This window comes from Bacteroides sp. FSHCM14E1, assembly GCF_019633785.1.
Taxonomy (GTDB): domain Bacteria; phylum Bacteroidota; class Bacteroidia; order Bacteroidales; family Bacteroidaceae; genus Bacteroides; species Bacteroides hominis.
This window is the reverse complement of sequence record NZ_JADKYL010000002.1, coordinates 57672-115342: the sequence shown is the minus strand read 5'-3', so window position 1 is coordinate 115342 and position 57671 is coordinate 57672. Positions and strand designations below refer to the sequence as shown.

Sequence of the window (57671 nt, the reverse complement as noted above, 5' to 3'; positions counted from 1 at the left end):
CTTCTCTTTTTCGATGTATTGTGCTATTCTATGTTGTATCATATTGCAAAGATAATAGTTTTGTCAATATGGATAAGAATTCTTCCTTATTTAAAAACAATCTAAATAATTTGCATGCCACAAAGTTATGAATTATCTTTGCGCCAAAATTAGAGGTACACACACTATGCGATTGTCCGAATTAAAAACAGGTGAGAAGGGAGTCATAGTCAAAGTGCTGGGACACGGCGGCTTCCGTAAACGGATTGTGGAGATGGGTTTTATCAAGGGAAAAACCGTAGAAGTATTGCTTAATGCTCCACTGAAAGACCCGATCAAATACAAAATAATGGGTTATGAAATCTCTCTGCGGCGACAGGAGGCTGATATGATCGAGATCATCAGCGAGCAGGAGGCTAAGTTACAAACACAGGAATCTGCTTATCATCAGGGATTGACTGAAGATATTGACGTAAAAGAGGAAGATTTGAAACGGGTTGCCCTTGGAAAACGGCGTACGATAAATGTGGCGCTGGTCGGTAATCCGAACTGTGGTAAGACTTCTCTTTTCAATCTGGCTTCAGGAGCCCACGAACATGTAGGCAATTATAGCGGTGTGACCGTAGATGCCAAAGAAGGATATTTTGATTTCCAGGGTTATCACTTCAAGATAGTCGACTTGCCCGGTACTTACTCTCTGTCAGCTTATACTCCCGAAGAAATTTATGTCCGCCGCCACATCATTGATGAAACGCCGGATGTGATCATTAATGTGGTCGATTCTTCCAACCTGGAGCGTAATCTCTATCTTACTACCCAGCTTATCGATATGAATGTACGCATGGTGGTAGCCCTCAATATGTATGATGAACTGGAAGCCAGCGGTAATACCCTTGATCACCGCCTGTTAGGCAATTTGTTCGGTGTTCCGATGGTACCTACTGTTTGCAAGAAAAATATCGGAGTAGACCGTCTTTTCCATGTAGTTATCAATCTCTACGAAGGTGCCGACTTTATTGATAAAAAAGGGCATATCCATCCGGAAGTGGCTAAGGAAATCATGGATTGGCATCAGACCCTGCCTAACTTTAAGGATCACGGCGAACATCCTGCCGACTATACCCATGGTAAAGAACCGGTGGGCAAAGTATTCCGCCATATTCATATCAATCATGGCCCCGATTTGGAGAAGGCTATCGATGCGGTGAAAGAAGAAATCTCAAAGAACGAATTTATCCGCCATAAATATTCTACCCGTTATCTGGCTATCAAATTGCTGGAGAATGATCCTGAAATAGAACGCTTCATTCATACTCTGCCCAATGCCGCAGAGGTGGAAAAGAAACGGGATAAAGCGGCCCGGCGTATACAGGAGACAATGAACGAAGATAGCGAATCTGCTTTGACAGATGCTAAATATGGTTTTATCAGTGGAGCGTTGAAAGAAACTTTCACCGACAATCATCTGGAGCAGGAACAGACAACGAAGGTGCTCGACTCCATTGTGACCCATCGCATTTGGGGATATCCCATTTTCTTCCTTTTTATGTATCTGATGTTCGAGGGTACGTTTGTAATTGGGGAGTACCCGATGATGGGTATCGAGTGGCTTGTCGAGGTGATGGGTAACCTGATTCGGGATAACATGTCCGAGGGTCCGCTGAAGGATATGATGATTGACGGTATCATTGGTGGAGTCGGAGGAGTGATTGTATTTCTGCCCAACATCCTGATATTGTATTTCTGCATTTCCTTGATGGAAGATTCGGGTTATATGGCCCGTGCCGCATTTATTATGGATAAAATCATGCATAAGATGGGCTTGCACGGTAAGTCGTTCATTCCTTTGATAATGGGTTTCGGGTGTAATGTGCCTGCAATAATGGCTTCACGTACCATTGAGAACCGGAAGAGCCGTCTGATCACCATGCTCGTCAATCCGTTGATGTCGTGCAGTGCCCGTCTGCCTATCTACCTGGTATTGGTGGGTGCTTTCTTTCCTAATAATGGCAGTTTGGTTTTATTGGGAATTTATGTTATCGGAATCGCATTGGCGGTTGTTATGGCTCGTTTGTTCAGCCGTTTTCTGGTGAAGGGAGATGATACTCCGTTCGTGATGGAACTTCCACCTTACCGCATGCCGACTATGAAGTCTATCTTCCGGCATACATGGGAAAAAGGCGCGCAATACCTCAAAAAGATGGGAGGTATCATTATGATTGCTTCCATTATCATTTGGTTTTTGGGCTATTATCCGGATCATAATGCTTATCCTACCCAGGCGGAACAGCAGGAAAACTCTTATATCGGGCAGATAGGTCAGGCAGTGGAGCCTGTACTTGAGCCGTTAGGATTCGATTGGAAGCTGAGTATCGGTCTTCTTTCCGGTGTGGGTGCCAAGGAGTTGGTAGTAAGTACGCTCGGTGTACTTTATACCAATGATGCCGATGCCGATGCGGTCAGTCTGGCTGAACGGATTCCGATCACTCCGCTTGCAGCATTCAGCTATATGCTGTTTGTGCTGATCTACTTCCCGTGCATTGCCACGTTGGTGGCCATCAAGCAAGAGTCCGGTAGTTGGAAGTGGGCTATCTTTACGGCAGGATATACCACAGCATTGGCATGGATTGTTTCATTTGCCGTTTATCAGATAGGAGGATTGTTTTTATGAATTGGCAAGAATGGGTTGTCGGGTTACTGATTATATTGTGTGTAGCCCGCATCCTCTATGGTATTTATGTTTTTTTTCGTCGTGTGAAAGAAAATGATAACCCTTGTGCAAGTTGTGCAAGTGGCTGTGAATTAAAGGATATGATGGAGAAGAAGCGGAAAGAGTGTTCGTCTAAGAAAAAAAAGACAAAGAAAAATTGCTGCGGATAGTTTGGTAGTTTCAAAATTTGTACTACCTTTGCAACCGCAAACGAGAAACAAGGTTCCTTGGATGAGTGGCTTAGTCAGCGGTCTGCAAAACCGTGTACGGCGGTTCGAATCCGCCAGGAACCTCAATCATTACTTTAAATCCCTTGAAAGTCAAGTGCTTTCAAGGGATTTTTCTTTGTTGGATTCCAATCTGGGAACCAATAAATTCATTCTTTCCACACTATTGCAGCAAAAAATATTAGGGAGCAAGTTGCAGAATTGATAATAGGACACAATCCTCCAAATCCATATACAAGCCATTTGAGCATATCCGACAGATGAGGATTCCATATTTCCGTATAATATGTCGTAAGACATATAAAAATGCAGTACATAGTAGAGTGTATTGCATTTTTCTTATATTTGCAAGTACTTTCATGAAAGGTAAAAAAGACCATAAAAAAATGAAAACGAAAAAGTTATCAAAACTACTACTGTTGTTCTTGTGCACAATTAATCTTATTGGTTGCAACAATGAAGAAACGGAATCTGTCTGCCATTTGGAGTTGACTGTAAATTCATGCAAAATCATATTGGGCGGTAGTGAATCTGTAAAGCTGACGGCCCATGAAAACACGACATTGGATATAACTGATGGTGAAGTGGCTGATGCTGTTTATACATGGGGTGGAAATACGGAAGCCTCTGATATCAAAATTACAGGTAAGCGGGATGGAGAAACCAATATTATCGTTACCGATCATGAAACAGGAGAGACTGCCACGATAAAAGTGGAAGTGACCAAAGCGCCGATGCCTCACCTTGCACTTAAAAAAGGGAATCGGAAAAATGTTTTTGACCGTATGGATTTTTATCTAACAAATGATGGTTCGCAATCTATAACGATGGGATTACTGTCAGAGGTATGCGATTCAATAGTCTGGACAGTGAATGGACAGAAAGGCAGCTATCGGTTGTATGAACGTGAAAGTGGAGAAGGAGTAGTTAAGAGCCATTTGGTTATGGAGTGGGGGCACTGCTTTATATTCCCCGGAGATTATGAAACTTGCCTTACAGCATGGAAGGATAACAAGGTGCTTTACCAAGACATACTTTCGGTTACTATCATTAATGATAAAGATTTTCTGGGATTTAATTGGAAGGATGTGACTAATACTTCACAGGCGTGGACTTCTTATGCTGATGTTATCGGCAGTAACCCTGATTTGATGACTACTTATCGGTTTAATGCTGGTGTCCCATCAGTGGAAGTTGCATACTTTAATGTTACAAGCGACAAATATCTGAGCCAAAGCTATGATGTGCTTTATAACTACTTCTGTTCATTCTATTCGCAACCTACTTACGAAGATAAAAAGGATAAGCAAAAGATCTTTCGATTATATAAGGAACTGTTTTCCGAGCAAAAGGTATATCCGAATGCCTATCCGTGCGCTATATGGGTTACAGATAACGCCAATGCGGTTTTATTACTTGACGAAGACGATTCGGCACGCTATATCGTTTATGCAGAACCAAGACAGTGATAAAATTATTTTTTATGAAGGAAGCCCTCAGTGAAGTTTCTTCATTTAAATTCACTACATTGGTGCTTTGTGATTTATTAGTAATAGTCATAAAGTGGCACTATCCCGGTCAGTTGGTTGATAATATCTAAATTTAAAGTGAGGGTGCGTATGGATACTGATTTTGTAAATTTGACAACAGAAAATCTTGCCGGTGAGCATTTATGTTGCATTATCCGCAGTAAAAAGCCACATCAGGGTATTGAAGCAAAGCGGCGATGGCTTTCTGACCGGCTGAATGAAGGTCACGTCTTTAGAAAATTGAATGCAAAGGCTACGGTTTTTATCGAATATGCTCCCCTTGAAACAGCTTGGGTCCCCATAACCGGTGATAACTATTATTACGTATATTGCTTATGGGTTTTAGGTAGTTATAAAGGAAAAGGGTATGCAAAGTCATTGATGGAGTATTGTTTGGCTGATGCCAAAGCAAAGGGTAAATCCGGTATTTGTATGCTGGGAGCAAAAAAACAAAAATCCTGGCTTTCTGACCAATCATTTGCGAAGAAGTTCGGTTTTGAAGTTGTTGATACTACTGATAACGGATATGAATTGCTTGCGCTTTCTTTTGACGGAACAATACCCCGGTTTGCGCAAAATGTAAAGAAGCAGGAGATTGAAAGTAACGAACTGACGATTTACTATGATATGCAATGTCCCTATATCTGTCAAAACATTGAAATAATAAAACAGTATTGCGAAATGAATGGCGTTCCCGTATCTTTCATTCAAGTGGATACGTTACAAAAAGCAAAGGAATTGCCCTGCGTTTTCAATAACTGGGCTGTATTCTATAAAGGAAAGTTTGAGACTGTGAATTTATTGTTGGATGTCGATTATTTAAAGAGGATACTCAAAAAGTGAAAATGTAAATTCGGATAGTCTTTGTGAACTTTGCTGAAGGTGTCAATCATATTTTAAATGAAGATGTGCCGAAAATGTCAATTCCGCATGGAGACATTCTTGACACACCTTCATTGATTTTATCTATCTTTACTCTAGAATAAAGATATAGCCTTTGTCTTTCGGTATTTTGATTTTATCTTTGGCTGACAGTGTGAATCCTTCCTGGAAACCTTTGATAGCAGGTGCCGTCAGTTTTGCCTTGTCGGGGTCTATCCCCAGTTTCTCCCAGTCAATTTGTAGTTTCACCTCACTGTCTTTTTTTGCCCAGCTGGCAATGGCTATCATCACTTTGCCATCTTTGACAAACGAAGTGGCCAGAATATCGCTGCGTCCTGTTTTCACCGGATTGTATGATACCCAATACCCCATCATCCGGCTGTCCTTGATACCGAAAGCATCCCATACCTTCCAGAGTTGTGAAGGGACGGACTCCATCGGTTCGCGTGCTGTCATGCCGTATAGCATACCCCGGTAAGGATTGCCACCGTCCTGTAACATTTCGCTCATCATGCCGAAGGGGATACCCGAAACATCTGTCAGCCAGTATTCCGGTGATTTTTCGTATTTGAAGTATTCGCCGAACCAAAGACGGTCCAGGTAAGGCATGTGTTCCATGTACAGGAAGATGCTGTTGATGTACCCGTCCGCCGGATTGAACTGGTTGGCGGAATGAACGTCGATGCGCGGGTCGGGACGATTGTTTTCCAGTACCCGGCGGATACGTTTCATGGTGTTGCGGTCGAAAGCCAGGTCGTCGATATATACACCGTCGATACCTACATTCTTTGTCAACCAGTTCAGCCCTTCCACGTAAAAATTATGCCAGCGTGAAATGCCGGTATTCACGATGGCTGCATCTTTGTAGGCATCTACAAACCATGCGGCGATGTAGTCACCGTCCAGATGCTCTTGCAACCATGCATATCCTCCTCCTTTGCCCGGAGAGAAGATCTCGTGTCCGAGACTTTTCAGGGCAAAAAGTTCCGGTGCGTGATTGTTCAGCTCCCTTACGGTGTAGTAGATTTTCACTTTGTAACCTTTGGCATGCGATTCGTCCACGTACTGCTTCATGAAGGCCGGACGGAAGAACGGATAGTTGATATGCGGGTTGACTGCATTGCCGTGATGCAGGTTGATGACGTTCGCTCCGGTTTCAGCTACTACGTCTACCGCCTGATAAGCGTGCGCATCACCCTCTTTCAGTTTTTCGGCAGGCTGGTAACCGTGATAGTAGCGATCGGTCCACTGCTTCATGGTGTCTATCGGTTTGAAAGGTGTCACCAGCACCAGGAAGTCGAAGTTCAGTTCTTCTCCTTTGGTCATGGTCCGCTTTCCGCTGTAGGTTTCGATATTCACTTGTTTTCCTTGTTCCCGGTAGCTGATACCTCCTTTGCCGTCGTTGAACCAGGATGGCGGCATGTTCAGCGGTTGCATTTTGTAGAAATTGGTGTTCAGCGGGCGGTGGTAGTTTTCCGCACGGAACAGGCATTGCATTCCACCGTTTACGTCGCCGAACCAGAAACCTTCCTGATTGCGTTCCACATTCCATTTCCATCGGTCGCTTTTAGGACGCAGAGAACCTTCATATCCCATTCCCAAACGATATTTGGCAGTCGTTGCCGGCATGGAAGTCATCAGAGCTATGTCATCTACCGATGTGTTTTCGGTTGCTTTTACTTTAATCTGATAACTCATGAAACCGTCGAACTCCATGCTGGCATGTACCGTCACATCGAGTGATCCGGCCTTCCCGGCAGCTGTCCAACTAACAATCCCGTCTTCCTTCTTGCCGAATTTCAATGGTGAAGTGATGGTGACGGGCAGTTGTTTTCCATTCCGGCGGATGACGAGCTCCATCGGTTTTGCCAGGATGTCTTTGGCTTCTTTGCCAACGGAGGTCATCTCTTCGGTGAAATAACTCCGGATGGAAGCCGGTAACCCCAGTTCGCCGGCAGTGACGCTTCGTCCCAATACGCTGATTGTGTTGTCTGTCACCGTCATCGGAATGAACGGCTTCACCAGTTGGTCATTTACGGCATATTGTGAATTCAGCCAGCGCAGGCGTGACAAACGCCACAAATCACTGTCTCCTTTGTCTACCAGCACATTGTCGGACAGGTTGATCGTGATCTTTACCTCTTGAGAGGCTCCCGATGAATCGCTGACAATGGCTTTACCGCTATAAATGCCTCTGCCGGCATGTTCCGGCATCTGAATGCCTATCCAAAGCGGCTGTACACGCCCCTTGCCCACGTTTACTTCCGGATGCATCGGGCGCCCTATCCAGTCGGTCCCTTCCGTATTGAAACAAGTGATGGCCGATGCCGGAATCATCTCGTCTTTACCTTTCAGGTCGGTGAAGGTTACTTTGACCCCGTTCACCGGATTCTTGAAAGCCCATAGTCCGAGTTGCAATACATAATATTCGTTTAAGTCTGCTTCACCGAAAAATTCGCCGGTGGCTCCTTGGGTTACCTGACGGTACGAGAGATCGTCGAACATACGGATAGGGAACTTACGGTCTTCGGGCAGCAGCAGGAACGGTTTATTGCTATTGGCTTCTGCCAATGCCTGTTTCTCTTTTGCTGTGGCAATGATTTCCATCGGATAGAAGCTGTTGAAACTGCCTAACGACTCGAATCTGACCAGTTTGGCCCGGGTCACCTTTGTTCCCGGAGTGGAACTGCAGATTGCTTTCCATTGTGCGTCGGCTCTGTCAGGTTGCTTCGGATAGTTCACTTTGGGGTATGGACCTCCCGATGTATGGTAGGGCAGATAGTATACATAGTAATTCCCTGTACCTGTACTGGCATCGAACCGGATACGTCCGTACTCACGGTTGATTTCCACCGGAAGTACATTGTCCACTACTTTGCCGGTAGAAGCATTTATCACAATAATCCCTTTCTGTTCGGGATTGGCGTCGCGTCTGCGCCAGGGGATATAAGCTTCCGCTACGGTGGCGGGAGTATTCATTGAAACAACGGCACAGTGATTACCCAGTGTGTCGGGAGTCCAGTAGTTTTCGCCGTAAAACGAAGCTTCGGGGACGAAGTCCTGAGCAGCTGCCGGAAAGGTTAACAAGGCTGACAGTGCCCATAAAAAGAGTTTTTTCATAATGTTTTGTCTAATAAATAAGTATATGCAAATTTACAAAGAATCGTTTGGGATCGGATAAGATTTGCCTGTTTTTATTTGAGATGCGGTTTCTCTGTCGATTGGCGGACAGTATTTGGACACCTTTATTTGCATTTTCCCTTTTTGTATTATCTTTGCGCCCTCAAAAAACAAATAAACCCTACACTATGAACAAAAAGAAAGTTTTAGGTATTTCGCTTCTGGCACTCTCTCTGTTTGCTTGCCAGGATGATGATACCGTCGACATTCTCAATGCCTTTGGCACACCGCCTGCCTTGACTAAAATTTCGGCAGAGGAGTTTCTCAATCAGGGAGAACAGATGTTTGAAGATGGTGAGAGCGTTGATGACATTGTTTCGGCCGATCGCGCCTTCTATGTGAACCAACCGCTTAATGTATCGATGACAGACGGAAAGCTCCGCCTGTTCAATGGTATGGCTCACGATTTCAAAGAAGTCTCCGTATGGCTGACGATGCCCCATTTGCGTGATACCATCCATCTGATGCAGTTTGAAGAAGTTCCGGGCTTTTACAACATCCGGTTGGATTCTCCGCTGAAGATGGGCGAGGCAGTCTATCCCTCCAAAAGCGGCAAGCCTGTCCGTGTCAACAATCTGGCTTTGCTTTCTCCCGATCAGTACGAACTGTTGCTTACATGCAACGATTCTGTATTCGATATGTTGAAAACCATCAAGATGAAGACCCGCATTCAGATGGGAAAATACGGTAGTGGTAACTGGGGAGTGATGACGCCCAATGCAGCCCGTTATTATGCCACTTCAGCGGTAAATATGGCCGTTATGTTCAGTTCCGGAATTTTTCGTGATTCATTGATGAATTATAAAGGCAGCATCCATAACGATGCAGGGAAGGAGATTGACCGTGAGGGATTGTTGAAATCCATTCTGAATAAGCAAAGTCTGGTGTTCGGAGTAGTCACCGGGCCCGGAATCGCCGGACTTGGCGGAGGAAACGCACTGGGATTGCGTGAGGAATATCTTTCGGGCTTCTTTTACCAGAACCGGGTAGCGATAGATTGCAATTGGGTGCTTCATGTCTGGATTCACGAATTGGGACACTGTCTGGGTTACGGCCATTCCAGCAGCTTGTGTTATGGATCGATGCCCGACGAGATTGTGCCGAAAGTATACCGTTACATGATGAAACACCGGATGTTGCCTTATGTCATCAATCCATTCAAGAGTTACAATGATTATAACCCCGGTATCAACGATGCCGATAATCCCGACATAGAGTTATGATGAAAAGATACAGCATTTTTATGGTAGTGGTGACTTTGTTGCTCACTTTTGCCGCATGTGATAAAAACAATATGCCAGGGTTCGGTTTCACTACCGATTCCATCCTTACACTGACTTTTGAGAAAGAGCTGGATGCGGCAGCTATCGGTGTAGGTACACAGAGCTATAATCCTGTGGGAATGCGCCGTTCGGGTGATACCCTTTTATAGCCAACCGTGCCGACGGATCGGATGGTGTCCGGATTGTTCGTGCCTCCACCGGCGAATTGCTTTACTCGTTGACAAGTTGGACGTATGACGGAAAAGCTGAAAAGTTCGATAATCAAGTGATGGATGTAGCCGTCAACAGCGATTATATTTTCGTGGTGAACCGCTCTTCCCGGATCGACATGTTTCGCCGGAACGATTATACGTATGTAACCACTATCGGGCGTACAGGCTGGCAGTCGAGCTCGTTGTTGCAATGCGAGTCTGCCGAAGTAGCCGGTGACAAACTGTTTATTCGTGATAAACAAAAAATCAAGGTGGTACAGCTTTCGGACTGTACACCGGAAAATCGTTTCAAGGTCCCCGTGTTTGCCCAGAACACCGACAGCACAACTTCCAACAATGGATTTAACCTCGAGACCGTGGCACGTTACAAGGAACTTATTTACGTATCGGACTATGAAAGTTCGCGTATCCTCGTAATCGATCCCTCCACCGTTACTACGAAAGGAGAGCCGGTCCGCTTTGTCCGTTCCTACCGTATGCAAAGCAAGCCGTTGAGTACGGGATTCTTTCAGGATGAAATGTACGTTGTCTGTGCCAATAACCGTATCGTAAGAGTGAATCTCCTCACCGGAGAGGAGAAGGACGCTTACTCTTCTTTTGCCGGAGGAATGGGATTCGGTACTCCGGGACGCCTCTTTTTCCATAACGATATGTTCTATCTTTCAGGTCGGAACGCGAACGCTCCGCGCCTGATACAGGGAAAAGTGATGTTTGTTGAAATATCCGAGTTGGACTAAAAAAGCTCACGACAGAGGATCACAGAGTCTCACGGAGTGAAAATATAGAGTACAAAACTCTGTGAGACTCTGTGAAACCCTGTAGTGAATGAAATTCAAAAAAATAAGTAAACATGAATTTAAAATTTTTATATCTGTTATTATTGCTGTCTGCTGCCTGTTGTGTATCCTGTTCCAAGGACGAAGAACCGGCTGATAAAGGCAATACCTCTCCCGAAGAACCGGTTTATACCACGTTTACCGATGCCGGCGAAGTGATTATTCCCGGAGTGCTTCCGGCCAATTTTACTCCCCGGTCCATACGGGTCAAAGGGGATACATTATTTGTTGCCAACAATAATGCCGCCGACCGTTCTGTTCTTTTGTTGAACTTGACGACAGGCGAGCTGATCGGACGCATCGATTCGTGGATGCGGAAAGATACTAAAGAGACATTTAACGCTGAGATAGGAGATATGGCTGTTTCGGACCGTTATATTTTTGTGGGCATGTACAACTCCCGTATTAACATTTTCGACCGTCGTACCCTTCAGTTCGTCAATGCCATTGGGCGTTCGGATGGAAAGTGGGGTGACGATATTTACAGCATGACTCATTGTTACGGTCTTCGCGAATGTGGCGATAGGCTGATGGTGCGTGATAAAAATACCATTCGCGGTTATTGGATTTATGAAGCTGTTACCGAGCCTGCGTTTCGTATCCCCTGGATCGGAAAGGTAAAGGTACCCGAAGGAATCGGATATGACTATCAGCCCCGCATTCATGGCATGGCGGAGCATAACGGGCGCATGTACCTCACCGACTGGTACAACAAAAGCCTGCAAGTGTTTACTCCCTCAAAAATGGAGATTGTGTTCGGCGAAGAGACACATATCACTTCCGATGCCGTATTTAAGTACGACGCCATACAGCCTTTGGGACTGCTGTCCTATGGCGGAGAGCTCCTGATGTCAGTACAAAAGAGCGGGAAGATACAGCGCTATGACCCCGAGACGGGTGATTTGTTGGGGCTGTTAGCCGAATTTCCGGACAAGGAAATCGGACGTATGGAGATAGCCCGGGGAATGCTTTATTATATTGACCTCAAAGCCGGAAAACTGATGAAGGCAAAAGGAGAATGATTTACCACAGAGTCACACAGAGTCTCACTGAGTTTTATTCTTCATCATTTTTACTCTGTGAAACTCTGTGAAACCCTGTGGTGAATCTCTTTCCGTTATACATTCATCGCATTTGCTCCGAGTGCACCCAAGTCTTAGAAGTGAATTTATGCCGTCTGAACCGGTATCTTCATCCTTATACCTTTCTTCAATTAACATTGTTAACGTTTTTTTTAGGCTGTCTTATTCTTATGCGCAAATAACAAGTCTTTTGCATTTAAAGAATTTGTTATTCGCATCCAAAGAACAAGCTTTAACTCTATGTTAAAACAAAGCTTTTGAGAACAGAAATCTTACTTTTTAAGGCGTTGTTTTTCAGATGGTTAAGTCTGAAATTCGCTTCTCCGCCTCACGGATGGACTTTTCGGGCGAAAGCTGGGGTACTTGCTTTTTTGTCAACTATAAACGAGGGTTTACACTTCCGAAACTTGAATAATTTATATAATTCCGGCAAATATATTGTATTTTTTTGAAAAGCAGATGTGCTTACGTGCGCGTAAGAGGAGAAAATCTTGTGTGTAAGTGATAGGAGGGTGAGATACCTATTATTGGGCTACAAACATATACGTTATGTAGAATTTATAGAAAAAATAGGGGGAATTGTTTCAAAAAACGTTCGTTTATAAACACAAAGGTAAGGCACATTTTTATAACAACAAAATATTTTTATAAATAAATTGCTTTTTTCTCTTTTTTACTAAAACACACTACTGATAATGAAGTAGTTATGAATAAAAAATAGTATTTTTATCTATATTTTTTTTCATAAGAACGGGATTTTTCAAAAAGGTCAAAAAAAGGTGTTTCAAATGACGAACGTTTTTTGAAACAATTTCGTCCGTTTTACCACTATAAATATTTTCGGAAATACTTACGGTTTGAATGAGAAAAGATGTCTCGTCCAAACCGCGTAGCGCACCCGAAAGTAACCTATCGAGTTTTAATTTCCAACAATAAATGTCTGAACAACAGGAGTATTGGTTTGCCGCTCGGACAAAGAAGGATCAGGAGTTTGCTATTCGTAATGCTTTAGAAAAGCTTGGAATAGAATACTTTCTTCCTACACAATTTGTCATTCGCCAACTGAAATATCGTCGTCGTAGGGTAGAAGTTCCTGTTATCAAGAATCTTATTTTTGTCCGGACTACCAAAGAGCGTGCCTGGTCCATCACGAAGGATGATCACGTTCCTTTATTTTATATGAAGGATCTTTATACCCATACTTTGCTCATCGTCCCCAACAAGCAGATGGAGGACTTTAAGTTTGTGATGGATTTAGCTCCGGAAAATGTAACTTTTGACGACCTTCCTCTTACCGTAGGTACAAAAGTACAGGTTGTCAAAGGAGAGTTTTGTGGTATCGAAGGTGAGTTATCCAGCCTTGCCAATCGCACCTATGTGGTGATCCGCATTCATGGGGTTCTGTCTGCCAGCGTCAAAGTACCTAAAAGTTACCTTCGTATTCTTTCAGCGTAATTCGTAATTTCAAAATTATATGAATCAAGTCCAAAATCTGCAACACATTGCCCGTGAGTTGCTTTATCTTGGTACGGATGGCTCTCCCATCTATACCGATCATTTCCGTCAACTGAACACCGAAGTTTTTCGCTTGTCCGAAGCCCTTTTCTCTATGAAAGGTACCACTTTTGAGGAAGAAGCAGCGATTTGTCTATCTCTGTTAATGGGCTATAATGCTACCATTTACAATGATGGCGACAAAGAATCTAAGATACAAAGCATTTTAGATCGCTCTTTTGCTGTGTTAGATCATCTTCCCGCTTCTCTATTAAAATGTCAATTGCTGACATATTGCTATGGCGAGGTATTCGAGGAAGATTTGGCACAAGAAGCACATCAAATAATGGATGGCTGGAAAAGCAGGGCGCTCTCAGAAGAAGAATTGGAAGTGATGGAAACATTGCAGACAATGGAAGAGAATAGCTATCCATGTAGCGAGATAGAAGACTGATTATATGCATTTTTGATGAATAATATAAAATATGCTTAATGTAGATAATTTTATTGGCGATAATATCACTTTTCGTCGTTCCAGCATGTTTGCTCCCGATATTGCAGCAAACAGTGATCGTCTTCGCCAGGAGGTTGAAGGTAAGAGTTTATTGGTAATTGGCGGTGCCGGTTCTATCGGTTCTTCCTATATAAAAGCCATTCTTCCTTTTAAGCCTTCTAAACTTGTTGTGATCGATTTAAACGAGAATGGATTGGCCGAACTTACCCGTGATTTGCGTTCCACTTATGGGCTGCATATTCCAGAAGAGTATCGTACTTATACCTTGAACTTTGCAGATCCCATCTTCGAACGGATGTTCCGTAAGGAGCAGGGTTTTGATATTGTAGCCAATTTTTCGGCACACAAGCATGTACGGAGTGAGAAAGACGAATATTCTGTACAGGCCTTGATTGAGAATAATGTAATCAAAGCCAAGAAACTGCTTGATCTGTTATCGGAATTTCCTCCCCGTCATTTCTTTTGTGTTTCTACGGATAAGGCTGCCAATCCTGTGAATATAATGGGTGCCAGTAAACGTATCATGGAAGATATGATAATGGCCTACTCCTCTAAATTTAAGGTCACTACTGCCCGCTTTGCCAATGTCGCCTTTTCCAATGGCTCCCTATTGGCCGGTTTTATTGACCGTATCATGAAGAAACAGCCTCTGGCTGCCCCCAATGACGTGAAACGCTATTTCGTTTCACCTGAGGAAAGCGGTCAGATCTGTATGCTTGCCTGTGTTCTTGGAAATAATGGAGAGATTTTCTTTCCAAAGTTAGGTGAGGAAAAGATGATCACTTTTTCTTCTATCTGTGACCGTTTCCTCCGTACTCTGGGCTATGAAAAGAAAGAGTGTGCTACAGATGAAGAAGCCAGAAGATATGCTGCCGAAATGGCGGATGACAGTAAGATATACCCTGTGGTTTATTTTGAAAGTGATACCACGGGTGAGAAAGGCTACGAAGAGTTCTATGTGCCCGGTGAGCGGTTGAACCTGGAACGTTTTTCTTCTTTGGGTGTGATTGAGGATGTCAGTAAACGTCCTTTGTCTGAATTGGATTCCTTCTTTGATGAGCTGGAGTCCCTCTTTGCCCTTCCGGATTGCCATAAGTCTGATATCGTGACTGCACTTAAAAGATTCCTTCCCAATTTTGAACACGTGGAGAAAGGAAAGAATCTGGATCAGAAAATGTAATGTTTACAAGTATGTATAATAATATAACTACTTTCATCCATAACTTGTTTGGTACGGATGAATTTGTTCCGTTGCACGCTCCTTTATTTATCGGTAACGAAAAAAAATACCTTGCAGAATGCATTGATACTACTTTTGTCTCGAGTGTGGGCAAGTTTGTCGATCGCTTTGAGGAGCAGGTTGCTTCCTATACCGGCTCAAAAAGAGCTGTTGTCTGTGTGAGTGGTACTAATGCATTGCACATGGGTATGCTTCTTGTCGGTGTTGAGCGTGATGATGAAGTTTTAACTCAGGCTCTTACTTTTATCGCTACCTGTAACGCCATCAGTTATATTGGCGCACATCCTGTATTTCTTGATGTGGATAGAGATACTTTGGGTCTTTCTCCTCTTGCTGTAAAAAGGTGGTTGTCTACGCATGCGGAAGTAAGGAATGGGCAGTGTTATAATAAGAAGACGGGACGCCGTATCAAGGCTTGTGTTCCTATGCATACGTTCGGGCATCCTATGAGGATTGACGAATTGTCGGCAGTGTGCAACGAATATCATATAGAACTTGTCGAGGATGCGGCCGAAAGTATCGGCAGTTTCTATAAAGGCCGTCATACGGGTACTTTCGGAAGAGTGGGAGCCATCAGTTTTAATGGTAATAAAACGATCACCACCGGTGGTGGGGGTATGTTGCTTTTCCAGGACGAAGAGTTGGGCAAGTTTGCCAAACATTTGACGACCCAGGCCAAAGTTCCGCACCGTTGGGCATTTGTTCATGACCATATCGGTTACAATTACCGTATGCCTAATATCAATGCCGCATTGGGTTGTGCCCAAATGGAGAATCTTGACAGGTATGTTGTCAATAAACGTGAGACAGCAGAACGGTACCGTGAGTTTTTCTCTCGTATTCCTGATGTTGAGTTTGTTGTTGAGCCTGCGAACAGCCGTTCTAACTATTGGTTGAACGCTGTACTTCTGAAAGACCGTCGGGCCCAACAGTCTTTCCTTGAATATACGAATGACCATGGTGTAATGACCCGCCCTGTTTGGGAATTGATGAATAGGCTTGAGATGTTTCGGGGATGCGAGACGGATGGTTTGGAGAATACTGTGTGGTTGGAAGAAAGAATTGTGAATATACCAAGTAGTGTAAGATTATAAAAAATATGGAAGAGAAGATTTTAATTATTATCAATGAGATAAGGAAAGCTAAAAATTTGTCAGAATTGAGTGTTATTAACTTAAGTGATACTTTAAGAGATGATATTGGATTTACTTCATTTGATTTGGCAGAACTTACCGTTCGAATAGAGGATGAATTTGATATTGATATTTTCGAGGATGGGTTAGTAAATACTGTTGGTGAAATAATTGAGAAGTTACGTTAATATGGGACTGTTTTTAGTAGATCAACATAAATCATATACTTATGAAGATCTGTTGCAACGGATAAATGAAGCAAAGTCATACATTCCACTGATGCAGACGAATAATTTATATGATTTCTTTTTGAATATGATCTTATCTTTGATTTCCGATCAGCCTCTAATTCTTTTAGACTCAGATACTAAAATGAATGAATTAGAAGGAATAGAAAATACAGATATAAACAAGCCTAAGAATATTCTTTTTGATGATAAAGCAGATATAGATGATCTGATAAATAGTGTTTTAACCTCAAAATCAGAAATAACTATATTCACATCTGGTACCACAGGGCAGCCTAAAAAAGTAGTGCATACTATTGAAACGTTGACTCGTTCGACAAGAGTTTCTTTTAAATATCAATCTCAAATATGGGCTTTTGCTTTTAACCCGACTCACATGGCTGGTTTGCAAGTCTTTTTTCAGGCTTTTGCAAATAAAAATGCTTTAATAAATGTTTTTAATAAAAATCGAGTTGAAGTATATGAATTGCTTTCGGAATACCATGTAACTCATATTTCTGCTACTCCTACCTTTTATCGTTTATTGTTACCAGTAGAGAAATCTTATCCTGAAGTGTGTAGAGTGACTTTAGGAGGGGAGAAATCTAATACTAAACTTTATGAATCAATGCTTTTGATATTTCCGAATGCTCGAATAAATAATATATATGCTTCAACTGAAGCTGGTTCTTTGTTTGCAGCAAAAGGAGATTTGTTTCAGATTCCAGTCGAATTGAAGGATAAGATTAAAGTTGAGGATGAAGAATTATTAATTCATAATTCTCTTTTGGGTAAATCTGATAGCTTTTCATGTGTAGGAGATTATTACCATTCTGGTGATTTAATAGAATGGATTGACTCTGATAAAGGATTATTTCGTTTTAAAAGTCGTAAGAATGAACTGATAAATGTTGGTGGGTATAAAATAAATCCTGGAGAGGTTGAGAGCGTCATAATGCAATTTGATGGTGTTCAACAGGCTTTTGTTTATGGCAAACCAAATTCTGTTTTAGGTAATATTCTTTGCGCTGAAATAAAGATTGAGGAGGGATGTAGTTTGTCTGAATTGGATATTCGTCACTGGTTGGCTGATAAGTTACAAGAGTTTAAAATTCCACGTAAAATAAAATTTGTGGAGAATATAGCATTAACAAGAACAGGAAAATTAAAACGAACATGAATATATTAGTTACAGGTTGTTCTCGTGGGGTGGGCCTTGAGATTTGTAGAGTTTTGTTGGAGGAAGGACATATTGTTTATGGAGTTTCTCGTAGTTATTCGAATGAATTCCGAATGCTTGAAGAAAAATATGAAAGTAAACTCTTTTTTAAAAGTGTTGATCTCTCAGATACGACCAATATTCACAAGATCATTTTTAAAGAGTTTCTTACTAACTCAGTCCCATTAGATGGTTATGTAAATAATGCAGCTGTGGCTTATGATGATATTATTACCAACTTACAAATAGATAAGTTAAGGGTAATGTATAACGTGAATGTATTCTCTCCGATGCTGTTGACTAAATATGCAATTCGTAATATGTTATTACATCATATTCAAGGAAGTATAATACATATATCTTCTATAAGTGTTCATACAGGGTATAAAGGGTTATCTATGTATGCTTCTAGTAAAGGGGCATTAGAAGCATTTTCCAAAGATACTGCTAGAGAATGGGGACAGTTAGGTATTCGTTCTAATGTGGTGGTACCTGGTTTTATGGAAACGGCGATGAGCTCTTCTTTAACAGAAGAACAGAAAGATCGTATTTACAAAAGGACTTCTTTAAAACAGGCTACTGATGTACGTTCTGTGGCAGAAACTGTCGCTTTTCTATTATCAAAGAAAGCTTGCTCTATAACAGGACAAAATATATTTGTTGATAACGGTACTATTTAGTGATGAAACCTACTCTTTTTATTGTTGGTGGTAGTAGTACTGCCTTGGAAATCCGAGAAACTGTAGATCAGTTTTTTAAGGATAAATATTTTGCTGTTTATAACGTTATATCAGATGAAGAACCTCCTATTTTACAAACTTATATTAGAGACTCGTCTTTATTAGATAGATTATCTACAATTGAGGTTTCTCATTATATTATAGGATTTACCAACAGAACTTTACGCTTACGGTTTGTTGATCTTTTTGGTGGATTTAACAGTGTACTTGATAATGTCATTCATCCATCTTCTTATATTTCTCCTTCAGCTATATTAGGTAAGGGTAATTATTTGGCTGCTAATGCTGTTATTTCTTCCAATGCTCTTATTGGAAATTCAAATCTGATTAATTACAATGTGACTATTGGGCATGATGTCGTTGTTGGTTCTGATTGTTTCTTTAATCCGGGAGCCAGAATTAGTGGTAATGTAAAAATTGGGAATGGATGTTTATTTGGTGCAAATTCTTTTGTATTTCAAGGACTTGAAATAAAAGATGATTGTCAGATTGATGCATTATGTTACATTGATAGAGTAATAGAAGCAAATAGTATGTGTACAAGTAATGGAGGGAGCTTAAGAGTATATAGGAAACGGTATTAATAGATACTAAAGAAATGGATTACCAACAGTTGATTGTGGATATAAATGTTTCCATATTGCATACATTGGAGCAAATGGATAAATGTAACAGGAAGCTTTTATTAGTGTTTTCAGAAGGAGAATATTTCGGTTTGGTTAGTATTGGAGATATTCAACGCGCTATAATTGGTAATAAATCCTTGGATACGCCTATTAAGAATATTTTACGAGATAGAATTATTACTGCTGACGACACTTTAAGCCTTGATGAAATCAGAACTTTAATGATGTCTTATAGAATGGAGTTTATTCCAATTCTGAATACCGAGAGGAGGCTTGTTAAAGTTTTAATGTGGAGTGAGCTTTTCCCCAATGAAGATAATGCTCCAATAGATCAGTTTGATCTTCCAATAGTTATTATGGCAGGTGGGCAGGGAACACGTTTAAAACCGTTAACAAATATTATTCCTAAGCCATTAATCCCTATTGGAGAGAAAACTTTTATGGAGGATATTATGGATCGTTTTGTTAAATGTGGAAGTAATAACTTTTATGTTTCTGTAAATTATAAAGCAGATGTTATCAAACATTATTTTTCTACTCTCAAAGATTCGTCATATCGAATAAACTATTTTCAAGAGAATGTGCCCTTGGGAACTGCTGGTAGCTTAACATTAATGAGAGATAAAATACACACTACCTTTTTTGTGTCCAATTGTGATATTATAATTAATGAAGATTACAGTCAGATACTGAAGTATCACAAAGAAAATAAAAATGAATTGACTGTTGTTGCGGCTCTTAAAAATTATCCAATAGCTTATGGCGTTCTTTATACTAAGGAAAATGGTCTGTTAGATTCAATCGTAGAAAAGCCTGACTTGACTTTTAAGATAAATACGGGACTGTATATTCTTGAACCCAACTTATTGGATGAGATTCCAGAAGGACAATTTTATCATATAACTTCTCTAATAGATAAACTAAGAAAAGAAAATAGAAGAATAGGGGTTTTTCCTGTTAGTGAAAAATCTTGGATTGATGTAGGTAATTGGAATGAGTATTTCTCAATTATTAATAAATAGTCAATTATTATAGGCATGAAGGTTCTAATAATTGGAAATCGAAGTCATCAGTTTATATACAATTATGTGAAGACTCTAAAAAAAGTTTATCTTAATTCAGATTTAGAAATTGATATTCTTTCTCAAGATAGTTCAGATCTCTTTTTTCCTTCTGATAAATTTTATAATAATATTTATGCTTTAATAGTACCGTCTTTTTTTCAAAAAAATCGTTTCTTAAAAGTTCTTTATCAACATATATTGTTTCGTAAATATATTAAAAGACTTGATTTTTATGATGTAGTTCATATTCATTATGTTGAGAATATAATAGTACGAGATATTAGGTTCTTTTCGAAATATATCCGTGGAAAGTTAATTGTTTCAATATGGGGAAGTGATTTTTTACGTGCATCGGAAGATAGGAAAAAAAATATGACTGTGCTATTTAATAGAGCAGATCATATAACTATTGCATCGGATAAAGTTATAGAAGAATTTAAAGCTTGTTATCAAAAGAGTTCTTTTCTTTCCAAGATCGTTTTATGTCGTTTTGGGTTGGAACCTTTAGAAAGTTTGATTTCGATTTTAAGGAGTGGTGCAAATGCAAGAATTAGTAAATCTAAAATAGGATTATGTGCAGACAAAATAGTAATAACTATTGGATATAATGCTAGTAGGTTACAACATCATATTGATATTATAGAGAATATAGAACGATCTCCTTTGCTGTCTCCCTTTCATGATAAGGTAGAATTTCTTTTACCTGTAACCTATCCCAAAGATGCCGAATATATTGGTATAATAAAAAAAACAGTTCTTAATTCGAAGTTTCATTATAATGTAATTGAACAATTTTTGTCTGATGAAGATATTGCACATTTAAGAGTTGCATCTGATATTTTTATTCAGCTACAACCTACAGATATGCTTTCTGGATCGATGTTAGAACATTTAAGTGCGCAGAATATAGTTATAACAGGTTCGTGGTTACCTTATGATTGTTTAGATCAGTGGGGCGTTTTTTATAGGAAAATAGATTGTTTGGAATTAATATCAAATGAATTACATGATGTTTTGAACAAATTTGTTCCTTATAAAAAGCTCACTTGTAAGAATTCAGATATAATAATAGACAAGTTTAGATGGAATAATGTAATTCACGATTGGCTGGATTTGTACATGAAAAGATATGATAATAAAGAAAGTTTTTAAGAAGGTCTATCATTTAATTTATCCTCCTAGAGTGAGATTTAAGCATGGCCAACGTTTTTACAGTAACTCTTTAATTGATACATTATTTCCAGAACTAGTGGAAATAGGTGATGATTTTATTTCTGCACCAGGATCTATTATATTGGCACATGATGCTAGTACTCTTTGGCATACAGGTAAGTATCGAGTACAAAGGACTAAAATAGGGAATCGTGTTTTTTTAGGAGCTAATAGTATTATTTTACCAGGAGTTGTAGTAGGTGATGATGTGATAATAGGCTCAGGAAGTGTTGTCACTAAAGACATAGCTTCTAATTCTGTTGTAGCAGGAAATCCTGCAAGAGTTGTTTCCACTATTAGTGAATATATTGATAAATGCGAGCAGCGTAAAATTCTTTATGCTCCTAATGAGAAATTTATTGATTTAATTACTAGAGGTGAAATAATTACTGAGGAACGACAAAATGAATTGAGGGACACTATTTATACTCAGCTGAAATGAAAAGAATGTGTTTGTCACTTATAGGTGATATCTGTTTTCCCGAAGAATTTAAACAGATTTTTACTTTAGATGGAAAGTTTCTAATTACAAGAAGTTTAGGATCCGATTGGTGTTTTGAGATGAGTGGGGAAAGTATGTTTTATGCATTATGTGAGATAGAGAAATCTCAAAAAGAATCTCTTTCTGATTATAAATTAAGAATAATAGAAGCCATTGATAGACGTATAACTTGGGGTAATGGAAAACTATTGCATCGTAGCTTTACAGGAGATTATGATATACAATTTCGTTCGACAAATTCTGCATTGAGAACGCTGTTGTATGCTTGTGAAGATGGATTTGATACAGATAAAAATATCAGAATCATAGCAAATGAACAATTTAAATATTTTTTTGAATGGAAAGAAGGTATTTGGTTTTGCCATGATTCAAGTGAGTATGGTGGAAAAACCCCCTTTTCACATATTAGATCAAAAGTGGCAGGTAAGAGTTGGAGGAATACTTTAACCTTGAATACTCATATTGATTCTTTGAATACACTTCTATTACTAAAATTCTATAGGAAAGAACATCTTCTTAACTTTGATTTAGACTATTGGATAAACAAAGGTCTTATTTCCATAAATCAACTTTTGGAATTAACTAATAAAGGAAAAATGATGAATAAATTGCAGGCAATGGATAATTATTGCTTGAATTTATTTTTGAAAGAACAACATAATTCTTTTTTGATTGATTGCGTATATGAAAAAATTGTTCATCCTATAATTTTTAAACTTGTATTTCCTACTGTCTTTTTTAATAATGGTTTTATTTCCAGGGATTTATCTGTTTTAAATAGGCATATAGATTATCAGTTAGTCAACATTGTTGATTTTGCTCGATTGCTGAATCTCTACAAAAAAAATAGGGAAACAGAGATACTAACTACAAGTATTTTAAACTATAATGAAATAGGGGATAAATTAGAACGAGCTATTGACTTTGTTGAAAATAATAAATCTCTGTTGAGTTACATCCAATCTAGTGATTTACAAAGAGCTTGGTATGCAGAGATGTATTATGCAATGTCAAATATAAATTCTAAGTATATAAAAATGGCACAGAATCTTTATTCTGATCAGTTATATTGTTCCGAGAGCCCCTTTTATAAATTGGATTTTTTGAATGAAAAGAATTAATTCAGATTTTATTTCAGGTTTTATCAAGAGAGGAGGTTTTTCTGTCTTTTTCTCTACAGCTTTGGTAAAGATAAGTGCCGCACTACTTTCTATTATTGTTGTGCAATTACTTACTAAAGAAGACTACGGAATATTATCTTACGTATTGTCTATATATGCCATAGCAATCGTTATTGCAGGATTTGGAGGGAATTATTCGTTGTTAAGATTTGGTTCAATTGTGAATTCATTCTTGAAAAAAAAACAGTATTATTATTATACTCAAAGGGTTGGGATAAACTATACTTCAATTGTTGTTGCTATTATAGTTGTTTATTCTTTTTTTCTACCTGAGGGTATGAAGAATGAGTGGCTTTTAATTGTTTATATGTGTCTAGGATTGTATAGCTTTTATATTTTAGAAACAATGCGTAGTTATTTCCGAATTGTAAATTTAAATAGAACCTATTCTAAAATAAACGTGTACAATTCTGTTATATTATTATTACTGACGGTTTGCTTGACTTTGTTTTTTAAGAACTATGGCTATATTACTGCTCTTATATTAGCACCGTTATTGACTTTCTTTTTGTTTAGGAAAAAAATCTCTTATATACAATTTAGTAACCCGATTGAGATTTCTAAAAAAGAATATTGGGGATATGGAATACATACAAGTGTTAGTGCAATTGCTAACCAGATTATTTTCTCTATTGCTCCTTTGCTTTTAGGTATATTGAATGAACCGGAACACAGTATAGCAAGTTTTAGGGTTGCCACTATAATACCTTTTAATCTTTTAACTCTACCTGGAATTTTGATGATCTCTGATTTTAGCTATTTATCTAGGAACTATATGGATAGTAATTGTTTAAAGCGATATTATTATAACTATCTGAAAGTGGTAATTCCTATTTCATTTATAGTCTTTTTATTATTGATTATATATGGGGATTTTGTGGTAGAGAATCTATTTGGGGCACAATATAATGATTGTGTATATATGTATAAGATGTTTATGGTTGCAACATTTGTTACATATATTTTTCGGAATCCATTAGGAAATATATTACTCGCTGTTGGAAAAGCAAAGTGGAATGGATATAATACTTATGCTTTTTGCTTTTTATATATTATTTTCTCACTTATATTTTATCAATATTGGGGTGTTATAGCAATTGTTTATGGTTTGTGCGCTACATTTATTTTGTCAGGTATAGTTTCTCTTTTTTTGTTTTATTACTATATAAAAGGTTTGCGGTAAAGGTCGATGTTTCCTTATTTTCTTATATATTTTTTCTTACTGGTCTTTTGCTCTTTAGGAAGTGTTACTAAAAATCGCTTTTTTCTAATTTGTGTATTTATTCTTTTTTCCATTTTCTCTGGGTTTAGGTATTATGTAGGAGTCGATTATATTAATTATGTGAAAATATATAATCTTGAAGAGGGGTATGGAAGTCGAGAATTAGGATTTAACTTGATTCTAGATTTTTTGCGATATATCGGGGCTAGCTATCAATTCATGTTTTTTATAATGGCTGTTGTCATGCAAATACTGGTATATAATGTTATTAAACGATATAATTACAGTGTTTGGATTTCAGTTTTTATTTATTATTGTATTTCTCCGTTTTATATTGCAACCTTTAATGGGATGAGGCAATACTTAGCAATCGCTGTTTTTATTGTTGCATTAAAGTATATTGAACAAAAAAAAATATTTAAGTATATCGTTTCTCTTTTGTTGGGAGGATTCTTCTTTCATGAATCGATTTTAGTTTTTATTCCTTTATATTATATATTAAATAAGACTATATCTATAAAAGGCAAATTACTTGTGTTTTTGTTGACTATTGCGGGTAGCTTGGCTATAGATAAACTTATTTCCTATACTCCATATATTGTGTATTTGACAAGAGATCGAGAAACTCATATAAGCTCATTCACTTATATTTTTGCGGGCATTTCAATTTTATTTATCATCTTTTGGAATAAGCTTAATTCTTTTAAAAGTAAGCTTATAATGGAGAATATGAATCTTTTTTGTTTTTTGTCATTATTAGTAGTGTTACTTCAATCTAATGGAGTACTTATTCAAATGACTCTCCGAATGAATAGTTATTTCTTCTTTGTGTATATCATATTGGTTCCAGCCGTTATATCATCTATAAAGAATGTCCATATGCGTATTGGTATGTATTTCAGCCTTCATTTAGTGCTGTTATTATACCTTGTCCGTACCATTTGTTTTAATGGACATTTGTATGATTTGGTTCCTTATTCTATGAATTTCAACTTATTTAAATAAATATCATATTATGAAGATTGCTGTTATTGGCCTTGGATATGTAGGTCTGCCTTTGGCTCGCTTATTTTCAACAAAATATCAAACAATAGGTTTTGATATGAATCAGAAACGAGTAGAATCTTTAATGGGGGGGCATGATACTACTTTAGAAGTTACTGATGTTTTGTTACAAGCAGCTTTAGATAGTGGTTTTAAATGCACTTCTAACTTGGAAGATATACGTGATTGTAATTTTTATGTAATAGCTGTACCAACACCGGTCGATAGAAATAATCGCCCTGATTTAACACCGTTGATATCAGCTAGTGAAACTGTGGGAAAAGTAATTTCAAAGGGTGACATAGTTGTTTATGAATCGACTGTGTATCCGGGGGTTACTGAAGAAGAATGTTTACCTGTTGTAGAACGTGTGTCTGGATTAAAATTTAATCTCGATTTTTTTGCTGGCTATTCACCAGAAAGAATAAATCCAGGTGACAAAGAACATACTGTTGAAAAAATAAAGAAGGTGACATCCGGATCTACTCCAGAAATTGCTGACATAGTAGATAAAGTATATAATTCTGTTTTGATAAATGGAACACACAAAGCTCCTTCTATCAGAGTTGCTGAAGCATCTAAAATCATAGAGAACTCTCAACGTGATGTTAATATTGCATTTATGAATGAATTAGCGAAAATATTTAATGCAATGGATATTGATACCAATGATGTGATTGAGGCTGCTTCGTCAAAATGGAATTTTATAAAATTGAGACCAGGATTAGTTGGTGGACATTGTATTAGCGTTGATCCATATTATTTGATACAAAAAGCACAAGTGTATGGGGTCTTACCAAGAATAATGTCTTCAGCCCGGCGATTAAATGATGGTATGGGCGATTATGTTGCTAATCAAGTAATCAAGTTGATGAATAAAAAGGGAGTATTGGTGAAAGATTCTAATATATTACTACTTGGTATTACTTTCAAAGAGAATTGCCCTGATATACGCAACACAAAAGTTGTTGATATATATTCAACTTTGTTAGAGTATACTAAAAATATTTCCGTTTATGATCCTTGGGCAAATGCAGAAAAAGTGTATGAAGAGTATGGTATTCGTATGATTGATAATGTTAATGAAAAAAAATACGATGCTATCATATTGGCGGTTGGACATAATGAGTTTAAAACAATTGATATAAAAGCACTTGGTAATGATATTTCTGTTGTTTTTGATGTAAAGTGTTTTTTAGATAGAGCAATTGTTGATGGACGGCTGTAAGAATAATATGGTTTCTGGATTGGTTAGTGTCATTATTCCAACTTATAAACGTCCCAATATGTTGGGACGAGCTATAGACAGTGTACTCGGTCAAAGCTATACTAATATAGAGGTGGTGGTTGTAGATGACAATTCTGATGGTGATAAATATCGATTGGAAACAATCCAATATATGGAAAGGTATGCTAACGATTATAGAGTTAAATATATAAAACATAAAACAAATCAGAATGGCTCTGCCGCTCGTAATACAGGTATTCAAAACTCTGTAGGAGAGTATATTGCTTTTCTTGATGATGATGATTATTTCTTAAAAGATCGAATAAAGGAAGCCATACATTTTCTACAAAATTCAAGTGCAGATTGTGGTGGTACTTGTTGTAATTACGTAAAGAAATATAAAAATAAGATATATAAAGTAAGTCGAAACGTGGGCTGCTTTAATTCATGTTATGAGTTGTTGTCAGCACAAATTGATTATGCTGCTGGTTCTACTTTAATAATTAAAAGGGAGATATTAAATAAGGTGGGGTTGTTTGATATTTCTTTTAAGCGGCATCAGGATTGGGAGTTTTTGATTCGTCTATTTAGATTCTATCAAATAGAAATTCTTCCTTATGTAGATGTAGTGATTTGTGCTGATGGAATAAGAAATACACCTCGTACTGATGTTTTGTTGGAGGTGAAGAGGAAGTTGTTACAAACGTTTGCCACTGATATCGAAATATTGGGGACTCAAGAGCAGGCTGATATTTATCAGGCACAATGGAAAGAAATTATATATAATTATTTAAAAGAGAAAAAATATAGTACAGCTATCGCTTTTGCTCAAAAGAATATTTCAAAGACTTCCTTTAGGAAGAGGGATATACTTAATGCTATATTGTCTTGTATCGTTGGTATCATTCCATCTTTTATGATTGTAGTGTATTCAATTTATGATCTTAAGTTTAACAGATTTAAAAAAGATATTATATAATTATATTCATGTTATATGTTATCATGTCTTTGTATGCGAAAGACACTTTATTGAAAGTTCAAGAAGCGATAGAAAGTTTGCTTAATCAGACATATACTTCTTTTTATTTATATATTATTTGTGATGGTCCTATAGAAAATGGTGTAGCTTCCTATGTAACTAATTTGTTAACAGAACAAATCTGTATAAATACGAGAGAAAAGAATCTGGGGTTGGCTTATTCATTAAATGAGTTGTTAGATGTTGTCTTGAAAAAGGAGGATTGTACCTATATTGCTCGTATGGATGCTGATGATATTTCCATGCCGGAACGTTTTGCAAAGCAGATCGCATTTATGGACTCACATTCAGATGTTGATTGTCTTGGTACTTGGGCAATAGAAATTGATAATGAGGGAAAAGAATACTTCCGAAAAAAAATGCCGACAACCCATGAGGAATGTTTGGAACTATTTAAAAAGCGGGATTGTATGATTCATCCTACTGTGATGTTTCGGCGTTCATATTTTGAGAAAGCTGGTTTATATCCGGAAGACACCTACTTTGGAGAAGATACTATGATGTGGGCTAAGGGTTTTAAAAGTGGATGTAAATTTGCCAATGTACCCGAATACTTATTCAAATTTAGATTAGATTTAAACTTTTTCGAAAGAAGGCGGGGGTGGAAACATGCTAAATCTATTTATACCTTACGTCGTCGCGTCAATAGAATGTTGGGGTTTGGATGGAAAGAAGACTGTTATGCTTTGCTGTATGCTATGGCTAAATTAATGCCTAAATCAGTTCTTGATATAATCTACAAAACAGTTCGTTAATTTTACTTTTCTTATAAAATATATAACTCATGAAAATACCATTTTCACCACCTTATATTGACGAGGCGGTCATCAACGAAGTCGTTGATTCGTTACGTTCCGGTTGGATCACATCCGGTCCGAAAGTGAAGGCTTTGGAGGAAGAAATAAAATCTTTCTCGGGAGCAAAGGAAGTACTTTGTGTCAATTCCTGGACATCAGGAGCTATTATGATGTTGCGTTGGCTGGGAGTGAAGGAGGGAGATGAAGTAATTGTTCCTGCTTATACTTATAGTGCAACGGCATTGGCCGTGCTTCATGCCGGGGCTAAACCGGTGATGGTGGATTCCGGAATGGATTTTAATATCTCGGTAGAGGCTGTTCGTAAAGCTATTACTGCTAAAACAAAGGCAATTATCCCGGTAGACATTGCCGGTTTTCCTTGCGATTATGAAAAGATCATGGCACTGGTACAGGAATCTGAAATGATAAAATTGTTCCGTGCGGAATCTCCGGTGCAAGAAAAATTAGGACGTATCTTGGTGATGAATGATGCTGCCCATTCTTTGGGGGCACGTTACAGTAACCGGCAGCGTACCGGTTGCGAAACTGATGTGGCTATCTTTTCACTCCATGCCGTGAAGAACGTGACTACTGCCGAAGGTGGAGCCATTTGTTTGAACTTGCCCAAGCCGTTCGATAATGCAGAGCTGTATAAAGAACTCCGGATGATGAGCCTGAACTGCCAGACTAAGGATGCTTTTTCGAAATCTAAAGCCGGAGGATGGCGTTATGATATTGTCGGTTTCGGAATGAAAATCAATATGGCCGATGTGAATGCTGCCATCGGACTGGCGCAAATACGGGAATATCCGGAGTTGCTGAAGGAGCGAAAAAGGGTGTTCAATACTTACAATGATGCTTTTTCGACTTGTGACTGGGCTATTGTGCCGCCTTCTGTAGATGGAGAAAAGGAAAGCTCTTATCATATTTATGCTTTGCGTGTGAAAGACTTTACAGAAGAGCAACGTGACCGGATGATTGACGAGATCGCTAAACGTGAAGTGGCTGTGAATGTACATTTTATACCGATGCCGATGTTGTCGTTCTTCAAATCGATGGGATATGATATGAATGATTATCCACAGGCTTATCAGAATTTTAAGGGTGAGATATCATTGCCGATATATCCTCAACTGGATAGTGAAAAATTGAATTTCATTATTGATACTGTAAAGGCGGCCTATACGACCGTAATCGCAGAAAACAGATAGTATATTTACAAACACTAAACAGATAAGCTTCTTGATTCGTTTTTTTGATATTGTTTTTTCCCTTTTGGGAATTCTTCTGCTTTCTCCCGTTTTTCTCTTTCTTTATATAGCCATCTGCCTTGAAAGTAAAGGAGGCGGTTTCTATAAACAACTTCGTGTGGGACAATACGGGCGGGATTTTTATGTCTATAAATTCCGTTCAATGCGTGTGGGGGCTGATAAGAAGGGACTGATAACGGTGGGGGGGAGAGATCCCAGAATAACCCGTACCGGGTATTTTATCCGGAAGTATAAATTAGATGAATTACCTCAGTTGTTCAATGTACTGAAAGGTGATATGAGTCTGGTGGGACCACGGCCTGAGGTTCGTAAGTATGTGGATTTGTATACTGATGACCAGAAAAAGGTATTGAGCGTACGTCCCGGAATTACGGATTATGCTTCTATTGAATATGTGGATGAAAACACGATTCTTGGAAAGGCTTCGGATCCCGACAAGGCATATATAGAACAGATTATGCCCGATAAAATACGGTATAATATGAAATATATATGTAATCGTTCGGTGAAGGAATATTTTAAAATTATATTTCTGACATTTTGGAGCATCATTCGTTAGATACGTTTTTGAAGAAAGTGAGGGAAGTTCTTCTTTTTGTTTTTGTACCTTATTACGTGAGAAAGAAGAAGGAGGAGTAGCTCGGGAGTAAGTTCCGGAAAGAAATTAATTCAATAAAAGAGAAAGGATCAGCAATTGCTGATCCTTTCTCTTTTATTGAGCCTCTTGTCGGATTCGAACCAACGACCCCGAGATTACAAATCACGTGCTCTGGCCAACTGAGCTAAAGAGGCGTCATTTCTGTTTTGCGGGTGCAAAGGTAGGAAAAACTTTTAAACTTGCAAATACTTTGGCAAAAAATGCTTCATAAAAATAGTGTTTGATAAATCGGATTCTTTGTTTACTTTTGCAAATCAATTAATTATAGAAAAGTATGAAGAAGAACTTTTTTTATGTATGTGGTCTGTCATTGCTTCTTTGGGGTATGGCAGCATGTTCCGGACAGGGAAAAGCGGATAAAGCAACCGTTGTTGCGGATAGTGTAGTGGTGAAAACGGATAGTGTTGCGGCAGACAGCACAGGATATATTGTGAGAGTAGGAGAGATGGCCCCCGATTTTACTATTACTCTGACAGATGGAAAGCAGATAGAGCTTTCTGCACTTCGTGGCAAAGTGGTGATGTTGCAATTCACGGCCAGTTGGTGCGGAGTATGTCGTAAAGAGATGCCTTTTATAGAGAAAGATATCTGGCTGAAACATCAAAGCAATCCGGAGTTTGCCTTGATCGGTATTGATCGTGACGAACCTCTTGACAAAGTGATTGCATTTGGTAAGTCGGTAGGGGTGACTTATCCGTTGGGATTGGATCCGGGAGCGGATATATTTGCAAAATATGCATTGCGTGAATCGGGTATCACCCGCAATGTACTGATAGACCGGGAAGGCAAGATTGTGAAGCTGACTCGTTTGTATAACGAAGAGGAATTTACTTCACTGGTAAATCAAATTGATGAAATGCTGAAGAAATAAGTTGAACAAGCAGGGGTGATTTTTTGTTTTTAGCATGGAATCACCCCATCTTTTTATTGTATGGCTATAACGATTATTATTCTCGTACTGTCGGCTGCCTTTTTCATGAGTGGAAAGGTACGGTCTGACTTAGTGGCATTGTGTGCGCTGGTATTATTAATACTTTTCAATATCCTTACTCCGGAGGAAGCGCTTTCGGGCTTTTCCAATTCTGTTGTTATTATGATGATCGGTCTGTTTGTGGTGGGCGGAGCTATTTTCCAAACGGGGCTGGCAAAGATGATCAGTAGCCGTATCCTGAAGTTTGCGGGAACAAGCGAGTTGAAACTCTTTGTACTGATCATATTGGTGACAGCGGCTATCGGCGCTTTTGTCAGCAATACGGGAACGGTGGCATTGATGCTGCCTATTGTGGTCAGCATGGCCATGAGTGCCAATATCAATGTAAGCCGTCTGCTGATGCCTCTTGCTTTTGCCAGCAGTATGGGTGGTATGATGACGTTAATTGGTACTCCGCCTAACCTTGTGATACAGAATGCCTTGATTGAAGCCGGATATGAACGGCTCTCTTTCTTTACCTTCACTCCCGTGGGACTGGTATGTGTTACTGTCGGTCTGATTGTGCTGATCCCGCTGAGCAAGATATTCCTGACGAAGAAAACAGATAAAGAAACGCGGGGAAAGCATAAGAATAAGTCGCTTCAGGAATTGGCGGGGGAATATCAGTTATCGCAGAACCTGTATAGGGTGGAGGTCGAAGAATCTTCAGGAATTGTCGGTAAAACAATACAGGAGTTAGGGATTCCGCAGAGGTATCATGTGACAATTCTGGAAGTGCGTCGCCGATCGGTTTCATCCCGACACTTTTTTAAGACAAAAAAGCAGGAGATGGCAGAAGCGGGAACCCTGATTGAAGCAGAAGATATTCTTTATGTATTAGGGGAGTTTGAGAACGTGAAACGTTTTGTCGGTGAGAATCGTCTGGCTTTATTGGATACACATAAGACGGAAGGTAATTTGCATAATACGGATGAAGGTTTCGATTTTCAGGAGATAGGCATTGCCGAAATCTTGTTGCTGCCTACTGCCAATTTGATAAACAAACCGGTAAAAGCTTCCGGATTCAGGGAGAATTACAGCATTAATATATTGGGAATTCAGCGCAAGCGTGACTACTTGTTGAAAAACCTGAAGGATGAAAAAATGCATTCGGGAGATGTCTTGCTGGTACAGGGAAGTTGGGCAAACATTGCCAGGCTTGGTGAAGACCAGTCGCAATGGGTCGTTCTGGGGCAACCATTGGCTGAAGCAGCTAAAGTGACCTTGAACCATAAAGCACCGGTAGCGGCACTGATCATGTTGGGGATGATTATAACCATGATGTTCGACTTTATTCCGGTGGCCCCTGTGACGGCAGTAATTGTCGCAGCTCTGCTGATGGTGCTGACCGGATGTTTCCGCAATGTGGAAGAAGCTTATAAAACAATCAACTGGGAGAGTATTGTATTGATAGCGGGAATGTTGCCCATGTCATTGGCATTGGAGAAAACCGGGGCTTCGGAAGTGGTGTCGCAATCATTGGTGAACGGTCTGGGTACTTACGGGCCTTTTGCTTTGTTGGCAGGCATCTATTTCACTACTTCGCTGATGACGATGTTTATCAGCAATACGGCTACTGCGGTGCTGCTTGCTCCTATTGCGCTTCACTCTGCCGTACAGTTGGGACTGAATCCCTATCCGTTTCTGTTTGCCGTGACGGTGGCGGCGAGTATGTGTTTTGCTTCACCTTTCTCCACGCCGCCTAATGCATTGGTGATGCCGGCAGGACGCTATACATTTATGGATTATGTAAAAGTTGGTCTTCCGTTGCAGATCATTATGGGCGTGGTGATGGTGTTCGTGTTGCCGTTATTGTTTCCGTTTTAGTCTTTTAGGAGGGCTGGTTATCGGGAGTTTTCATGCCTGCCCGGTCACGGGACAACAGTCAGTTTGGCCAGGTAGTCATAATGTTTGCCCTCTTTTATCATTTCGGCCTTGAAGCCATTGTCGGCAGCATAGGCACTGAGGGTCTGGAAGTCGATATACAGCCAGTCGAAAGAATCACCTTGAATGTCTTTGTACTGCATGCGGAAGTCGATTTCTCCATAATAATCTCCGGCCAGGTCGATCAGGAAACTTCCGTCTTCATCTTCGAACAGATAGCGGAGGTCACTTGAATCCATCAGGATGCAACCATTCGGGCGGAGTATTTGTTTCATCTTACGGAAGAAGACAGGCATATTCTCCAAGCGTCCGATGATACCGGAACCGTTCATCAACATTAGTATGGTATCGAAAGTATCGGCAAAGTGTTCGTCGAACAGATTGACCTGACGAGCATCTTTTACTCCCTGGAGTTTCATCACTTCGACGGACAAAGGAGAGATGTCGATGGCAGAAACTTCTTTGCCGGCTTTCTGAAGAGCAAGGGCGTGGCAGCCACTTCCGGCGCCTACGTCGAGTATTCTTCCGGTAGCCATCTGAAGAGCTGTGCGTTCGAGCAGGGGCATCTGTCCGGCTTCGCGGAAAAGTTGTTTGACGGGTATTTCGTCTTCATCGAACTGAGAAGAAAATACACGCAGTCTGTCTGCCTTGTGATTGTGATAATAATCGGCTATGGCGGCACCCATCGGGTCTTTTTCTGCCGGGAGCAGGAATGTATCCATTGATTGGTTTTTAGTTGTTACAGCGGGCAAAGATAGGGAATTCACAGAAAAAGAGTATCTTTGTCCACGGAAAATATAGAATAAGAAAGGAAAGATTATGAGTTTAGAAGATGCAATTATGGGTGGGATTGTCTTTAAAGGAAAGAAAGAAGGCCCGAAAAAAGATGAAAATAAAGTAAAAACAAAAGCGAAGAAAACAACTTATATAAAGGGAACCCATGGTTCCGGAGCAGCCAAGATGAAAGCTGAAATTCGGAGAAAGAGGGCGAATAGACACAAACGGTAAATAACGATGAACGATAAACTGTTTGCAATATTAATGTGCAGCCTGTTTATCGTTCATTGTTTAGAAACATGCGTCGTTTATCGTTTTAGAACCGCTCCGGCAATATTTCGATCCAGTAATCATCCGGATCGTTGATAAAATACAGTCCCATGGCAGTATTCTCAAAGCATACGCAGTTCATTTCTTTGTGATATTGGCGTATGGCATCATAATCTCCCGTTACACGGAAGCAGAGATGGCTTTCGTTCTCTCCCAATTCATATGCTTCGGTATGGTCTCTCAGCCAAGTGAGTTCCAATAAGAATCCGGTGGTGCTATCTGTGAGATATACCAGAATAAAGGAACCGTCAGCGGCTTCTTTCCGGTGGTGTTCTTTCAGTCCCAGTGCTTTTTCGTAGAAAGCAATGCTGCGTTCCAGATCAGTCACATTGATGTTAAAGTGGTCAAATCTACTTTTTATTTCCATTGTTGCTAAGTTTATTTTGTTTTAGGTTAAAATAGAACTTATAAAGTTGCACCACAGATTATACTGATTAGGGCAGATTGTCTATATTAATAATCTAATTAAAATTCAATCTGTGTTTATCCGTGTAATCTGTGGTGGCTGATTTATTTCATAAATGCTTTTGTTATTTTACCTGCATAAGTTCTGGGCTGTCCTTCCATTGGTGTCGGGGCAGGAAGCTTCTGACATTCCAGTATGACAGACGGCTCGCTTTGTCCTGTAGGATAGAAACGTATGCTATATGTCTCTGCTTTCTCCAGTTGCTCGTAAGGCTGGTCGGGCGAGAGGATGCTGAATACAACAGGGCTTCCGGAAATTTTTCCTATGGATCCTCCGGCGTTAGCTGTCATCATGGTCATGTTGAAAGGATCGGAGCCGATAGCGATCACCAGTCGGCCTGCACCCATCTGGATGGCGTTGGCAGGGACTTGATCGGGAGCTACCTCTTTATAGCCAGGCATTGTGCTTGGAGGGGTAACAGGGATTGCGGGGGTAACCGTAGCTGCTTTTTCTACCTTTTCAGTTTCTTTTTCACCACCGATTACCACAACTTTCGGAGCGGTCACTACTGCCGGCTTTTTCGGAGCGGCTTCTGCTGCTGCGGCTTCCTGAGGTTTTTGGCTCAGTGCTTTTGCTGCCTCTTCAAAAAGGTTATCGGCAAAGTCTACCGTCTTCCTGCGCCATTTGGCAAGACCACGTACCAGTTTGGTTTTGGTTTTATTCAGTGCAAATTTATCGGTGATCCATTCTTCGGCTGTATATTTTTCTTTTTCACGATAAGTGTAGCGGATTTTTTCTATTTCCATTGTGCACTTCTGCGGCTGGCAGTTGACGGTGATTTGATAGGTCAGCCAAGTACGGTCCAAAGAAAGAGCGGTAGAGCTGAATACCAGCCACTCTTCGCCGGTTGCGGCAATGACACCTTGGTCTTTATATACCACGCGGCTATTGTTTTTGTTCTGGGCCATGCGTCCGTCAAGCCACTTGAGCATCCGTTCATAGATTTCGTCTTGTGACATGCCGGGAATGCTGAATTCGCGGCTGAAAACTACCCGTCCGTCAACTTCGGGCACGGCGCCCGCAAGGTATCTGCTGTCATCATCATCTTTGTCATTGTCTGCCCAAAGGGTTGCAGGCAGGCAAATCATAAATAACACGAGAAAAAATTGTGTCAGTTTGTTCATAATCGTATGTTTTATTTAGTTATATCTCAAAGCTTTCGCCCCGGTGAGTGATGGTGATGAAACGGCATCCACCGGCTTCGGCTATAGACCGGAAAGCATTACCTCCCTCGTAGTCTTCGCTGAAGTGCATGGGTACAAATATAGTAGTTTTTATTCGTTCGATGAATTGTTGGGCGCCTTTCATATAATCTTTTCCCATTCGGCGGTCGACGGGGAACATTACCAGATCGACGGCCGGAGCAGATTCCCGGAGAAATTTCACTTCTGCCAGAAAGTCGCCTTCGGCTTTGCGTATCTCTTGTTCGGTAGACTCTTCGCTCCAATGCCAATTGTTGAGGTCACCGGCATGGAAGATGCTTTTCCCTTGCAGATGAATCAGGAAGGAGATGCCTACGTCCGTAGAACCGAAAGCCTGAATGCGCAGTGTATCATCTTCGTACTCCTCACCTTTATTAATATAGATAGCATCTTCACTTTGTGCCCGATGATGCTTCAGGATATCTTTTGAGAAGATATAGATGATGTCTGGACGTTGCTCTTTCCAGGTCAGTATTTCCCGGTTAAAATGGTCGGGATGAAAATGTGAGGCAAGTACATACAGCTTGCCGGGTCGTTGGAGCAGACGGTCGTGTACGATACCTTTATTTCGTTCCGTTTCCGAAGAGTCCTTGTAATAATCAATGATAAGGGTTACACCTTCTGCTTCGATGGCGAACCCGCTGTGGTATATATAATCCAGAATCATAAGCGGATGTATTTTATGAATGCAATATTACGTATTATTTGTTGGTTGCGCAAGCACAATAACCGGAAATATCAAGGGGCAAGCCTCTCTTTCCGCCAGCTTCCGTCCGCTTGGAGGGTGTAGAGAAAGCGGTCGTGCAGTCGGTTGGCTCTACCCTGCCAGAACTCGATTCGTTCAGGGGTGACGGCATAGCCTCCCCAGTGTACCGGACGTTCCACTTCTCTGCCTACCCATCGGGCAGCTTCTGCAACGAAACTGCGAATCAATTGCATCCGGCTCTTCAACGGACGGCTTTGAGGAGAGATGCGTGCTCCGATGCGACTTTTGTAGGGGCGTTGGTGGAAGTAGGCGTCGGATTCACCGGCAGGGACTTTTGAGGAAATACCTTCAATGTGTACCTGTCTTTCCAGCGCATGCCAGACGAAAGAGAGAGAAATATACGGATTCTTTGCCAGATGACTGCCTTTACGGCTTTCATAATTGGTATAAAAGATAAATTTTCCGTCATGCAAATCTTTCAGCAATACGGTACGGGTCGATGGTCGCCCTTCGGGGGATACGGTACCTACCAGCATGGCTGTAGGTTCTTCTACCTGTGCATCGATAGCTTCGTGCAGCCATCGGTTGAAAAGAGAAAGCGGGTTGTCGGGAAGATCTCCTTCCTTCAGCCCGCCTTTGGTGTACTCCTGCCGGATGGCAGCGAGGTTGATAGTCTCACTCCCGGCCCCTCTTCCGTGAAGAGGGGAATCAGGATGTGTGGACGTATGATCGGTTGACATAAGCAATTACTTTAAATTTACATCGGTACTTCTATCAGTAATATCTTGGAGTCTTTCAGGGTTTCTATCTCAAAGCTTTTGGTTTCAGAGATTCCCAATCCGTCGCGGCGGGTCAGGATGATATCGTCTATTTTTATTTCTCCTTCGATGAGGAAAACGTAGACTCCCGTATCCGTTCCATGTATCTTGTATTCAAGCGTTTTTCCGGCTTCTGCTTCACCCATTGAGAACCAGGTGTCCTGTAGCAGTTTGGCTGGTGTACTGCCATCCGGTGACAGAATCAGGGCCAGTTCGTTTTTCTTCAGCAACCCCCGGATGTCGTAGTCCTGATAGAGTGGGTGGGTGTTTCGCTCTTTGGGCATGATCCATATTTGTAGAAACTCCACAGGTTCCGACTTGCTGCCGTTCATTTCACTATGATAGATGCCTGTTCCGGCACTCATCACCTGAATATCGCCAACAGTGATGGTACGGCTGTTCTTCTTACTGTCTCCGTGTGCCAGAAATCCCTTCAGGGGGATGGAGACGATTTCCATGTTCTTATGTGGGTGGGTCTGAAAACCTTCTCCCGGTGCGACACGATCGTCATTCAGCACTCGTAAAGCGCCGAAGTGGATGCGTTCGGGATTATAATATTCATCAAAGCTGAAACTGTGGTGGCTGTCAAGCCAGTCATATAAAGATCGTCCGCGGGTATCCGAGCGGTGAACTACCTTTTTCATAATGTATCCTTTCTTTTAAAATGTATTCTATAAGCCAAACAATTGGGAAGTATAAATGGTTTGAAGCGTTCACTTTTTTATTAGGAACAAGGGGAAGGAGGCGGTTCCAGAAGAGAAACAATCAGACTCTTGAAATCCGGTAAACAGAAGAGATTTGAATGCGTTCGGTAAATATGAGCCGGAGAAAATTTTGTTGAAAATATTATTATCTTATTTTTGTGCTTCCAAAATCCGCCAATAGTAAGAAGATATGAGAAAGTTATTGTATGTTATTCTGTTAGTACTGCTTCATTGTTTTATATCTCCGGTGTCTGTTTGCGCCGGAACGTTTTCTTTACCAGACAGTTTGATTACAGATGACAACGTATATAAGTATACATTCTCCGACTTTGAAAAAGCGCAGCAGATCATGGAGCAGTTGAGGAAACAGAAGTCGCTTCCTCCGTTCCGCTTGGATGTGGTGGAAGGCGATTTGTATTTCAATGTAGGGCAATACTACTGGGCGTTGAAATTCTATAAGCGTGCTTTGGAAAGTGACTCGGTGCTCAATAGTGATAAAAACTATATGGAACAGGTGCACCGTATGATTTCGTGTTACGACTGTTTGCACAATGAGAATAAAAAGGCACAGTATGTGGATTTGCTTTTGAAGAGGGCTGAACTGTGTGATGATAAAGCGATGCAGTCCGTTGCTCTGTTTAATATGGGGAAGATGCTCTATTATCAGGGTAATAAGGATAAGGGATATGAATTTATGGAGCAGGCGGTAGCGATGATGGAAAAAACAGATTACCCATATAAGTACGATAACCTGCGCTATAATTACAATACTTTGCTGATATTTCAGGAGTCGGACAGGCGTAGTGAAGAGGCCCTGAAAACACTGGCTGCATTAGAAAGGATTGTGACGGAAGAGACCGGCAGTGAGATACCGATGGAGGGATTGAGCGGAAAGGAAAAAAAGGCAATGTACGCCCATTACGCTGTGGTTCTTTTCCGGTTGGGGCGGTCGGAAGAGGCTGACCGCTATTACCGGCTATTTTTGTCAGTAAGTAAGGAATACGATCGCGATGACTACCTGATTATGCCTTATCTGTTCGATCGGAAGATGTATGATCAGGTGATCCGCATGAATTCCGCTCGTGAAAAGGTATATGTCACGCGGAAAGATACGGTAAATTATTATATGGTCACCATTAAGAAGTCCCTCGGGCGTGCCTATCGGGATAAAGGTGATTACCGGACTGCTGCAAGATATTTTGAACAGCTGGCTGTGTTGCGTGATAGCATTAAGGCCAGAGAGCAGAAAAGTGCTGCATTGGAACTGGCAGCGGTTTATGAAACGAATGAAAAGGATATGTTTATTCAGCAGCAAGCCGCTGATATGCGGATGAGGAATGCCTTGCTGATATTTGTGGTCTGTATTGTTTTTCTGTTAGGGGTACTTTTATGGAGAACCATCCGACATAACCGTACCATACGCCGTAAGAATAAGGCAATGGTAGGAACCATCGAGGATTTGCTGGTTCACAAAGAAGAACTCTACCGGAAAAAAGAGGAGAACCATCTATTGAAAGAACAGTTACAGAAAGAGCGGGAAGTACGGACGTATATAGATGGAAATGCATTGCAGGCAGAAGAGCCCGGAAAGTCGGATGTTCCTGTCGATCCGGAGCCCGAGACGGAAGATAACAATGCGGTACACGATAAAATGCTGTTCGACAAACTGGAGCGTGAAATCATTAACCGGCAGTTATATCTTCAGCCGGACTTTTCGAGAGAGGAGTTAATCAAGACAATCTACATTCCCAAGAATAAGTTTGCGCCGCTTTTTAAGCAATATGCCGGAATGAGTTTTTCAAAATACATTAATAATCTTCGTTTGGAGTATGCTGCCAAGATGCTGAAAGATTACCCCGATTATACAGTAGACACGATAGCCCAGGAGTGTGGAATGTCTACCCAATCTTTTTATCGTCTCTTTTCCGGTAAATTTGGGGTGACTCCTACCGATTTTCAGGTAGGAGTACAACGTGTTAGTAATAAGGAAATTACTGAGTGAAAGTGAAAAAATGAGAGACTAAGAGTGAAAAAATGAGAGAATAACCCACTTCAAGTATTTTGATCTGTAAATCTTTCCCTTTACCTTTGAACCACATCAACGAATCTGGTTTAGGTGATGTACTGTACCCAAAATCTGCCGGGAGTTTTCTCCCGGCAGATTATTCTCAGCAAGGCCGGTCACTGCATCAGGCTATTAGAAAATTTCACAGAGTTAATCTTTTAAAAAACACGTATTGTTATGATTAGGAAAGCATTCAAAGTAGGTGATACAATCACCATCAAACGTACCTCACATGCAGGTACTGGTTATCGTTACGCTTTAGTACGCCTGACTGGTGGAGTTGCCCTTGTGGAGGAATTGTCAGAAGATGCCGATACCTTGGGTGGAATGTCTGTACAGTCTTTTACCTTCCAGTTTTTGCAGCCGGGACAGGTAGAGATTCAGTTTGCCTATTATCGTGATGTCACGGGAGTTCTTTACGAAGACGTATTCCCTTATACAGTAGTTACTTCCGAAAAAGCGGATATAATAATAGGAGGCTGGGGAGAATTTGAACCGTTGACGGATCAGGATAAAGAATTGTTCCAGACCTGCATGACTTTGAAAGGGGTGGATTACACTCCACTTCTGGTTGCCAAACAACTGGTAAGCGGCTATAACTACCGCTTCATCTGTATGACTAAAACAGTAACCCGCGAGCCCAAGTATGGTTTTGCTAAAGTAACTATTTATGCTCCTCTGAAGGGAGAGCCTTTGTTAGAGAGCATTGTGGAATACTGATGAAAAAAGGGTGAACCGAAGGCACATAAATAGAGAATGCTAAATAGTAATCCCGGACATTATGTATTTCATCCGGGTCCCCCCCTTGGATTAAGCCTGCCGTTTCTTGAGAAAGAAGTGGCAGGCATTATTGTTTGTTACACATCACTTTTTCGTGTTGCTCTTTTCTAAGCATTGCCCAGTTTCACTTCATTCACTAAAGGTTTCCGGTTCTTGAAGTCCCGTATGTTCTCCAAAGTCGTTGCTGCAATATTAGCCAGAGCCTCGCGGGTAAAGAATGCTTGATGAGAAGTTACGATCACGTTATTAAATGACAGCAAACGTGCCAGCACATCGTCGTCGATGATACGGTCCGATTTATCTTCGTAGAAGTATTCGCTTTCTTCTTCATAAACATCCAGTCCGGCCGAACCGATCTTTTTATTTTTTAATCCTTCGATCAGCGCATTGGTATGAATCAGCTGTCCCCGTCCGGTATTGATGATCATTACTCCGTCTTTCATTTTGCTGATCGAGTAGTCATTGATCAGATACTTTGTCTGTTCAGTGAGCGGGCAGTGCAATGATATGATATCCGAGCTGTGGTATAATTCATCGAGCGTCGTATATACTATCTGGTTCTCCCGTGCAAAGTTATAATCCGGATATAGGTCATAGGCCAATATGTTCATGCCGAATCCTTTGAGGATGTGTATCAGTATTTTTGCAATCTTTCCCGTACCGATGATACCTGCTGTTTTTCCGTGCATATCGAAACCTAACAGTCCATGCAGAGAGAAGTTCCCATCCCGTGTACGCCACGAAGCTCTCGGAATCTTCCGGTTGAGTGAAAGCATCAGGGCAACCGTATATTCGGCTACGGCATACGGTGAATAGGCCGGGACGCGGACAACGGTTACTCCGTTTTCGGCAGCGGCTTTTAAGTCTACATTATTATATCCGGCACAGCGAAGAGCGAGTAATTTTACCCCGTTGGCGGCCATTGTTTTTATTACTTCAGCATCAGCTGTGTCGTTCACGAAAATGCAGACAGCATCCACTCCCTGGGTCAGCAGCACGTTGTGCCGGTTCAAGTGACCTTTGAAAAATCGGAGTTCGAATCCGAATTCTTTGTTTTTTTCGTTGAAAGAAGCTTCATCGTAGGGTTTGGTACCAAAAAATGCGATTGTATATGCCATAGTTTTCCTATTTTATATTCTATAATATAAAAACGTTTAGCAATGGAGTAATGTTTGGCTTTCGGGGTGTCTTTTCTTGCGATGTTTTCTTATTCGTTTCAATCGAAACAGTTTGTGTTTCCAATTAATTTGTTGGTGAAAACGTAATTAGATGCACAAAAATATTCGTCATGTGCAATATTATTGTACCTTTGCGCCCGAAATAACTTAAAAAAGATTTAGATGAGAAAATTATTCTTGATTAGCATCGGGTTGCTAATCGTTTCAACTTCAACTTTTGCGGGAGGTCTCCTGACAAATACCAATCAGCACGTATTGTTTTTGAGAATGTTGGCTCGTGATGCTTCTACACAAATTGACGCAGTATATTCCAATCCGGCAGGTGTCGCCTTCATGGAAGATGGTTTTCATCTGTCTCTCAACGGACAGAGTGCTTTCCAGACAAGAACCATCACTTCTACTTTCGCTCCGTTTGCAGGCTTTGGCGGAAACGCTACAAAAGTATATAAAGGTGAAGCTTCGGCTCCGTTCATCCCCAGTGTATTTGCAGTATATAAGAAGGATAAGTGGGCATTCTCCGGGAATTTTGCAGTAACCGGTGGTGGTGGTAAGGCTACCTTTAATGAGGGATTGGGTTCATTCGAGTCATTGGTATCTGTAGTGCCCGGAATGATGGTAGCTGCCGGTAAAGAAATGGTAGACGGAGGCATTCTGCCGATTAATATCTTTGAAGGTACCAATAAATACTCGGTTGACAGCTATATGCGTGGTAAGCAGATGATTTTTGGTCTTCAACTGGGAGCATCTTATAAAATCACCGATTACTTGTCTGCATTTGCCGGTGTACGTATGAATTACGTAAGCAATGGATATGAAGGACATATTCGTAACATTGAAGCTAATATCGGTGGAGGGGAAATGGTAAATGTGAACAAATATTTCAGTGATTATGCCAAGCAAGCCAGAACAGCTGCAGATGCTTATCTGGCAGCGAATGATATGGTTAATTATGCAAAATATGATGCTATCGCAAAGAAAGCGACCGGTGTTGCAGAATTGACGGCTGATAAAGAGTTGGACTGCGACCAGACAGGTTGGGGGGTAACTCCTATTTTGGGCTTGGACTTTAAGATGAATAAGTGGAACATTGGTGTAAAATATGAGTTCAACACCAAACTGAATGTAGAGAACAAGACTCGTATAGATAATACAGGGCTGTTTGCGAATGGAGTAAATACTCCGCACGATATTCCGGCTTTGTTGACAGTAGGTGTTTCTTATGAAATTCTTCCGGTACTTCGTGCTTCAGTTGGTTATCATCATTTCTTTGATACCAGTGCACGTATGGCCGATGCTAAAGATCCTGTGACCGGCCAGACTATGGGTAAACAGCATTTCATCAAACAAGGTACTAACGAATATTTGGGTGGTATCGAATGGGATGTTTGTAAATGGGCCCAGGTAAGTGCCGGTATGCAACGTACCAAATATGGTGTAGGTGATAATTACCAGAGCGATATGAGTTTTGCAGTTAGTTCTTATTCATACGGTTTTGGTGCCGGATTCGACATTACGAAGAACCTGAAACTGAACGTTGCTTATTTCTGGACTGATTACGATAAATATACCAAAGAGACTCCTAATTATGGAGGTACAGGAATCTCCGGAAAGGATGTCTTTACTCGTACCAATAAAGTATTCGGTATCGGTCTCGACTATAAGTTCTGATACAAGGCTTCTACTAATCTTTATTAATATAACTCTCAAGAAGGATCGGATTACTCAAATAATCCGGTCCTTTTTCATTTAACCTCCTATATTAAGATTATCTTTGTGTTCTAATCCCGAAAGATATGAGAGACACATTTTTTCTTTTCTTTGCTGCATTGAGCTTTGCATGCGTTTCTTGCAGCCGGACTAATCCCGTGAAAGAGCCCGATATTCTGAAAGTGGAGCTGAAAGAAACTCCTGTTTCCGTTTCCGAACTGTTTTCTAAAGTTGAAGTGATTCCGTTGGAAACCTCGGACAGTTGCCTGCTGGCCACAATTTTGAGAGTGCTTGTTTCCGGAGATACTACTTATATATTGACTCAGGATTATCCTACTTTCAGGCATATCACGTTGATGGCTTTTGATAAAAAAGGGAACTATCTCCGTTCTATCGGGAGAGTAGGGCAAGGTCCCGGTGAATATTCACAGATTTATGATGCAGTCATTAATGACCAACGAAAACTGGTGTATATGCTGTCTCCTTTCGGTTCGATGTATACCTATCGGCTGGACGGTTCGTTTATAGATAAAAAGATACTGCCGGAGAAGATAAACTTCCAGAAGATAGGATTGACTCCGGGCGGTGACCTGTTGACGTGGTCGGCACTGAACAAAGATGACGGGGCTTGCGTCATGCGGTTGGAGCCCGATTCGGCGAAGTTGATCAATGAGTTCTGGTCTGATCACTTCTGTCTGAACTGGGCTTGTTGGGATGTATTTTATTCTTATCAGGGTAAAGCCTACTTTTCTCCTACGTTTTATGAAGAAGTTTACGAAATCACACGGGATAGCCTTCGTGTAGCTTATCGCTGGGATATGGGAGAACAGAATATAAATATAGAGCAGTATCATTTTAATTCAGGGCCGGATACACGCAAGGAAGAGGAAGAACGGCTGAGGGAATACCGTAAAACGGGTAAGATAGCCTTTAATTTCACCAAGCAATATCAGACGGATAAATACTACTATGCGCAATTATTCAGTATGTCATCCTATCCCCAAAGGAAACTTACAAATCTTCTTTATCGCAAAAAGGATGGAGTTGTTTTTTATTTTGAGAAGACACGGGAGGGCATCCGGATCAGCCCGGAGGTGGTGACTGAGGACTTTATGCTTTGCATCGTTCCGACCGAGGAGTTGGAAAATTATAAGAGTATACTTCCCGAGGGAGAATATCGGGCATTAAGTAAAAGAGTGGAAGATGATAATCCCTGTGTGGTGAAATTTTATTTTTAGCCCCATCTCCGTAGGGTAATAACAGAGACGGGGCTGGGTTCGTCCTTGGACTTTTTTTACGTTAGAGTTCAGAGAGATTTATAAAAAGTTAGAACGAATATTGTACCAATGCGTTCATGCGGTTGGCATGACGGGTATTGCTACTGAAGTCCGTACGCCATCCTCTCAGATATTCGGCGCCTACCTGTAAGTTGCTGGTTACGTTCCAAAACAGGTTAGCCACCAGATATTGGCCCTTCCGGTACATATCGGGTACATCGCTTGGATACGTGTGTTCCGAGTAGAGGCGTGACAAACTGTAAGTGCCCGATACAAATACATCTTTGCTGATGTTGTATTGCAATCCGGCGAACCATCCCAACATGGGGAGCGTCTGCATGCGCCCTTCTTTTTCCGGGTTAGGAACAATATCCACATTCAGGTTGCTCAAGTCGTTCAGATATTGTCCGATACCCCTTCCGTAATTCACCTGTCCGTATACTTGCCATTTCGGAGTTACGTTGAAGGAAGTCGAAGCTTGAAGTCCGTATCCGGCTTTTGAGTGCGCCTTATTGTCTACGGAACTTGAATAAGTCATGCTGCGAACGATGGCAGCTAACTTCAGGTGGCTGTTGGCATTCCAGTTATACTGTGCTGAGGCAGTGAAGTCGGGCATACGCTGGGTGTTGATGGTGAGATACTGATTCGTGGTACCGTCTACCGATGGCATTTTGACACCGACGCCGAATTTCCAGTTCTTCAGCTTGTCACACATATAGCTCAATTGAGTGGTTCGATAGAAAGCCGAGCCGTTAGGGCCTGCAAAGTCGATGGTAGGAGGCAGGGCGGCAAGGTCCATAAAGTTACCATAGCTGTATCCCAGAGTAAAGCCGAGGAAGGTAGCATAAGCATTCTGCAACTCGAAAGTCTTTCCGTCTCCACGGAAGTTTGCAGCAGTATAAACCACGAAGTCACCCAGACGTTTGGTATGTCCCACCAGTTTCAGGAAAAGAGTCGAAGTGCTGATATCCATCTGGAACTGATTGCGTGCACGGTCGGCAGAGCTTTTATTAGGAATCAGCGCCGGATAGAAGTCTACATCTTTCACAATTCCCCCGAAGTCATATTCGGCGGTTGCCCGTACATATCCGCCGATACCCAGTGCGAACTTTCCTTGCCGGTCGGTCAGTACGAAGCGTGGAGCCTTCGGTTCCTGGAAACGCGGAAGACGCGTCTCGTTCATGATCCGGATAATCTCGTCTCCGGCTTTGTCGGTCGATACAAACATCACGGAGTTCGGTTCTTCATCTTCGATGATTACTTTTTTCTGGGCATGTGCCGCTACAGGCAAGAGTCCCAATCCGAGTAGCATAGCTACAGATCTAAAAAATGTTTTCATTATAAGTTAAGTTTTAAGTGAATTGCCCTATTGAACAACTTAAATGGGAAATGGTTGAAGGGCCGAGGGAAAAATCGCCAAATTATGCGGAAGAATTGCTATAGGACAGACCGTTTAAAATGCGAATCTTTGCATATTCGATAATCAGAAAGAAAGAAGAGCAATGGAAAAGATGAATATTACCCATAAGATAGTGGCTATGCAGCCCGAACTGGAACATTTTGCCTATAAACTGACTGCTGACCGGGAGTCGGCCAATGATCTGGTACAGGATTGTCTGTTGAAGGCATTGGACAACAAAGAAAAATTTGTGCATACCCAGAATTTCAAGGGATGGATGTATACCATCATGCGCAATATCTTTATCAATAATTACCGTAAGTCGTTACGTGAAGTGGATATGACCGATTCCACCTATAATCTCTATGCGCAAACCATGACGGAAGGTGAGGACGGCAACCGCTTTGAAACAATTTACGATCTGAAGGAACTCTATAAGGTGATTAATGCCGTTCCCGAAGAGTTGAAGAAGCCTTTCCTGATGTTTGTTGCCGGATTCAAGTATCGTGAGATAGCTGAGAAGATGGATTTGCCGGTAGGGACTATCAAGAGCCGTCTGTTCCTGATCCGCAAAAGATTACAGCAGGATTTGAAAGACTTCTCGTAAGAGCGCTTATTAAGATCGATGCCGGATTTTCCGGAAGTATGAATGGGCTTTTGCAACTCTGTGACAAGAGTAAAAAGAATAGTGTGTTAAGTGTTTGTTATGTTGTACCCGGACGGGGCATTACATTATATGTTATCGCGATAACAATATATGTAATGCCCCGTTACATATATTGTTATTTTGTCGATTAAAAAAGAATTGCTACCTTTGCTGCCCGTAAACGTATGATGCCGTGAATAGCGGTCGTGTATTCTAGAACACCACGTAAAAAACAGGAATTATGAAAGAAAAAGTATCTATACCCTTCATGTTGCTCGGCATTCTGTTCAACGTCTGCCTGATTGCAGCAAACCTTCTCGAAACCAAAGTGATTCAGGTTGGCAGTATCACTGTTACTGCCGGATTGCTGGTGTTTCCCATATCCTATATTATCAATGACTGTATAGCCGAAGTATGGGGATTTAAAAAGGCCCGTCTGATTATTTGGAGCGGATTTGCCATGAACTTCTTTGTGGTAGGCCTCGGGCTGATTGCCGTGGCGTTGCCCGCAGCACCTTTCTGGGAAGGCGAACAGCATTTTGATTTTGTGTTCGGCATGGCTCCCCGCATTGTTGTAGCCAGTCTGTTGGCCTTTCTGGTCGGTTCGTTTCTCAATGCCTATGTCATGAGTAAAATGAAAGTGGCCAGTGGCGGACGTAATTTTTCTGCCCGTGCCATCTGGTCTACGGTAGTGGGAGAAACGGCCGATTCACTGATCTTCTTTCCCATCGCATTCGGCGGACTGATTGCCTGGCCCGAGTTGTTGGTGATGATGGGCACTCAGATTGTGCTGAAGTCCCTTTACGAAGTGATTATCCTTCCGATCACCATCCGTGTCGTGAAAGCCGTTAAGAGAATTGACGGGAGCGATGTTTATGATACCGACATCTCCTATAATGTACTTAAGGTAAAGGATATATAATAAGGAGAACTTAAAAACACTTTTTTCAAGAAAATAAATGATGAAAAATGATTCAGCAGTAGTTCTGTTCAGTGGCGGACAGGACTCTACAACGTGTCTCTTCTGGGCGAAGAAACATTTCAGCAAAGTATATGCGCTTAGTTTCCTGTACGGACAGAAACATGCACACGAGGTAGAACTGGCCCGGGGAATAGCCGAAAGGGCAGGAGTGGAGTTTCATGTGATGGACACCTCTTTTATCGGGAGCCTTGGAAGCAATTCGTTGACGGATACCAGCATCTCGATGGACGAAGACAAGCCGGAAGATTCGTTCCCGAACACCTTTGTTCCGGGACGTAACCTGTTTTTTCTGAGTATTGCCGCTGTCTTTGCCCGTGAACAGGGAGCTTTCCACTTGGTTACCGGAGTTTCGCAGACCGATTATAGTGGTTATCCCGATTGCCGCGACTCGTTTATCAAGTCGTTGAATGTCACTCTGAATCTGGCGATGGACGAACAGTTTGTTATCCATACACCGTTGATGTGGATCGATAAAGCCGAAACCTGGGCATTGGCGGACGAACTCGGCGTATTCGATCTTGTACGGAACGAGACGCTGACCTGTTACAACGGGATTCCTGCCGACGGGTGCGGACACTGCCCGGCATGCAAATTGCGGAAACAGGGGCTGGAAGAGTATTTAAGTAAAAGAAACCGTTAAATGATTAATAGATTATGACTGAACTGAAAGACCAGCTTTCTTTACTGGGAAGAAAGACCGAATATAAGCAGGATTATGCTCCCGAAGTATTGGAATCCTTCGATAACAAGCATCCTGAGAACGATTATTGGGTACGTTTCAATTGTCCGGAGTTTACCAGCTTGTGCCCCATAACGGGACAACCGGATTTTGCCGAAATACGTATCAGTTACCTGCCCGATGTGAAGATGGTGGAGAGCAAGAGCCTTAAGCTATATCTGTTTAGCTTCCGCAATCACGGTGCTTTTCATGAAGATTGCGTGAATATCATAATGAAAGACCTGATCCGTCTGATGGATCCCAAATACATTGAAGTGACCGGTATCTTTACACCCCGCGGCGGTATTTCGATTTATCCGTATGCCAACTATGGTCGCCCCGGAACGAAATATGAAGAGATGGCTGCCCGGCGGTTGATGAATCATGAATAGGGGATAACCCTATTCATGGTGATAGGGCCCGCCGTTCAGTATGGTCATGGCCCTATACATCTGTTCTACAAAGATCAGGCGGATCATCTGGTGCGAAAAAGTCATTTTCGACATGGATATCTTTTCGTGTGCCGCATCATATACCTTTTGTGAAAATCCGTAAGGTCCTCCTATGATAAATACCAGGCGTTTGTTGACGTTTACCAGCTTCTTCTCCATCCAGCGTGCAAATTCCACCGAACGCATCTCTTTTCCGTGCTCGTCCAGCAACACTACCACGTCTCCCGGTTGGAGGGCTTTGCCTATCAGTTCGCCTTCCTTCTCCTTTTGTTGTTCCGGGGTGAGGCTTTTCGTGTTTTTCAGTTCGGGAATCACCTCCATATCGAAAGAAATGAAGTGTTTAGTACGCTCTATGTAATCGTTAATTGCAGTGATATAATGCTGCTCTACAGTCCGTCCTACGACGATAAGGGTTGTTTTCATTCAAGTGCAAACTCTTGTTTATTGCACAAAAATAAGAAAAAAATGTTGTTTTTAGCATTAAATACTTACCTTTGCGTATCGATAATACTTGTGATTATGAAAAAACGGGTACTTTTATGGATGGCCGGACTCGTATTCGCTGTAACTTCGCTCTTCGCACAGGACATACCGGTGGGCGTGGTCGTGGCGTTTAAGAAAGGAAACTCCCAAGAGCTGAACAAGTATTTGGGAGAGAAGGTGGATCTGGTAATTCAGAATCGCTCGACAAGCGTCGACAAACAGACTGCTGAAGCAACACTTGCTTCTTTCTTTAATAGCAACAAGGTGAGTGGTTTTAATGTAAATCACGAAGGTAAGCGAGAGGAGTCGAGTTTTATTATCGGTACCCTGACCACTGCTAACGGCAATTTCCGGGTGAACTGTTTTTTCCGCAGGGTACAAAACAAATATTTTATAAATCAAATAAGAATAGATAAAACCAATGAATGAGTTAATAGACAGACTGATTGATCTGGCCTTTGCCGAAGACATAGGTGATGGCGACCACACAACACTTTCCTGTATTCCCGCCACTGCAATGGGAAAATCGAAACTTTTGATTAAAGAAGCCGGTGTATTGGCCGGTATCGAAATTGCCAAAGAAATATTTCACCGTTTCGACCCGACTATGAAGGTTGAGGTGTTTATCAACGACGGTGCCGAAGTGAAGCCGGGTGATGTGGCAATGGTTGTGGAAGGTAAAATTCAGTCTCTGCTTCAGACAGAACGTCTGATGCTGAACGTGATGCAGCGTATGAGCGGCATTGCCACTATGACACGCAAATACGTGAAGCAGCTGGAAGGCACCAAAACACGTGTGTTGGATACCCGTAAGACTACTCCGGGACTCCGTATGCTTGAGAAAGCGGCGGTAAAGATTGGCGGGGGTGTCAACCACCGTATCGGACTTTTCGATATGATTCTTCTGAAAGATAATCACGTGGACTTTGCCGGTGGCATTGATAAGGCCATCAACCGCGCTAAAGAATATTGCAAGGAAAAAGGAAAAGACCTCAAGATTGAAATCGAAGTGCGCAATTTTGACGAACTTCAGCAGGTGTTGAATATCGGTGGGGTAGACCGCATCATGTTCGATAACTTCACTCCCGAAAATACAAAGATAGCTGTCGAGATGATCGGCGGAAAATATGAGACCGAATCGTCCGGTGGTATCACGTTCGATACACTCCGTGACTATGCCGAGTGTGGTGTAGACTTTATTTCGGTAGGTGCCCTTACCCATTCGGTAAAGGGACTCGATATGAGTTTCAAGGCATGCTGACATTTTGAACGGTCGGCGATAAACGTTCTTAAGCGATAAACGATGAACAGGCTACGCATTGATGCAAAGGCCTATTCATCGTTTATTGTTTCTTTAACTTCTTTTTGCACTATTGTTTGCAGCATTCGTTGCATCCTTGCGTCTAATAGACAAACGACGCAGACATACGTTCGATTTTAAAAAGACAATTGACATTGGAAAACGAGATAGAACTGATAAAGGGCTGTCGGGCAGGAAAGGATTCGGCCCGTAAGGAACTTTATACCCTATACTCGAGGCAATTGCTGGCGGTATGTTTCCGCTATACGGGCGATATGGAAGCGGCGCACGATGTACTGCATGACGGTTTCATCAAAATATTCACCAACTTCTCGTTTCGTGGTGAGTCTTCGCTCGGAACGTGGGTGACCCGGGTGATGGTGACTCAGGCACTGGATTACCTGCGAAGGCAAAAACGGATCAGTCAGTTGGTGATACACGAGGATCAGCTTCCTGATATTCCCGATCTTCCGGAAGGAGGGGAGGCAGGACCGATATCCGAAGAACAGTTGATGAAGTTTGTCGCAGACTTGCCCGATGGCTGCCGGACGGTTTTTAACCTTTACGTGTTTGAGGAAAAGTCTCACAAAGAGATAGCCGAAATGTTGGGTATCAAGGAGCATTCATCCACTTCGCAGTTGCACCGTGCAAAGTTTTTATTGGCAAAAAGGATTAAAGAATATAGAAATCATGAAGAGAGAAAATGATGAAATAACCGATCTGTTCCGTTCCCGTCTCGGCAATGCCGAGATGACTGTGCGGGACGGTTTCTGGGAAGAACTGAATTCTGATGTGATGGTGCGTTGCCATCGTCGGAAGGTGTTTTTCTTCCGCGTAGCGGCAGCCGCTTCCGTACTGCTGGTACTGGCTGCTTCATCGGCTGCTTTTTGGTTCTTCTCTCCGAAAGAGGAGATAGAAGAAGCCTTTACCCAGGTAGCGGTTGTCAGTGGAAATGCGACTCACCTGGATGGTGACGTGGTGAAACAGGATTTCACTCCCGTACATTCCGAGCCTGTTTTGAGTAAACCGACGCCTAAGCGTTTCGGTACTCTGGCCCAATATCAGGACGAAGATGATGATTCGGTTTCGGTTACGGTTTCCATGTCATTCAGCTTCTCTGCAACGACTACACGCAGGGGACAAAATAATCATCCGGATAAAAACTATTGGCAGGCTGGCGGAGATGGACAGACCTTAGTAAATTCTGCTGATGAATCCCCGTCTTCCGATTATACGGCTATGACCGCTAAAGCCCGGACATGGGCTGTAAAGGCGGCAGTCGGTACCGCATTGCCTGCCGGAGATGGTAAATATAAGATGCCTGTTATGGTCGGTCTGACGGTAGAGAAAAAAATAAATAAACATTTAGCCGTAGAAACCGGTTTATTATATTCCAGTTTGCGTGCCGGACAGAACTTGCATTATCTGGGAATTCCCGTAAAACTGAACGTGACACTTGCGGAAATGCCGAAGTTGGATATATATGCTTCTGTAGGTGGAGTTGCGGATAAGTGCATAGCGGGAGCACCCGATAACAGCTTCAAACAGGAGCCTGTGCAACTGGCCCTTACCGCAGGAGTGGGAGTGAACTATAAAATTAATGATAAACTGGCTTTATTTGCCGAACCGGGAGTGTCGCACCATTTCAAGACAGACTCCAAGCTGGAAACAGTACGTTCGGCACGGCCTACGAATTTTAACCTGATTTGCGGTCTGCGCATGACCTATTAACCATTTAGTACGGACGTTATGAAAAAAACATTTTTTATGCTGCTCACGGTTGTTTTATCATTGCTTACTTGTGTAAGTTGCAGCGAAGAGACATTAGATTACAATAACCCGGATGTAGACCTTTTCGTAAGGCAACTCAAAGCGGGGAACTATAATACCAAGAGCCCGAAGGGCTTTGTAGAAGTGCCTAAATTTACGGAGAAGGATATTCCGGCATTGCTGAATTATGCAGAAGACCTGACTCAGGTTGCTTCTTTTCCGCTTCCGCCGGTATCTGCTTACTATAGCGGTAAGGTCCGGTTGGGCGAGTGCATGTTGTGGATCGTAGAAACCATTCGGTTAGGGCATTATGCGTCGTTTGGCTGCAAAATGGTGAGAGCCAATGCCGAGAACTACGAGGGCATCTATTTCCTGACCGATGAAGAGTTACTTGATGCTGCTGCACGGTATCGTCGCTGGTGGGAAAACAGGCAGTATCCTCGTACGGCATGGACCATTGACGCATGCTTTGACGAGCCCCTTTGCGGGAGTGGATACCGTTGGTGGTAAAAAACTAAATCAGATGAAACGTATCGACTTTCTGGCGCTGTCTTCAGGGGCGGCAGTGATCCTTTATGCCCGATGAACAGCCACGTAAAGGAATTCAAAGACAGGAACATGCGAAGCAGGTACTTTCATCTTATTAAATAAGTGTAGAAGAATGAAGCGTTTGATATTGTTTATATGGTTATGTCCGATGGTCCTGATAGCCCGTGCCCAATGGACTGCGAAGGATTCATTGAATCTGCAACGCATCCTGAACGGCCAAGAGGATATCAAGCTGAATATGGATGCTGTGAAACAGATTGATTTCAACAGCTTGCCGGGTGCTCCCAAAATGTCGAAGGAGAAGCCCGGTCTGAAATTGGACGAGACGCTTCCACAAGTGCTTGATAGAAAGAAAATTGTGTTGACTCTCCGGCCTTATACGGCCAATACCAAATATAACTGGGACCCTATTTACCAAAAAAAGATACAGGTGGATGCCGATACGTGGCGGGGAGATCCGTTTGTTGAGTTTTATGAGACCGTTCCTTCCAACTGGGCTAAGAATGTATACGATAAAGGTATCCGCAGTTCATACGAGGAAATCCGTTCCAGTGGGTTGCGGCATAATCTGTTTGGCGAACGTGCCAATGGCAGGATGGTGACTACGCAGAGCATGGTGCATACCTCTGCCATGAAGCTTGGCAAAAGTGGAGTAACCGTGAGTGGAGGCACTATCGGAGGTCTTGACCTGATGACTATTTTCACAAAAGATTTCTGGGACAAAAAAGGACGTGAACGGAGGGCGCGTACACTGGAAGTTCTGAAAGCGTATGGTGATTCGACAACGGTGTTGCTTCCTGAACCGATTATACATTGAATTTGTTAAAAGATAAATAGGGGGATTCTTGCCTTCTTTTTTCAAAAACGATATGACTATGAACAGAATTTCTTCTCTTTTCGGTATTCAGTATCCCATTATTCAGGGCGGTATGGTGTGGTGTAGTGGCTGGAGGCTTGCTTCGGCTGTCAGTAATGCGGGTGGTTTGGGGTTGATAGGCTCCGGCTCGATGTATCCCGATATTTTGCGTGAACATATTCGTAAATGCCGTGCAGCCACAGACAGACCTTTTGGGGTAAATATTCCTTTGATGTATCCCCAGATAGAGGAGATCATGAATATCATTGTGGAAGAAGGGGTTAAAATCGTATTTACCTCTGCCGGAAACCCGAAGACATGGACCGGCTGGCTGAAAGAGCGTGACATCACGGTGGCACATGTCGTTTCTTCTTCTAAGTTTGCCATGAAATGCGAAGAGGCGGGAGTCGATGCCGTGGTAGCTGAGGGTTTTGAAGCCGGCGGGCATAATGGCCGGGAGGAGACAACGACGCTTTGTCTGATTCCTGCAGTGCGTGAAGCCACTACTTTACCTTTGATTGCGGCCGGAGGGATTGGTACCGGTGAGGCCATCTTCGCCACGATGGCGTTAGGGGCCGAAGGAGTTCAGATAGGTACTCGTTTTGCTCTGACGGATGAAAGTTCGGCAAGTGATATTTTCAAGGAATATTGTTTGCGGTTGAACGAAGGCGATACCAAATTATTGCTGAAGAAACTGGCGCCTACCCGTCTTGTGACCAATTCGTTCCGTGATAAGGTGGAAGTGGCTGAGGCGCGGGGAGCTTCTGCCGAAGAACTTCGTGAACTTTTGGGCAGAGGACGCGCCAAGAAAGGCATCTTCGAAGGTGATCTGGAAGAAGGAGAGCTTGAGATAGGGCAGGTGGCTGCTCTGTTCCGCCGCAGGCAAAGTGTGGACGAGGTAATGAAAGAATTGTTGGAGGGATACCGCAGAGCTTCGGACAAGGTATCTTCTTTTTTGTTATAAACGGATCATTCCACCACAGGGTAACACAGAATCTTACGGAGTTCTTCTTTTTATGATTCTGCTCCGTGAAACTGTGTTACTCCGTGGTATTACTTGTTATTCTAAATTCAATTGCTCGTATTTAAGCCCGAATACCTCAGCTATTGCTTTATATACCACTTTCCCTTCTACCACATTTAATCCCAAAGCCAGTGCCGGATCTTCTTTGCATGCTTGTTTCCACCCCTTTCCTGCCAGTGCTGTTACATAAGGCAGAGTGGCATTGGTCAGTGCCAATGTAGAAGTGTAAGGCACTGCTCCCGGAATATTGGCTACGGCATAATGTACGATTCCATCGACCACATACGTCGGTTCACTATGGGTAGTGGGGTGCGAAGTTTCGAAACATCCTCCCTGGTCGATAGCTACATCCACTAATACTGTACCCGGTTGCAGCATCTTCAGCATACTGCGGGTGATCAGGTGCGGAGCCTTGTCTCCCAGAATCAAGACCGAGCCTATTACAAGGTCTACGTCCGGCAACTCTTTCTTCAGCCTCAGTTCCGAAGCATATAAGGTTTTTACATTTTTGGGCAGTGTTTCACTCAAATAACGAAGACGGGCCAGGTTGATATCTGCAATTGTGACATCTGCTCCCAGTCCGGCTGCCATCTGGGCTGCATTGCTGCCTACGATGCCTCCGCCGAGAATTAATACTTTGGCAGGCTTCACACCCGGTACACCTCCCAGCAGAATACCTTTTCCACCTTGCGGCTTTTCCAGGAAACGGGCGCCTTCCTGTATAGCCATGCGTCCGGCTACCTCACTCATAGGAATCAATAAGGGTAAAGAATGGTCAGCTTTTTCTACCGTTTCGTAAGCAAGGCAAATCGAGCCGTTTTCTATCATGGCAAGAGTCAGTTCTTTATCGGAGGCAAAATGGAAGTAAGTGAACAGCAACTGTCCCTTGCGGATCAGCTTGTATTCCGGTGCGATAGGTTCTTTCACTTTCACTATCATCTGGGCTGCGGCATACGTCTCTTCCATAGTGGGCAGGATCTGCGCTCCTGCGGCTATATATGCCTCGTCCGGAAAACCACTGTTCTCTCCTGCGGTGTGCTGTATGTATACAGTATGTCCGCGTTTCACTAATTCGGCAACTCCCGAGGGCGTCATGCCCACCCGGTTCTCGTTGTTCTTAATCTCCTTAGGTACTCCGATAATCATAACGTTACTCTATTAAGGGTTAAACATGGCACAATGTAAGAAAATTCTGCTTATGTTGTTATCCTTATACGGATGTTTTACAGCAGAATGATAGTAGAGGTGCAGGTACGGCTCTTTCATTTAACAACCGCCTTCCTCCCTTGTTCCCCCCCCACAAAACCTTCCATTCGCACACAGCGATGCGGAAGCAGTGCTTCGTTGTTTCTTTTTTAAGAAAGAATCCGGCCGGCTATTACCGGAGAAGTGTAGTAGATTAACCAATGTCATACAACTCTTTATCCCAGCCCGCATACCCGGGCTGATGAGCCCACATGCCCGGGCTGATGAGCCCGCATACCCGGGCCGATGAGTCCGCATGCCCGGGCTGAGATAAGGATCCGACCATTTGCACTAAAGAAAGTAAGGGAAATGAAATGCTTTTAGAGAGATTAACGGATAAGAAATTGGATATATCCATTTGTTTCCCAAATAGTTACTACTAAAATGCTCCCTAAAACAGCGGGTGGAAGATGGAAGATGGGGGTGGAAGATAAATGGCATAAAAACCGCATCTTCCACCAATCTATACATCTTATAATCAACGATATGCATTCTAAAAGGTGGAAGATGGAAGATCGAAACGTATTTTTTGTATGAGAGGAAGGCGGGGTATAAAGAGCCGTGGCAGGCAGGAATAAAATCCATCTTTCTGTTTTCTGATATGGCAGGAATAATGTATTTTTGCAAAGATTCCATTTTTAAGCAAACTACATGAAACAGTATATAGTTGCTCTGATGCTTGCCTGCAGCATTCAGGGACATTCTCAAGATGTGAAGCAGGCTGCTTTTGTTCCTCCATTTGACTTTACACTGACTCTGAGCGGTAATTTCGGAGAAATTCGTGCCAATCATTTTCATGGCGGTCTTGACTTTAAGACTCAGGGAGTTGTCGGTAAACCGGTGCGCGCGCTGGCCGACGGATACATCTCACGTATTCGTGTCACCAATGGTTCGGGACATGTACTCGATGTGGTATATAATAACGGTTATACAACTATTAACCGGCACTTGAGCGGATTTATGCCGGACATTGCCCGAAGAGTGAAGAAGCTTCAATACGAAAAAGAAGATTGGGAAGTAGAGATTGTTCCCGAACCGGGGGAATATCCGGT

General features: G+C 41.7%; 56 protein-coding genes, 2 tRNA genes and 1 pseudogene (2 of these 59 cut by a window edge). 46 read left to right on the top strand and 13 right to left on the bottom strand.

Going from position 1 to position 57671, the window contains the following annotated elements; genetic code table 11:
• On the bottom strand, positions 1-42 hold the beginning of the coding sequence (gene tilS / locus ISX59_RS03510) for a tRNA lysidine(34) synthetase TilS (RefSeq protein ID WP_044299718.1). 1254 nt of this gene lie to the left of the window's left edge; only the first 42 of its 1296 coding nucleotides appear in the window; the start codon lies at positions 40-42; its stop codon lies off the left edge, out of view.
• A gap of 124 nt (positions 43-166) precedes the next feature.
• On the opposite strand from tilS, the gene feoB reads away from it, so the two are divergent.
• From feoB to ISX59_RS03485, 5 genes are all read left to right on the top strand, one after another.
• Complete coding sequence (feoB, locus tag ISX59_RS03505; RefSeq protein WP_005776077.1) at positions 167-2650, top strand: ferrous iron transport protein B; 2484 nt, start codon at positions 167-169, stop codon at positions 2648-2650.
• Positions 2647-2859: a hypothetical protein gene (locus tag ISX59_RS03500; RefSeq protein WP_005809609.1), complete on the top strand. Its 213-nt coding sequence runs from the start codon at positions 2647-2649 to the stop codon at positions 2857-2859. Before feoB ends, ISX59_RS03500 begins: the two co-directional genes overlap by 4 nt.
• A 51-nt stretch (positions 2860-2910) precedes the next feature.
• Positions 2911-2982: transfer RNA gene (locus ISX59_RS03495), tRNA-Cys, on the top strand.
• A 320-nt stretch (positions 2983-3302) separates the two neighbouring features.
• Entirely contained in the window at positions 3303-4385 is a 1083-nt protein-coding gene (locus tag ISX59_RS03490; protein WP_032541003.1) for a pilus assembly protein N-terminal domain-containing protein, read from the top strand.
• Positions 4386-4535: 150 nt separating this feature from the next.
• Positions 4536-5288, top strand: a complete 753-nt coding sequence (locus ISX59_RS03485) for a GNAT family N-acetyltransferase (RefSeq protein ID WP_032540989.1) — start codon at positions 4536-4538, stop codon at positions 5286-5288.
• Positions 5289-5417: 129 nt separating this feature from the next.
• On the opposite strand, the gene ISX59_RS03480 is transcribed toward ISX59_RS03485, so the two are convergent.
• On the bottom strand, positions 5418-8447 hold the full coding sequence (locus ISX59_RS03480; RefSeq protein ID WP_220575678.1) for a glycoside hydrolase domain-containing protein: 3030 nt from the start codon (positions 8445-8447) through the stop codon (positions 5418-5420).
• Between the two features lie 188 nt (positions 8448-8635).
• Here ISX59_RS03480 and ISX59_RS03475 point away from each other — a divergent pair, with 188 nt between their 5' ends.
• The 22 genes and pseudogenes from ISX59_RS03475 to ISX59_RS03370 all read left to right on the top strand — a co-directional run bounded on the left by ISX59_RS03475 (position 8636) and on the right by ISX59_RS03370 (position 30232).
• On the top strand, positions 8636-9730 hold the full coding sequence (locus ISX59_RS03475; RefSeq protein ID WP_005809599.1) for a hypothetical protein: 1095 nt from the start codon (positions 8636-8638) through the stop codon (positions 9728-9730).
• Positions 9727-10739 (top strand): annotated as a pseudogene (locus ISX59_RS03470) (hypothetical protein). Before ISX59_RS03475 ends, ISX59_RS03470 begins: the two are co-directional and overlap by 4 nt.
• A 113-nt stretch (positions 10740-10852) precedes the next feature.
• Positions 10853-11860, top strand: coding sequence for a hypothetical protein (locus tag ISX59_RS03465; RefSeq protein WP_220575677.1), 1008 nt, complete (start codon positions 10853-10855; stop codon positions 11858-11860).
• Positions 11861-12856: 996 nt separating this feature from the next.
• Positions 12857-13375, top strand: coding sequence for a capsular polysaccharide transcription antiterminator UpaY (gene upaY, locus ISX59_RS03460; RefSeq protein ID WP_005776089.1), 519 nt, complete (start codon positions 12857-12859; stop codon positions 13373-13375).
• Positions 13376-13394: 19 nt separating this feature from the next.
• A complete protein-coding gene (locus tag ISX59_RS03455) occupies positions 13395-13868 on the top strand; it encodes a UpxZ family transcription anti-terminator antagonist (RefSeq protein ID WP_005776090.1) in 474 nt (157 codons plus the stop codon).
• Between the two features lie 31 nt (positions 13869-13899).
• Positions 13900-15108: a UDP-N-acetylglucosamine 4,6-dehydratase gene (locus tag ISX59_RS03450; protein ID WP_005776091.1), complete on the top strand. Its 1209-nt coding sequence runs from the start codon at positions 13900-13902 to the stop codon at positions 15106-15108.
• A gap of 11 nt (positions 15109-15119) precedes the next feature.
• Positions 15120-16262 carry a LegC family aminotransferase gene (locus tag ISX59_RS03445; protein WP_195341703.1) on the top strand — a complete coding sequence of 381 codons (1143 nt, stop codon included), beginning with the start codon at positions 15120-15122 and terminating at the stop codon, positions 16260-16262.
• 5 nt (positions 16263-16267) lie between these two features.
• Positions 16268-16489: a phosphopantetheine-binding protein gene (locus tag ISX59_RS03440; RefSeq protein WP_005776094.1), complete on the top strand. Its 222-nt coding sequence runs from the start codon at positions 16268-16270 to the stop codon at positions 16487-16489.
• A gap of 1 nt (position 16490) precedes the next feature.
• Positions 16491-17708 carry a fatty acid--CoA ligase family protein gene (locus ISX59_RS03435; protein WP_022011132.1) on the top strand — a complete coding sequence of 406 codons (1218 nt, stop codon included), beginning with the start codon at positions 16491-16493 and terminating at the stop codon, positions 17706-17708.
• Complete coding sequence (locus ISX59_RS03430) at positions 17705-18427, top strand: SDR family oxidoreductase (RefSeq protein ID WP_022011133.1); 723 nt, start codon at positions 17705-17707, stop codon at positions 18425-18427. Before ISX59_RS03435 ends, ISX59_RS03430 begins: the two co-directional genes overlap by 4 nt.
• A 2-nt stretch (positions 18428-18429) precedes the next feature.
• Complete coding sequence (locus ISX59_RS03425; RefSeq protein ID WP_005795360.1) at positions 18430-19071, top strand: acetyltransferase; 642 nt, start codon at positions 18430-18432, stop codon at positions 19069-19071.
• Between the two features lie 14 nt (positions 19072-19085).
• On the top strand, positions 19086-20135 hold the full coding sequence (locus tag ISX59_RS03420) for a nucleotidyltransferase family protein (RefSeq protein WP_022011134.1): 1050 nt from the start codon (positions 19086-19088) through the stop codon (positions 20133-20135).
• Positions 20136-20150: 15 nt separating this feature from the next.
• Complete coding sequence (locus tag ISX59_RS03415) at positions 20151-21329, top strand: glycosyltransferase (RefSeq protein ID WP_022011135.1); 1179 nt, start codon at positions 20151-20153, stop codon at positions 21327-21329.
• Positions 21307-21831 (top strand): DapH/DapD/GlmU-related protein, encoded by a 525-nt coding sequence (locus tag ISX59_RS03410; protein ID WP_005776101.1) that lies wholly within the window; start codon positions 21307-21309, stop codon positions 21829-21831. The genes ISX59_RS03415 and ISX59_RS03410 overlap by 23 nt, the downstream gene beginning before the upstream one ends.
• Entirely contained in the window at positions 21828-23012 is a 1185-nt protein-coding gene (locus ISX59_RS03405; protein ID WP_137570016.1) for a hypothetical protein, read from the top strand. Before ISX59_RS03410 ends, ISX59_RS03405 begins: the two co-directional genes overlap by 4 nt.
• Positions 22999-24255: a lipopolysaccharide biosynthesis protein gene (locus ISX59_RS03400; RefSeq protein WP_022011137.1), complete on the top strand. Its 1257-nt coding sequence runs from the start codon at positions 22999-23001 to the stop codon at positions 24253-24255. The genes ISX59_RS03405 and ISX59_RS03400 overlap by 14 nt, the downstream gene beginning before the upstream one ends.
• 6 nt (positions 24256-24261) lie before the next feature.
• Positions 24262-25299, top strand: a complete 1038-nt coding sequence (locus ISX59_RS03395) for an EpsG family protein (protein WP_022011138.1) — start codon at positions 24262-24264, stop codon at positions 25297-25299.
• Positions 25300-25309: 10 nt separating this feature from the next.
• Entirely contained in the window at positions 25310-26566 is a 1257-nt protein-coding gene (locus ISX59_RS03390) for a nucleotide sugar dehydrogenase (RefSeq protein ID WP_005795347.1), read from the top strand.
• Complete coding sequence (locus ISX59_RS03385) at positions 26553-27545, top strand: glycosyltransferase family 2 protein (protein WP_233481279.1); 993 nt, start codon at positions 26553-26555, stop codon at positions 27543-27545. Before ISX59_RS03390 ends, ISX59_RS03385 begins: the two co-directional genes overlap by 14 nt.
• An 8-nt stretch (positions 27546-27553) precedes the next feature.
• Positions 27554-28360, top strand: a complete 807-nt coding sequence (locus tag ISX59_RS03380) for a glycosyltransferase (RefSeq protein ID WP_032539823.1) — start codon at positions 27554-27556, stop codon at positions 28358-28360.
• Positions 28361-28389: 29 nt separating this feature from the next.
• Positions 28390-29613, top strand: a complete 1224-nt coding sequence (locus ISX59_RS03375; protein ID WP_032530178.1) for a DegT/DnrJ/EryC1/StrS aminotransferase family protein — start codon at positions 28390-28392, stop codon at positions 29611-29613.
• Positions 29614-29644: 31 nt separating this feature from the next.
• A complete protein-coding gene (locus tag ISX59_RS03370) occupies positions 29645-30232 on the top strand; it encodes a sugar transferase (RefSeq protein ID WP_005776110.1) in 588 nt (195 codons plus the stop codon).
• Positions 30233-30391: 159 nt separating this feature from the next.
• Here the strand turns inward: ISX59_RS03370 and ISX59_RS03365 are convergent.
• A tRNA-Thr gene (locus ISX59_RS03365) sits at positions 30392-30465 on the bottom strand.
• Positions 30466-30605: 140 nt separating this feature from the next.
• Between ISX59_RS03365 and ISX59_RS03360 the strand changes: the two genes are divergently transcribed.
• Positions 30606-31202, top strand: coding sequence for a TlpA disulfide reductase family protein (locus ISX59_RS03360; RefSeq protein WP_005776111.1), 597 nt, complete (start codon positions 30606-30608; stop codon positions 31200-31202).
• A gap of 60 nt (positions 31203-31262) precedes the next feature.
• Positions 31263-33128 (top strand): SLC13 family permease, encoded by a 1866-nt coding sequence (locus tag ISX59_RS03355; RefSeq protein ID WP_022011514.1) that lies wholly within the window; start codon positions 31263-31265, stop codon positions 33126-33128.
• Positions 33129-33172: 44 nt separating this feature from the next.
• On the opposite strand, the gene ISX59_RS03350 is transcribed toward ISX59_RS03355, so the two are convergent.
• Positions 33173-33907, bottom strand: coding sequence for a bifunctional 2-polyprenyl-6-hydroxyphenol methylase/3-demethylubiquinol 3-O-methyltransferase UbiG (locus tag ISX59_RS03350; RefSeq protein WP_032530179.1), 735 nt, complete (start codon positions 33905-33907; stop codon positions 33173-33175).
• Between the two features lie 97 nt (positions 33908-34004).
• Here ISX59_RS03350 and ISX59_RS03345 point away from each other — a divergent pair, with 97 nt between their 5' ends.
• The gene (locus ISX59_RS03345; protein WP_005776115.1) at positions 34005-34193 is read left to right on the top strand and encodes a hypothetical protein; all 189 of its coding nucleotides are present in this window, start codon (positions 34005-34007) and stop codon (positions 34191-34193) included.
• A gap of 85 nt (positions 34194-34278) precedes the next feature.
• Here the strand turns inward: ISX59_RS03345 and ISX59_RS03340 are convergent, their stop codons facing one another.
• The 5 genes from ISX59_RS03340 to ISX59_RS03320 form a co-directional block, all read right to left on the bottom strand.
• The gene (locus tag ISX59_RS03340; protein WP_005776116.1) at positions 34279-34659 is read right to left on the bottom strand and encodes a VOC family protein; all 381 of its coding nucleotides are present in this window, start codon (positions 34657-34659) and stop codon (positions 34279-34281) included.
• Between the two features lie 143 nt (positions 34660-34802).
• A complete protein-coding gene (locus tag ISX59_RS03335; protein ID WP_005776117.1) occupies positions 34803-35882 on the bottom strand; it encodes a DUF4468 domain-containing protein in 1080 nt (359 codons plus the stop codon).
• Positions 35883-35901: 19 nt separating this feature from the next.
• On the bottom strand, positions 35902-36627 hold the full coding sequence (locus ISX59_RS03330) for an MBL fold metallo-hydrolase (protein ID WP_005776118.1): 726 nt from the start codon (positions 36625-36627) through the stop codon (positions 35902-35904).
• Between the two features lie 71 nt (positions 36628-36698).
• Complete coding sequence (gene pdxH / locus ISX59_RS03325; protein ID WP_080714202.1) at positions 36699-37406, bottom strand: pyridoxamine 5'-phosphate oxidase; 708 nt, start codon at positions 37404-37406, stop codon at positions 36699-36701.
• A 17-nt stretch (positions 37407-37423) separates the two neighbouring features.
• Positions 37424-38128: a pirin family protein gene (locus tag ISX59_RS03320; protein WP_032530180.1), complete on the bottom strand. Its 705-nt coding sequence runs from the start codon at positions 38126-38128 to the stop codon at positions 37424-37426.
• Between the two features lie 250 nt (positions 38129-38378).
• On the opposite strand from ISX59_RS03320, the gene ISX59_RS03315 reads away from it, so the two are divergent.
• Both ISX59_RS03315 and ISX59_RS03310 read left to right on the top strand, forming a co-directional pair.
• Positions 38379-40190, top strand: a complete 1812-nt coding sequence (locus ISX59_RS03315) for a helix-turn-helix domain-containing protein (protein ID WP_032535977.1) — start codon at positions 38379-38381, stop codon at positions 40188-40190.
• 240 nt (positions 40191-40430) lie between these two features.
• Entirely contained in the window at positions 40431-40973 is a 543-nt protein-coding gene (locus tag ISX59_RS03310) for a protease inhibitor I42 family protein (RefSeq protein WP_032530181.1), read from the top strand.
• Positions 40974-41140: 167 nt separating this feature from the next.
• Here ISX59_RS03310 and ISX59_RS03305 read toward each other — a convergent pair whose 3' ends face one another.
• The gene (locus ISX59_RS03305; RefSeq protein ID WP_005776126.1) at positions 41141-42151 is read right to left on the bottom strand and encodes a 2-hydroxyacid dehydrogenase; all 1011 of its coding nucleotides are present in this window, start codon (positions 42149-42151) and stop codon (positions 41141-41143) included.
• Positions 42152-42373: 222 nt separating this feature from the next.
• Here ISX59_RS03305 and ISX59_RS03300 point away from each other — a divergent pair, with 222 nt between their 5' ends.
• Together ISX59_RS03300 and ISX59_RS03295 are read left to right on the top strand one after the other, a co-directional pair.
• Positions 42374-43879, top strand: a complete 1506-nt coding sequence (locus ISX59_RS03300; protein WP_220575676.1) for an OmpP1/FadL family transporter — start codon at positions 42374-42376, stop codon at positions 43877-43879.
• A 125-nt stretch (positions 43880-44004) separates the two neighbouring features.
• On the top strand, positions 44005-45156 hold the full coding sequence (locus ISX59_RS03295; protein ID WP_032539824.1) for a 6-bladed beta-propeller: 1152 nt from the start codon (positions 44005-44007) through the stop codon (positions 45154-45156).
• A gap of 88 nt (positions 45157-45244) precedes the next feature.
• Here ISX59_RS03295 and ISX59_RS03290 read toward each other — a convergent pair whose 3' ends face one another.
• Positions 45245-46534, bottom strand: a complete 1290-nt coding sequence (locus tag ISX59_RS03290; protein ID WP_220575675.1) for a DcaP family trimeric outer membrane transporter — start codon at positions 46532-46534, stop codon at positions 45245-45247.
• A gap of 163 nt (positions 46535-46697) precedes the next feature.
• Here ISX59_RS03290 and ISX59_RS03285 point away from each other — a divergent pair, with 163 nt between their 5' ends.
• The 4 genes from ISX59_RS03285 to queF all read left to right on the top strand — a co-directional run bounded on the left by ISX59_RS03285 (position 46698) and on the right by queF (position 49332).
• The gene (locus tag ISX59_RS03285; protein ID WP_005809512.1) at positions 46698-47201 is read left to right on the top strand and encodes an RNA polymerase sigma factor; all 504 of its coding nucleotides are present in this window, start codon (positions 46698-46700) and stop codon (positions 47199-47201) included.
• A gap of 280 nt (positions 47202-47481) precedes the next feature.
• Positions 47482-48162 carry a queuosine precursor transporter gene (locus tag ISX59_RS03280; RefSeq protein ID WP_005776226.1) on the top strand — a complete coding sequence of 227 codons (681 nt, stop codon included), beginning with the start codon at positions 47482-47484 and terminating at the stop codon, positions 48160-48162.
• Positions 48163-48202: 40 nt separating this feature from the next.
• Positions 48203-48862, top strand: coding sequence for a 7-cyano-7-deazaguanine synthase QueC (gene queC, locus ISX59_RS03275; protein WP_005809507.1), 660 nt, complete (start codon positions 48203-48205; stop codon positions 48860-48862).
• Between the two features lie 14 nt (positions 48863-48876).
• Entirely contained in the window at positions 48877-49332 is a 456-nt protein-coding gene (gene queF, locus ISX59_RS03270; RefSeq protein WP_005776228.1) for a preQ(1) synthase, read from the top strand.
• A 9-nt stretch (positions 49333-49341) separates the two neighbouring features.
• Here queF and rlmH read toward each other — a convergent pair whose 3' ends face one another.
• Positions 49342-49815, bottom strand: coding sequence for a 23S rRNA (pseudouridine(1915)-N(3))-methyltransferase RlmH (rlmH, locus tag ISX59_RS03265; RefSeq protein ID WP_005776229.1), 474 nt, complete (start codon positions 49813-49815; stop codon positions 49342-49344).
• A gap of 96 nt (positions 49816-49911) precedes the next feature.
• Between rlmH and ISX59_RS03260 the strand changes: the two genes are divergently transcribed.
• From ISX59_RS03260 to ISX59_RS03230, 7 genes are all read left to right on the top strand, one after another.
• A complete protein-coding gene (locus ISX59_RS03260; RefSeq protein WP_022011300.1) occupies positions 49912-50304 on the top strand; it encodes a DUF4783 domain-containing protein in 393 nt (130 codons plus the stop codon).
• On the top strand, positions 50297-51136 hold the full coding sequence (gene nadC / locus ISX59_RS03255; RefSeq protein WP_005809499.1) for a carboxylating nicotinate-nucleotide diphosphorylase: 840 nt from the start codon (positions 50297-50299) through the stop codon (positions 51134-51136). Before ISX59_RS03260 ends, nadC begins: the two co-directional genes overlap by 8 nt.
• A gap of 194 nt (positions 51137-51330) precedes the next feature.
• Entirely contained in the window at positions 51331-51882 is a 552-nt protein-coding gene (locus ISX59_RS03250; RefSeq protein ID WP_005809497.1) for an RNA polymerase sigma factor, read from the top strand.
• Complete coding sequence (locus ISX59_RS03245) at positions 51866-52906, top strand: outer membrane beta-barrel protein (protein WP_220575674.1); 1041 nt, start codon at positions 51866-51868, stop codon at positions 52904-52906. Before ISX59_RS03250 ends, ISX59_RS03245 begins: the two co-directional genes overlap by 17 nt.
• A gap of 36 nt (positions 52907-52942) precedes the next feature.
• On the top strand, positions 52943-53455 hold the full coding sequence (locus tag ISX59_RS03240; protein ID WP_005819122.1) for a DUF4943 family protein: 513 nt from the start codon (positions 52943-52945) through the stop codon (positions 53453-53455).
• A 151-nt stretch (positions 53456-53606) separates the two neighbouring features.
• The gene (locus ISX59_RS03235; protein ID WP_005776237.1) at positions 53607-54311 is read left to right on the top strand and encodes a DUF4858 domain-containing protein; all 705 of its coding nucleotides are present in this window, start codon (positions 53607-53609) and stop codon (positions 54309-54311) included.
• A gap of 58 nt (positions 54312-54369) precedes the next feature.
• On the top strand, positions 54370-55314 hold the full coding sequence (locus ISX59_RS03230) for a nitronate monooxygenase family protein (RefSeq protein ID WP_032530194.1): 945 nt from the start codon (positions 54370-54372) through the stop codon (positions 55312-55314).
• A 96-nt stretch (positions 55315-55410) separates the two neighbouring features.
• Here ISX59_RS03230 and ald read toward each other — a convergent pair whose 3' ends face one another.
• Positions 55411-56520 carry an alanine dehydrogenase gene (ald, locus tag ISX59_RS03225; RefSeq protein WP_220575673.1) on the bottom strand — a complete coding sequence of 370 codons (1110 nt, stop codon included), beginning with the start codon at positions 56518-56520 and terminating at the stop codon, positions 55411-55413.
• A 750-nt stretch (positions 56521-57270) separates the two neighbouring features.
• Here ald and ISX59_RS03220 point away from each other — a divergent pair.
• Positions 57271-57671, top strand: the 5' end (the start) of a protein-coding gene (locus tag ISX59_RS03220; protein WP_032539827.1) for a M23 family metallopeptidase. 1252 nt of this gene lie beyond the right edge of the window; only the first 401 of its 1653 coding nucleotides appear in the window; it begins with the start codon at positions 57271-57273; the stop codon falls past the right edge of the window.

Bases quoted from the DNA above. Each gene is read 5' to 3' on its own strand.
- feoB (WP_005776077.1), top strand. From the start codon at position 167: ATGCGATTGTCCGAATTAAAAACAGGTGAGAAGGGAGTCATAGTCAAA.
- ISX59_RS03500 (WP_005809609.1), top strand. From the start codon at position 2,647: ATGAATTGGCAAGAATGGGTTGTCGGGTTACTGATTATATTGTGTGTA.
- ISX59_RS03490 (WP_032541003.1), top strand. From the start codon at position 3,303: ATGAAAACGAAAAAGTTATCAAAACTACTACTGTTGTTCTTGTGCACA.
- ISX59_RS03485 (WP_032540989.1), top strand. From the start codon at position 4,536: ATGGATACTGATTTTGTAAATTTGACAACAGAAAATCTTGCCGGTGAG.
- ISX59_RS03480 (WP_220575678.1), bottom strand. From the start codon at position 8,447: ATGAAAAAACTCTTTTTATGGGCACTGTCAGCCTTGTTAACCTTTCCG.
- ISX59_RS03475 (WP_005809599.1), top strand. From the start codon at position 8,636: ATGAACAAAAAGAAAGTTTTAGGTATTTCGCTTCTGGCACTCTCTCTG.
- ISX59_RS03465 (WP_220575677.1), top strand. From the start codon at position 10,853: ATGAATTTAAAATTTTTATATCTGTTATTATTGCTGTCTGCTGCCTGT.
- upaY (WP_005776089.1), top strand. From the start codon at position 12,857: ATGTCTGAACAACAGGAGTATTGGTTTGCCGCTCGGACAAAGAAGGAT.
- ISX59_RS03455 (WP_005776090.1), top strand. From the start codon at position 13,395: ATGAATCAAGTCCAAAATCTGCAACACATTGCCCGTGAGTTGCTTTAT.
- ISX59_RS03450 (WP_005776091.1), top strand. From the start codon at position 13,900: ATGCTTAATGTAGATAATTTTATTGGCGATAATATCACTTTTCGTCGT.
- ISX59_RS03445 (WP_195341703.1), top strand. From the start codon at position 15,120: ATGTATAATAATATAACTACTTTCATCCATAACTTGTTTGGTACGGAT.
- ISX59_RS03440 (WP_005776094.1), top strand. From the start codon at position 16,268: ATGGAAGAGAAGATTTTAATTATTATCAATGAGATAAGGAAAGCTAAA.
- ISX59_RS03435 (WP_022011132.1), top strand. From the start codon at position 16,491: ATGGGACTGTTTTTAGTAGATCAACATAAATCATATACTTATGAAGAT.
- ISX59_RS03430 (WP_022011133.1), top strand. From the start codon at position 17,705: ATGAATATATTAGTTACAGGTTGTTCTCGTGGGGTGGGCCTTGAGATT.
- ISX59_RS03425 (WP_005795360.1), top strand. From the start codon at position 18,430: ATGAAACCTACTCTTTTTATTGTTGGTGGTAGTAGTACTGCCTTGGAA.
- ISX59_RS03420 (WP_022011134.1), top strand. From the start codon at position 19,086: ATGGATTACCAACAGTTGATTGTGGATATAAATGTTTCCATATTGCAT.
- ISX59_RS03415 (WP_022011135.1), top strand. From the start codon at position 20,151: ATGAAGGTTCTAATAATTGGAAATCGAAGTCATCAGTTTATATACAAT.
- ISX59_RS03410 (WP_005776101.1), top strand. From the start codon at position 21,307: ATGATAATAAAGAAAGTTTTTAAGAAGGTCTATCATTTAATTTATCCT.
- ISX59_RS03405 (WP_137570016.1), top strand. From the start codon at position 21,828: ATGAAAAGAATGTGTTTGTCACTTATAGGTGATATCTGTTTTCCCGAA.
- ISX59_RS03400 (WP_022011137.1), top strand. From the start codon at position 22,999: ATGAAAAGAATTAATTCAGATTTTATTTCAGGTTTTATCAAGAGAGGA.
- ISX59_RS03395 (WP_022011138.1), top strand. From the start codon at position 24,262: ATGTTTCCTTATTTTCTTATATATTTTTTCTTACTGGTCTTTTGCTCT.
- ISX59_RS03390 (WP_005795347.1), top strand. From the start codon at position 25,310: ATGAAGATTGCTGTTATTGGCCTTGGATATGTAGGTCTGCCTTTGGCT.
- ISX59_RS03385 (WP_233481279.1), top strand. From the start codon at position 26,553: ATGGACGGCTGTAAGAATAATATGGTTTCTGGATTGGTTAGTGTCATT.
- ISX59_RS03380 (WP_032539823.1), top strand. From the start codon at position 27,554: ATGTTATATGTTATCATGTCTTTGTATGCGAAAGACACTTTATTGAAA.
- ISX59_RS03375 (WP_032530178.1), top strand. From the start codon at position 28,390: ATGAAAATACCATTTTCACCACCTTATATTGACGAGGCGGTCATCAAC.
- ISX59_RS03360 (WP_005776111.1), top strand. From the start codon at position 30,606: ATGAAGAAGAACTTTTTTTATGTATGTGGTCTGTCATTGCTTCTTTGG.
- ISX59_RS03355 (WP_022011514.1), top strand. From the start codon at position 31,263: ATGGCTATAACGATTATTATTCTCGTACTGTCGGCTGCCTTTTTCATG.
- ISX59_RS03350 (WP_032530179.1), bottom strand. From the start codon at position 33,907: ATGGATACATTCCTGCTCCCGGCAGAAAAAGACCCGATGGGTGCCGCC.
- ISX59_RS03345 (WP_005776115.1), top strand. From the start codon at position 34,005: ATGAGTTTAGAAGATGCAATTATGGGTGGGATTGTCTTTAAAGGAAAG.
- ISX59_RS03340 (WP_005776116.1), bottom strand. From the start codon at position 34,659: ATGGAAATAAAAAGTAGATTTGACCACTTTAACATCAATGTGACTGAT.
- ISX59_RS03335 (WP_005776117.1), bottom strand. From the start codon at position 35,882: ATGAACAAACTGACACAATTTTTTCTCGTGTTATTTATGATTTGCCTG.
- ISX59_RS03330 (WP_005776118.1), bottom strand. From the start codon at position 36,627: ATGATTCTGGATTATATATACCACAGCGGGTTCGCCATCGAAGCAGAA.
- pdxH (WP_080714202.1), bottom strand. From the start codon at position 37,406: ATGTCAACCGATCATACGTCCACACATCCTGATTCCCCTCTTCACGGA.
- ISX59_RS03320 (WP_032530180.1), bottom strand. From the start codon at position 38,128: ATGAAAAAGGTAGTTCACCGCTCGGATACCCGCGGACGATCTTTATAT.
- ISX59_RS03315 (WP_032535977.1), top strand. From the start codon at position 38,379: ATGAGAAAGTTATTGTATGTTATTCTGTTAGTACTGCTTCATTGTTTT.
- ISX59_RS03310 (WP_032530181.1), top strand. From the start codon at position 40,431: ATGATTAGGAAAGCATTCAAAGTAGGTGATACAATCACCATCAAACGT.
- ISX59_RS03305 (WP_005776126.1), bottom strand. From the start codon at position 42,151: ATGGCATATACAATCGCATTTTTTGGTACCAAACCCTACGATGAAGCT.
- ISX59_RS03300 (WP_220575676.1), top strand. From the start codon at position 42,374: ATGAGAAAATTATTCTTGATTAGCATCGGGTTGCTAATCGTTTCAACT.
- ISX59_RS03295 (WP_032539824.1), top strand. From the start codon at position 44,005: ATGAGAGACACATTTTTTCTTTTCTTTGCTGCATTGAGCTTTGCATGC.
- ISX59_RS03290 (WP_220575675.1), bottom strand. From the start codon at position 46,534: ATGAAAACATTTTTTAGATCTGTAGCTATGCTACTCGGATTGGGACTC.
- ISX59_RS03285 (WP_005809512.1), top strand. From the start codon at position 46,698: ATGGAAAAGATGAATATTACCCATAAGATAGTGGCTATGCAGCCCGAA.
- ISX59_RS03280 (WP_005776226.1), top strand. From the start codon at position 47,482: ATGAAAGAAAAAGTATCTATACCCTTCATGTTGCTCGGCATTCTGTTC.
- queC (WP_005809507.1), top strand. From the start codon at position 48,203: ATGAAAAATGATTCAGCAGTAGTTCTGTTCAGTGGCGGACAGGACTCT.
- queF (WP_005776228.1), top strand. From the start codon at position 48,877: ATGACTGAACTGAAAGACCAGCTTTCTTTACTGGGAAGAAAGACCGAA.
- rlmH (WP_005776229.1), bottom strand. From the start codon at position 49,815: ATGAAAACAACCCTTATCGTCGTAGGACGGACTGTAGAGCAGCATTAT.
- ISX59_RS03260 (WP_022011300.1), top strand. From the start codon at position 49,912: ATGAAAAAACGGGTACTTTTATGGATGGCCGGACTCGTATTCGCTGTA.
- nadC (WP_005809499.1), top strand. From the start codon at position 50,297: ATGAATGAGTTAATAGACAGACTGATTGATCTGGCCTTTGCCGAAGAC.
- ISX59_RS03245 (WP_220575674.1), top strand. From the start codon at position 51,866: ATGAAGAGAGAAAATGATGAAATAACCGATCTGTTCCGTTCCCGTCTC.
- ISX59_RS03240 (WP_005819122.1), top strand. From the start codon at position 52,943: ATGCTGCTCACGGTTGTTTTATCATTGCTTACTTGTGTAAGTTGCAGC.
- ISX59_RS03235 (WP_005776237.1), top strand. From the start codon at position 53,607: ATGAAGCGTTTGATATTGTTTATATGGTTATGTCCGATGGTCCTGATA.
- ISX59_RS03230 (WP_032530194.1), top strand. From the start codon at position 54,370: ATGAACAGAATTTCTTCTCTTTTCGGTATTCAGTATCCCATTATTCAG.
- ald (WP_220575673.1), bottom strand. From the start codon at position 56,520: ATGATTATCGGAGTACCTAAGGAGATTAAGAACAACGAGAACCGGGTG.